This window comes from Pseudomonas sp. EB271-G4-1 (genome assembly GCF_058791355.1).
In genome coordinates this window covers 1-57,671 of sequence record NZ_JBYTEO010000023.1, presented here as the reverse complement: position 1 = coordinate 57,671, position 57,671 = coordinate 1, and the positions used below count along the sequence as shown (strand labels likewise).

Genomic DNA, 57,671 nt, shown 5'->3' with positions numbered 1-57,671 from the left:
GGGTCTGGGATTTTTCCAGCAATTGGGTCAGGCGTGCCACGTCCTTGTCATCGGCGTGGGCCGAGAGCGTGCTCAAAGCCAGTACCGGCAGCAACAGCATGCGGATCAGACGCATGGGAGTCCTCATAACATTCGTGGGAGTGCGGGCAGCGCCTTGGGGCGCCACCCCTTTTCAGTATCGGGTCAGTCGCGTACCGGGCCAGGGGCCAGGACTTCACGCGAACCGTTGGTGTTCATGGACGTCACGACCCCGGCCATTTCCATGGCTTCGATCATGCGCGCGGCGCGGTTGTAGCCGATCTTCAGCTTACGCTGTACCGCGGAGATGGACGCGCGACGGCTTTCCAGGACGAACTGCACTGCTTCGTCATACAGCGCGTCGGCCTCGGGATCATCGCCGTCGCCGCCACCGCTGCTGCCTTCAAAGCCGCTGCCGGCCTCTTCGACACCGTTGAGGATGTCGTCGTTGTATTCCGGCGCGCCGCGCAGTTTCCAGGCCTCGACCACGCGGTGAACCTCATCGTCGGAAACGAACGCACCGTGAACCCGGATCGGCAGGCTGGTACCCGGTGGCATGTACAACATGTCACCGTGACCCAGCAATTGCTCGGCGCCGCCCTGGTCGATGATGGTCCGCGAGTCGATCTTGCTCGACACCTGGAACGCCATGCGCGTGGGGATGTTGGCCTTGATCAGGCCGGTGATCACGTCCACCGACGGACGCTGGGTCGCAAGGATCAAGTGGATACCTGCCGCCCGCGCCTTTTGGGCGATACGCGCGATCAGTTCTTCGACCTTCTTGCCGACAATCATCATCATGTCGGCGAATTCGTCGACCACCACGACGATGGTCGGCAGTTTCTGCAACAGCGGCGCTTCGTCGTGGATGCTTTCGCGCTTGTACAACGGGTCGCTCAATGGCTCGCCGGCGTCCTGCGCCTCCTTGACCTTGGCGTTGAAGCCGGACAGGTTACGCACGCCCATCTTCGCCATCAGCTTGTAGCGCCGTTCCATCTCGGCGACGCTCCAGCGCAAGGCGTTGGCGGCGTCCTTCATGTCGGTAACCACCGGGCACAGCAGGTGCGGAATGCCTTCGTAGATCGACAGTTCGAGCATTTTCGGGTCGATCATGATCAGCTTGGCGTCTTCCGGGCCAGACTTGAACAGGATCGACAGGATCATCGCGTTCACCCCCACCGACTTACCGGAACCGGTCGTACCGGCCACCAGCAGGTGCGGCATCTTCGCCAGGTCGGTGATCACCGGCTTGCCGCCGATGTCATGGCCCAGGGCCAGGGTGACCGGGGACTTGAAGTTGTCGTACTCGGGGGTCGACAGCACTTCAGAGAAGCGCACGATCTGCCGGTCTTCGTTGGGAATCTCGATACCGACCGTGGTCTTGCCCGGAATCACTTCCACCACGCGCACGCTGGTCACGGCCAGGGAACGCGCCAGGTCTTTCGCCAGGTTGGAGATACGGCTGACCTTGACCCCGGCCGCTGGCTGGATCTCGTAACGGGTAATCACCGGACCCGGGTGGATCGAATCCACGTTGACTTCGACGCCGAATTCCTTGAGCTTGATTTCCAGCAGGTGGCCGACGGCCGCCAGGGACTCGGGCGAGTAATTGAGTTGCTTCTTTTCCGCCGGGTCGAGAATCGAGATCGGCGGCAAAGTGCCCTCCACGGCGCTGTCGACGAACAACGGCGCCTGCTTTTCTTTTTCCACGCGCTTGCTCGGCGCTGGCGGCTTGGGTGGCGCTGGGGCAATCACCGGTGGCACCTGCTTCTCGCGCTCGGACATGTGCTTGCTCAGGGCCTGCTCGCGCTCGATCAGGCGTTCCTTGACCTTGGCCTGTTCGCGCTTGTCGGTGACGGTTGGCGCGACCACGTCGTGCACGCGCTCATCGACTTCACGCAGCTGCGCCACCAGTTGCTTGCGCTCGGTACGGGCTGCCCACCAGCGATTGGCGGCACCCTGGAACAGCTCGAACAGGTCGAGGGTGATCTTGCCGGTAACGTCCATCACCTTGAACCATGACAGGTCGGTGAATACCGTGAGACCGAACAGGAACAAGGCGATGAACAGCAGCGTGCTGCCCTGGATGTTCAGCGCGTTCTTCGCCAGGTCGCCAAGGCTCTCGCCCAGCGCTCCCCCAGCGCCAGCCGGCAGACCGGTCGCGGCATGGAAATGAATATGCGCCAGCGCGGCACCGGACAGCACCAGGAACACCAGGCCGATCAGGCGCCAGGAGAACAGCCAGCCGCTCCACTCCCATGGCTCGTGGCGTTGGCGGAAGATCTGATAGGCCTTGATCGCCAGCAATAACGGGAAGATATAGGCAAAGTAACCCAGCACCATGAACAGGATATCGGCGCTGTAGGAACCCGCCGGGCCGCCAAAGTTTTGAACGTCCTCGATCTTGCTGTTGTGGCTCCAGCCCGGATCGTCCTTGCCATAGGTCAGCAAGGCCATCATCAGGAACAGGCACAACGCACCGATGGCGATCAATGCACCTTCCTTGAGGCGGTAGTGCAGGTGCTGACGCCAGAGTGGAACAACTGTTTTGGGTGCTGCGGTGGATTTCTTCAAAACCTGTTTTTCCTGCGCCAACGGCGCGTCCATCTGTTGAATGACTATAAAACTGCCCAATCCAGGCAGGTAAAAAAGTTAACAGGCGTAACCGGGTCTACTTTTAACACTGCGCATCGGTTTTCATAAACACGAAATGCGATGCCGATTTTGTTACAAACACTGTTATAGCCAGGCATTGTACGGGTTTGTACGTCCGATGCCATGCTGGCAACTCTTGGGTGTAGCATAGTCAACAGCACATTACGTGCGACTCAATTTGAGCACGCATTCTCTTTTGTGACAAAGGCTTATGAGGTGTTTTTATGAGCGTAGCGAAGCATTCCCGCCTGATCATCCTGGGATCCGGCCCCGCGGGTTACAGCGCAGCCGTGTATGCCGCTCGCGCCAACCTCAAGCCCGTTGTGATTACCGGCATACAGGCAGGTGGCCAGCTCACTACCACCGTGGAAGTCGATAACTGGCCAGGCGATGTCGAAGGCCTGACTGGCCCGGTCTTGATGGAGCGCATGCAAAAACACGCCGAGCGGTTTGCCACCGAGATCGTTTACGACCACATCCATACCGCCAAGTTGCAGCAGCGCCCCTTCGAACTTATCGGTGACAGCGGCACTTATACCTGCGACGCACTGATTATCGCCACGGGAGCCTCGGCCCAGTATCTGGGCTTGCCTTCGGAAGAGACATTTGCCGGCAAAGGGGTTTCAGCCTGCGCCACCTGCGACGGCTTCTTCTATCGCAACCAGGTGGTCGCGGTGGTGGGCGGCGGTAATACCGCCGTTGAAGAAGCGCTTTATCTGTCGAACATTGCCCGGGAAGTCCATCTGATTCACCGTCGCGACAAGTTGCGCTCGGAAAAAATTCTTCAGGACAAACTCTTTGAAAAAGCCGCCAAGGGCAATATTCGCCTGCACTGGAACCAGAATCTGGACGAAGTGCTGGGCGACGCCAGCGGCGTGACCGGTGCGCGCCTGCGCGACAGTCATACCGGCGCAATCACTGAGCTGCCCCTGACCGGCGTGTTCATCGCCATCGGCCACAAGCCCAATACCGACCTGTTCGCCGGCCAGCTGGAAATGCGTGACGGCTATCTGCTGGTCAACGGTGGCAGCGAAGGCAATGCGACGGCAACCGCCATCGAAGGGGTGTTTGCCGCGGGTGACGTCGCCGATCACGTCTATCGCCAGGCCGTCACCTCTGCGGGCGCCGGCTGCATGGCCGCCCTGGACGCAGAAAAATACCTCGACGACATTCCCACTGTTTGACGGCAAACTTCACGGCGGGCTTACGCCCGCCATCGCCCTCCCCTTCTGTAAGCCCTGATGCCATGCTGACCTGGTTACAACGCAACACCCTGACGTTCCCGGCCCTGGAAAAGGCCATGCGCGATCCCAATGGATTGCTGGCGGCCGGTGGCGACCTGTCCGCCGATCGACTGATCCAGGCCTACCGCCATGGCTGCTTCCCCTGGTTTTCCGAAGGCCAGCCGATCCTCTGGTGGTCGCCGGACCCTCGCACCGTGCTGTTTCCCGATGAACTGCACGTGTCCCGCAGCCTGAACAAACTGCTGCGCCAACAACGCTACCAAGTGACCTTCGACCAGGATTTTGCCGCGGTCATACGCGCCTGCGCCGCCCCCCGGGAATATGCGGACGGCACCTGGATCACCGAAGCCATGCAGGACGCCTACATCGAACTGCACAAACGCGGCCATGCGCACTCGGTGGAGGTCTGGGACCAGGATCAACTGGTGGGCGGGCTATATGGACTGGCGATGGGCCAGCTGTTTTTCGGCGAATCCATGTTCAGCCTGGCCGACAACGCGTCGAAATTTGGCTTTGCCACACTGGTACGACATCTGAAAGACTCGGGTTTCGTGCTCATCGATTGCCAGATGCCCACCGATCATTTGCATAGCCTGGGTGCGCGAGCGATTCCGCGCCGGGTGTTTGCCGATTACCTGGCGCGGCATCTGGATCAGCCCAATCGTGCAACCTGGGTTTGCTGAGCGACTTTGGCCCGCGTGGCTTACACTTATCCAAAAGCTTTCCGAGGGTTGATCATGACCGAGTTGGCGCGTTTGAAGTTTTATGCCACTCAACCCCACTCCTGCAGCTATCTGCCCGAGGAGCAGGCCACCACCCTGTTTCTCGACCCTAGCCAGCCCATGGATGTGCACGTGTATGCAGATCTTTCCGAGATGGGTTTTCGGCGCAGTGGCGACCACCTGTATCGCCCCCATTGCCAGAATTGCAATGCGTGCGTACCGGCACGCATTCCGGTAGGGCAATTCACGCCCAATCGTCAGCAAAAACGCATTTTCAAACGCAACGCCGACTTGCAGGTCCGCCCCGCCAAGCCAGGTTTCAGCGAAGAATATTTCGATCTTTATCAGCGCTACATCGAAGAACGCCATGCCGATGGCGACATGTACCCGCCCAGCCGCGATCAGTTCTCGACCTTTCTGGTTCGCGACCTGCCTTTTTCGCGGTTCTACGAATTTCGCCTCCAGGGTCGTCTACTGGCCATCGCCGTCACCGACCTTCTGCCGAACGGTCTGTCGGCGGTCTACACCTTCTATGAGCCCGGCGAAGAGCGCCGCAGCCTGGGGCGCTACGCGATACTGTGGCAAATCGCCGAAGCCCGGCGCCTGGGGCTGGACGCAGTTTACCTGGGCTACTGGATCAAGAACTGCAAAAAAATGAGCTACAAGACCCAGTATCGCCCCATCGAACTGCTGATAAACCAGCGCTGGGTCGTTCTGAACTAGAGCAAGCCCTAAACCCCTTGGCTTAAACACCATTTTTCGGGCACAATGCACGCCGCTTTTGCCTGGCGCAGTTGCACCGGGCCATTCATTGGACACCGAGGGCTTTACTGCATGTCGAAAGAAGACAGCTTCGAAATGGAAGGCACTGTCGTCGACACCCTGCCCAACACCATGTTTCGTGTGGAGTTGGAAAATGGGCACGTCGTAACCGCGCATATCTCCGGCAAGATGCGCAAGAACTACATTCGTATTCTTACCGGTGACAAAGTGCGCGTCGAGCTGACGCCCTATGACTTGAGCAAAGGGCGCATCACTTACCGCGCTCGCTAATCAGGTCAATACAAGACGCCCGGCTTATGCCGGGCGTTTTTGTTTGCCTGGGATGCTGATCGTTCCCACGCTCTGCGTGGGAATTCCTCAACGGACGCTCCACGTTCGGCTTTTGATTTGGGACGCGGAGCGTCCCGGGCTGCATTCCCACGCAGAGCGTGATCATCATCAGCAGACAGCAAAAAGGCGCCTCTCGGCGCCTTTTTGTTTTTGCTTCTGAACGTCAGGCCATTTCGGCCGTGGTCTCGAAGTCGAAGGTCAGCTCGCCGTCCTTCAGATCGATATGAACCACGCCACCATGGTCGGCCAGTTCGCCAAACAGGATCTCTTCCGCCAGCGGACGCTTGATCTTGTCCTGGATCAAACGCGCCATCGGGCGAGCACCCATTGCCGTGTCGTAGCCGCTTGCCGCCAGCCAGCCTCGTGCAGCGTCGGTCACTTCCAGCTGTACGCGCTTGTCTTCCAGCTGCGCCTGAAGTTCGGTAAGGAACTTGTCCACCACGCTCTTGATAACCTCATGACTGAGGCGACCAAACTGGATGATGGTGTCCAGGCGGTTGCGGAACTCTGGCGTGAAGCTCTTCTTGATCACTTCCATCGCATCGGACGAGTGGTCCTGATGGGTGAAACCGATCGAAGCGCGGGCTGCAGTTTCGGCACCGGCGTTGGTCGTCATGATGACGATCACGTTACGGAAATCCGCCTTGCGCCCGTTGTTATCGGTCAGCGTTCCGTGATCCATGACCTGCAGCAGCAGGTTGAAGACTTCCGGATGCGCCTTCTCGATTTCATCGAGCAACAACACGCAATGGGGTTGCTTGGTGATGGCTTCGGTCAGCAGACCGCCCTGATCGAACCCGACATAGCCTGGAGGTGCACCGATCAGGCGCGATACGGTGTGGCGCTCCATGTACTCGGACATGTCGAAACGAATCAGTTCGACCCCCAGCGCCTTGGCCAACTGCCGTGCCGCTTCGGTTTTACCGACACCGGTAGGCCCTGCGAACAGGAACGAACCGACGGGTTTGTCAGGCGACTTGAGGCCGGCACGGGACAGCTTGATCGCGGTCGCCAGCGAATCGATCGCCGCATCCTGGCCAAACACCGTCAGCTTCAGGTCACGCTCAAGGTTACGCAGCAGCTCTTTATCGGAACTGGTGACGTGTTTTGGTGGAATCCGCGCGATTTTCGCGACGATGTCCTCGACTTGAGGCACTTCGATGCGTTTCACCCGTTTTTCCACCGGCTGCAGGCGCTGGAAGGCACCCGCCTCGTCGATGACGTCGATGGCCTTGTCCGGCATGTGCCGGTCATTGATGTAGCGCGAAGCCAGTTCGGCAGCGGCGCGCAGGGCCTCATCACTGTATTCGATATTGTGATGGGTCTCGAAACGCCCTTTCAGGCCGCGCAGGATACCGATGGTGTCTTCCACCGAAGGCTCCGACACGTCAACCTTCTGGAAGCGCCGAGCCAGTGCACGATCCTTCTCGAAGATGCCGCGGAATTCCTGGAACGTGGTCGAACCGATGCACCGGATATCACCGGACGACAGCAGCGGCTTGAGCAGGTTCGAGGCATCCATGACGCCACCGGACGCAGCACCCGCACCGATGATGGTGTGGATTTCGTCGATGAACAGGATCGCCTGCGGACGTTTTTTCAGCTCATTGAGCAACGCCTTGAAGCGCTTCTCGAAATCGCCGCGGTATTTGGTCCCGGCCAGCAATGCGCCCAGGTCCAGGGAGTAAACTACGCTGTTGGCCAACAGGTCCGGCACCTGGTTGTCGACAATGCGCTTGGCCAAGCCTTCGGCAATCGCGGTCTTACCCACGCCTGCCTCGCCCACCAGCAACGGATTGTTCTTGCGACGACGCGCCAGGATCTGGGCGACGCGCTCGACTTCCAGCTCACGGCCTACCAATGGATCGATTCGACCCTGGCGCGCGAGTTCATTAAGGTTGCTGGCATAAGCATCCAGTGGATTGCCTGAAGATGAAGACTCACCGCCCTCGTCGTCCTGCATATCTTGCTCACCCTCAGAGTGATCGCCATGCCCTGGCACCTTGGAGATACCGTGGGCGATGTAGTTGACGACATCGATACGGGCAACGCTCTGCTGTTTCAGCAGGAACACTGCCTGACTCTCTTGCTCACTGAAGATCGCGACCAGCACGTTGGCGCCAGTCACTTCGCGTTTGCCCGAGCTCTGTACGTGAAACACAGCACGTTGCAGTACACGCTGGAAGCCCAGGGTTGGCTGGGTTTCACGATCCTCGTCATGCACGGGGATCAATGGCGTGGTGGAGTCGATGAACTCCTGCAGGTCATGCTTGAGTTTGTCGAGGTTCGCGCCGCACGCACGCAAAACGGTGGCGGCAGCCTCATTGTCCAATAGGGCCAGCAGGAGATGTTCGACGGTCATGAATTCATGACGCTTCGAACGTGCCTCCTTGAAGGCAAGATTGAGGGTGACTTCGAGCTCGCGGTTTAACATAGCTTCACCTCATACCCAAGTGGTCGGCGATTAACCGTCCTTCTCGATTTCACAGAGTAGCGGATGCTGGCTTTCCCTGGCGTACTGGTTGACCTGCATGGCCTTTGTCTCGGCGATGTCGCGGGTAAACACTCCACATACTGCCCGCCCTTCTGTATGGACGGCCAGCATGACCTTGGTCGCCAGCTCGCGATTCAGGTTAAAAAACACCTCGAGCACTTCGACGACGAAATCCATCGGTGTGTAGTCATCATTAAACAAAACCACCTTGTACATCGGCGGCGCCTGTAACGCAGGCTTGGCCTCCTGAACAGCAATGCCTGCGGAATCGTCGTCGTGTTCCTCCGGGCGATCTTTCTGGAGAGTCGGGCGATCCTGATTGAATGTTAGTCGAATCTGGCTGATTGCATGCATGGAAAGAAAGGTTCGTCAGTTGTGCAAATACAGTGGTGGGGGCGGTCTTGGGCGATTTCAACTCCGACTGCCTGGTCACCTTGACTATCGGCAAAACGGTGTTACAACCAATAGAGCCCACAGTGGGTAAAAAAGGTCCGCGGAGTCAACTTTTTTCCTAAAAAGTGACTGCGGATGTACTGGATGATACTCCAGTGATGGAGTCTGTTGCAGAGGGAGTTGGTATGTCAGGTGTCAAGGTCAGCGGCAAGGTGAAATGGTTCAACAACGCCAAGGGTTACGGCTTCATCAACGAGGACGGCAAGACAGAAGACTTGTTCGCTCACTACTCGGCTATCCAAATGGATGGTTATAAAACCCTGAAGGCCGGCCAGGCTGTCGTATTCGAAATCATCCAGGGACCCAAAGGTCTGCATGCCGTGAACATCGGCAACCCTGTAGATGCTTCGAAAACCTCAACCCCTGCCACGCAACAGACCGTGACGGTTTAACGCCGCACCGTCATCCAGTCATAAAAAACCGCCCGACTCAATCAATTGAATCGGGCGGTTTTTGTATGCCTGTCGTTTGCTTACATGTGCTTGATCAGCGCTTCACCGAACCCGGAAGACGAAACCAGCGTCGCACCTTCCATCAGGCGCTCGAAGTCATAGGTCACGGTCTTGGCCTTGATCGCACCGTTGGTGCCCTTGATGATCAGGTCCGCCGCCTCGGTCCAGCCCAGGTGACGCAGCATCATTTCGGCCGAAAGGATCACCGAACCCGGGTTGACCTGGTCCTTGCCGGCATATTTCGGCGCGGTACCGTGGGTGGCTTCGAACATGGCCACGGTATCGGACAGGTTCGCGCCTGGCGCGATACCGATACCGCCCACTTCCGCCGCCAGGGCGTCGGAGAGGTAGTCACCGTTGAGGTTCAGCGTGGCAATCACATCGTATTCGGCTGGACGCAGCAGGATCTGCTGGAGCATGGCGTCGGCAATGGCGTCCTTGACCACGACTTCGCGGCCGGTTTTCGGGTTCTTGAATTTCATCCACGGGCCGCCATCGAGCAGCTCGGCGCCGAATTCTTCCTTCGCCACCTCATAGCCCCAGTCCTTGAAGGCGCCTTCGGTGAATTTCATGATGTTGCCCTTGTGCACGATGGTCAGCGACTTGCGGTCGTTGTCCACCACGTACTGCAGGGCCTTGCGCACCAGGCGCTTGGTGCCTTCTTTCGAAACCGGCTTGATGCCGATGCCGCAGTCCTGGTCGAAACGGATCTTGGTGACGCCCATTTCTTCTTTCAGGAACTTGATGACCTTGGTGGCTTCGGGCGAGCCGGCCTTCCACTCGATACCGGCGTAGATGTCTTCGGAGTTCTCGCGGAAGATCACCATGTCGACGTCGCCAGGTTTTTTCACCGGGCTTGGCACACCTTCGAACCACACCACTGGCCGCAGGCACACATACAGGTCCAGCTGCTGGCGCAGGGCAACGTTGAGGGAGCGGATACCCCCACCGACCGGCGTGGTCAGCGGGCCCTTGATGGAAACGACGTAGTCTTTCACGGCATCCAGGGTTTCCTGGGGCAGCCAGGTGTCCTGGTCGTAGACCTGTGTAGCCTTTTCGCCAGCATAGACTTCCATCCAGGAAATCTTGCGCTTGCCCCCGTAGGCCTTTTCCACGGCAGCATCGACAACCTTGATCATGACGGGGCTGACGTCAACGCCAATGCCGTCGCCTTCAATGAACGGGATGATCGGATTATCAGGAACATTGAGAGAATGGTCTGCATTGACGGTGATTTTGTCGCCGACGGCTGGAACCTGAATCTTCTTGTAACCCATGCTGAACTCCATTGATTGGATTGAACATCTGGCTTGGTTCGAGCGTAACCCAGTTAAATCGGCGCGCAAACCCTATGTTCCATTCATCTGCCGCAAAGCCGCTCAACGCGCGACCTACAAGCCTGAAAGCAAAGGGAAAAACGCCAATCTCAAGCACGAAGAATGACCATACGCCCTGCTCGTCCCTGCGACCTTTAGACCAATGGACGACAACAGATGTGTATGAACCATCGGCAGATTGCCAGCTACCTATGTATAATGCGGCCGCTGACTAAAGGGTCACATCAGGCTGAACAGCTCTACGACGAGTGTTTGCGCCCGATGAGACGGCCTGCTACCGCAGCCCGCCTGCTTGACGCCCTACTGATGCACCCAACATCACAGCAACGAAATCTCGATATTCGGCTCATGGATGACTTTGAACGAACGCGCTTACCCGGCGCCCCTCGAGTTTCTGCGCACGCTTTAGCAAAGAAGAGAGAGTTAATCCGAATATGCCCACCCGCTCGAAGATCATCTATACCTTCACCGACGAAGCTCCCGCCCTCGCCACCTATTCACTGTTGCCTATCGTAGAGGCGTTCACCGCCTCGGCTGATATCGCCGTTGAAACCCGCGATATCTCTCTTGCAGGGCGCATCCTGGCCAGCTTCCCCGAGCAATTGGGCGACAAAGCCGTAGCCGACCACCTCGCCGAGCTGGGCGCGCTGGCCGTTACGCCTGAAGCCAACATCATCAAGCTGCCGAACATCAGCGCCTCGGTTCCGCAACTGCAAGCCGCGATCAAGGAGCTGCAAGCCCAGGGCTACGCCCTGCCGGACTATCCGGAAACCGTGACCTGCGACGCCGACAAAGAAGCCAAGGCGCGCTACGACAAGGTCAAGGGCAGCGCCGTGAACCCGGTTCTGCGCGAAGGCAACTCCGACCGCCGCGCTCCACTGTCGGTGAAGAACTACGCACGCAAGCACCCGCACAAAATGGGCGCCTGGGCCGCAGACTCCAAGTCCCACGTCGCGCACATGAGCAGCGGTGATTTCTACGGTAGCGAAAAAGCTGCCCTGATCGACGCCCCTGGCGCGGTCAAGATCGAACTGATCGCTCAAGACGGCACCACCACCGTCCTGAAAGAAAAAACCAGCGTCCAGGCTGGCGAGATCCTCGACTGCGCCGTGATGAGCAAAAACGCCCTGCGCGCTTTCATCGCCGCTGAAATCGAAAGCGCCAAGGCACAAGGCGTGCTGCTGTCGGTTCACCTCAAAGCCACCATGATGAAGGTCTCCGACCCGATCATGTTCGGCCAGATCGTTGCCGAGTTCTACAAAGACGCCCTGGCCAAGCACGCTGACGTGCTGGCTCAGATCGGCTTCAACCTGAACAACGGCATCGGCGACCTGTACTCGCGCATCAAGGCCTTGCCTGCCGAGCAGCAAGCCGCCATCGAAGCGGACATCCAGGCGGTCTACGCCGTTCGTCCGTCGTTGGCCATGGTCAACTCCGACAAAGGCATCACCAACCTGCACGTGCCGAGCGACGTCATCGTCGACGCCTCGATGCCAGCCATGATCCGTGACTCCGGCAAGATGTGGGGCACCGACGGCCAGCTGCACGACACCAAGGCGGTGATCCCGGATCGCTGCTACGCCACCATCTACCAGGCAGTGATTGAAGACTGCAAGGCCAATGGCGCGTTCGATCCAACCACCATGGGCAGCGTGCCAAACGTTGGCCTGATGGCGAAAAAAGCCGAAGAGTACGGCTCGCACGACAAGACTTTCCAAATCAAGACCAACGGCGTTGTCCGCGTGACCGACACCAATGGCACCCTGCTGCTGGAACAGTCGGTTGAAGCCGGCGACATCTTCCGCATGTGCCAGACCAAAGACGCGCCGATCCAGGACTGGGTCAAGCTGGCCGTCAACCGTGCCCGCGCAAGCAGCACGCCAGCGATCTTCTGGCTGGACCCGATGCGCGCCCACGACGGCGTGGTGATCGAGAAAGTCCAGGCTTACCTGAAGGATCACGACACTGCCGGCCTGGACATCCAGATCATGGCACCTGTCGACGCGATGAAGTTCACCCTGCAACGCACTCGCGCAGGCAAAGACACCATCTCGGTAACCGGCAACGTATTGCGCGACTACCTGACTGACCTGTTCCCGATCATGGAACTGGGCACCAGCGCCAAGATGCTGTCGATCGTTCCGCTGATGAATGGCGGCGGCCTGTTCGAAACCGGCGCCGGCGGTTCGGCTCCGAAGCACGTGCAACAACTGCTGGAAGAAAACTTCCTGCGCTGGGATTCCCTGGGCGAGTTCCTGGCCCTGGCCGCTTCCCTTGAGCACCTGGGCGTGACCTACAACAACCCCAAGGCGCTGGTTCTGGCCAAGACCCTGGATCAGGCCACTGGCCAGTTCCTGGACAACAACAAGTCGCCATCGCGCAAAGTCGGCAACATCGACAACCGCGGCAGCCACTTCTACCTGGCGCTGTACTGGGCTCAAGCCCTGGCCGCCCAGACCGAAGACACTGCACTGCAAGCGCAGTTTGCGACCCTGGCCAAGACCCTGACCGAGAACGAAGCAACCATCGTTGCCGAGCTCAACGCCGTACAGGGCAAGCCAGTGGACATCGGCGGTTACTACCACGCCGATGCCGAGCTGATCAGCAAGGCCATGCGCCCGAGCGCAACCTTCAACGCAGCGGTTGCAGCGTTGGTTTAAGGTTGTAAGGGAACATCACAAACCCCGGCCATGCGCCGGGGTTTGTGTTTTCAGCCATCACACAAATTTATCTGTCGAAACCGGACCCTGTGGGAGCGAGCCTGCTCGCGAAAGCGGTTTATCATTCAACATCAATGCTGGCTGACCCACAGCCTTCGCGAGCAGGCTCGCTCCCACAGGAACAGCATTTCAACATCAAGGGAAATTCATGGACTGGCAACCCCACATCACCGTCGCCACCATCGTCGAAGACAACGACCGCTTCCTGATGGTCGAAGAACTCAAGCACGGACGCGTGGTGCTCAACCAACCCGCCGGCCACCTGGACCCGAACGAAACCCTGACCGAGGCCGCCGTGCGCGAAACCCTCGAGGAAACCGGCTGGGACGTCGAACCCACCGGTGTACTGGGAATCTATCTCTATACCGCCCCGAGCAACGGCGTGACCTACCAGCGGGTCTGCTTCATCGCCAAACCGCTGAAACATCACCCCGAGTATCAACTGGATGAGGGCATCGTCGGTGCCAAGTGGTTGACCCGCGAGGAATTAATCGGCCGGCGCGACAACTGGCGCAGCGAGCTGATCATGCGTTGCATCGACGATTATCTGGACGGCAAACACTTCGGCCTCGAATTGATCCGCCCTTCTCTTTAGCCTTGCGGGCTGGAGCCTGTTAGAATCGCGTCCTTTTTCAAGACACTCATTGAATCCCTATGCGTGATCCAGCCCCTTCTGACACACAAAAGAAGCGCGTCATTGTCGGCATGTCCGGCGGCGTGGACTCTTCCGTTTCCGCCCTCCTGCTGATCGAGCAGGGCTATGAGGTGGAAGGCCTGTTCATGAAGAACTGGGAAGAAGACGACGGAACCGAATACTGCACCGCCATGGATGACCTGGCGGACGCCCAGGCCGTGAGCGACAAGATTGGCATCAAGCTGCACACCGCCAACTTCGCCGCCGAGTACTGGGACAACGTGTTCGAGCACTTCCTGGCCGAATACAAGGCCGGTCGTACGCCAAACCCGGACATCCTGTGCAACCGCGAGATCAAGTTCAAGGCGTTCCTCGACTACGCCATGATGCTCGGCGCCGATCTGATCGCCACTGGTCACTACGTGCGCCGCCGCGACATCGACGGCCGCACCGAACTGCTCAAGGGCCTGGACCCGAACAAGGACCAGAGCTACTTCCTGCACGCCGTTGGCGGCGAGCAGATCGCCAAGACCCTGTTCCCGGTCGGCGAACTGGAAAAACCCCAGGTTCGCGCAATTGCCGAGAAATACGAGCTGGCGACCGCGAAAAAGAAGGATTCCACCGGGATCTGCTTTATCGGCGAACGGCGCTTCAGCGACTTCCTCAAGCAATACCTGCCGGCACAACCGGGCGAGATCAAGACCACCGAAGGTGAAGTCATCGGCCGCCACCATGGCTTGATGTACCACACCATCGGCCAACGCCAGGGCTTGGGCATCGGCGGCCTGAAAGACGCCAGCGACGAGCCGTGGTACGTGCTGATCAAGGACCTGGAACACAACGAGCTGATCGTTGGCCAGGGTAACGATCACCCGTGGCTGTTTTCCCGCGCCCTGCTCGCTTCGGATATCTATTGGGTCAACCCGATCGACCTGAGCCAGCCGCGCAGGCTGACCGCCAAGGTTCGTTATCGCCAGGGCGACCAGCCCTGCACCCTGGAGAAAACCGCTACCGGCTATCGCGCGACCTTCGATGACCCGCAACGCGCGGTGACTCCAGGCCAATCCGTGGTGTTCTACGACGGCGAGATCTGCCTTGGCGGCGGTGTGATCGAAGTTGCAGAACCCTGGACAAGCAAGAGCACCAGTAAAGGCCAGGCCCAATGAGTCCCACCCAGGAGCAACTGACGGCGCTGGGCGGCGTATTCCTCGCCGCGGTGCTGGTGGACAAGATCGCCAAGACCGGCCAGACCAACGAGGCCGGCCTGACCTGCATGCTCGGCAGCCTGCTGATTCGCGACCCCAAGGACACCCTGGAAGTCTATGGCGGCGACGATATCAACCTGCGTGAAGGCTATCGCGCATTGATCGGCGCCCTCGAACGCGACCCGAGTGCCCTGCAACGCGAACCGCTGCGCTATGCCCTGGCCATGCTGGGCCTGGAGCGTCAACTGGCCAAGCGCGAAGACATGCTGGAGATCATCGGCAAGCGCCTGCCGCAGATCCAGTCCCAGGTCGAGCACTTCGGTCCGGCCCACGAAAACGTGATCGCCGCATGTGGCGCACTGTATCAGGACACCCTGAGCACCCTGCGCCAACGCATCCAGGTGCACGGTGACATGCGCAACCTGCAGCAACCGAGCAACGCCTCGAAAATTCGCGCCCTGCTGCTGGCCGGTATCCGCTCGGCACGCCTATGGCGACAATTGGGCGGTCATCGCTGGCAGCTGGTGATTAGCCGCAAAAAATTGCTCAAAGAGCTTTACCCATTGATGCGTAACGAATAACCCGCATCGACAGCACCGAACTTAGCAATACGCGTAATACGCCGGTCAGTTGGCGACGGACCGGCGGATTTTTTCATGTATGATACGCGCCCCATTTCGTTGCCCGACTGTCCGAGAACACCCCATGCAGCTCTCTTCGCTCACTGCGGTTTCCCCTGTTGACGGCCGCTACGCCGGCAAAACCCAGGCCCTGCGCCCAATTTTCAGCGAGTACGGCCTGATCCGTGCCCGCGTCCTGGTTGAAGTGCGCTGGCTCCAGCGCCTGGCCGCTCACCCTGCCATCAGCGAAGTGCCGGCGTTCTCCGCCGAAGCCAACGCGGTATTGAACACCCTGGCGGAAAACTTCTCCCTGGAGCACGCCGAGCGTGTCAAAGAGATCGAGCGCACCACCAACCACGACGTAAAAGCCATCGAATACCTGCTCAAGGAGCAGGCCGCCAAGCTGCCGGAATTGGCCGCTGTCAGCGAGTTCATCCACTTCGCCTGCACCAGCGAGGACATCAACAACCTGTCCCACGCCCTGATGCTGCGCGAAGGCCGTGATGACGTGATGCTGCCGCTGATGCGCCAGACCGCCGAAGCCATCCGCGAACTGGCCATCCGCTTCGCCGACGTGCCGATGCTGTCGCGCACCCACGGCCAACCGGCGTCGCCAACCACCCTGGGCAAAGAACTGGCAAACGTGGTTTACCGCCTGGAGCGCCAGATCGCCCAGGTCGCTGCCGTTCCGCTGCTGGGCAAGATCAACGGCGCTGTCGGCAACTACAACGCTCACCTGTCGGCCTACCCTGAGATCGACTGGGAAGCCAATGCCCGCGCCTTCATCGAAGACGAGCTGGGCCTGGGCTTCAACCCGTACACCACGCAGATCGAACCGCACGACTACATCGCCGAGCTGTTCGACGCAATCGCGCGCTTCAACACCATCCTGATCGACTTCGACCGTGATATCTGGGGCTACATCTCCCTGGGTTATTTCAAGCAGCGCACCATCGCTGGCGAAATCGGCTCGTCGACCATGCCGCACAAGGTCAACCCGATCGACTTCGAAAACTCCGAAGGCAACCTGGGTATCGCCAACGCACTGTTCCAGCACCTGGCGAGCAAACTGCCAATCTCCCGCTGGCAGCGCGACCTGACTGACTCCACCGTACTGCGCAACCTCGGTGTCGGCCTCGCCCACAGCGTGATCGCATACGAAGCCAGCCTCAAGGGCATCAGCAAGCTGGAGCTCAACGAGCAGAAGATTGCCGCTGACCTGGACGCTTGCTGGGAAGTGTTGGCCGAGCCAATCCAGACCGTCATGCGTCGCTACAACATCGAAAACCCGTACGAAAAGCTGAAAGAATTGACCCGCGGCAAGGGCATCAGCCCTGAGGCGCTGCAAACTTTCATCGACGGCCTGGACATGCCAGCCGCCGCCAAGGCCGAGCTGAAACTGCTCACCCCGGCGAACTACATCGGCAACGCTGTAGCGCAAGCCAAACGCATCTGATCGACCGCTGGACCCTTTTAAGACGCCCGGCCGCGCCGGGCGTTTTTATTCCCGTATGAAAAGTGCTTTTTTTCAATAGGTTACACATGAATCCTGACATTCCTCTTCAACTTCTGGGCGGCATCACGGCACGCGAGTTCCTGCGCGACTACTGGCAGAAAAAACCGCTGTTGATCCGTCAGGCGATTCCTGATTTCGAAAGCCCGATCGATGCCGACGAACTGGCCGGCCTGGCGCTGGAAGAAGAAGTCGAATCGCGCCTGATCATCGAGAACGGCGAGCGCCCATGGGAATTGCGTCGCGGCCCCTTTGCCGAAGACGAGTTCAGCAAGTTGCCGGAGCGCGACTGGACCCTGCTGGTGCAGGCCGTCGACCAGTTCGTGCCGGAAGTCAGCGAACTGCTGGAAAACTTCCGCTTCCTGCCGAGCTGGCGCATCGATGACGTGATGATCAGCTTCGCCGCCCCCGGTGGCAGCGTCGGCCCGCACTTCGACAACTACGACGTGTTCCTGCTGCAAGGCCACGGCAAGCGCAACTGGAAAATCGGCCAGATGTGCAACGCCGAAAGCCCGCTGCTGCAACACGCGGACCTGCGCATCCTCGCCGACTTCGAGGCCACCGATGAATGGGTGCTGGAACCGGGCGACATGCTCTACCTGCCGCCACGCCTGGCCCACTGTGGCGTGGCTGTCGATGACTGCCTGACCTACTCCGTAGGTTTCCGCGCACCGAGCGCCGCTGAAGTGCTGACCCACTTCACCGACTTCCTCAGCCAGTTCCTGTCGGACGAAGAGCGCTACACCGACGCCGACGCCGTGCCGGCGGTCGATCCGCACCAGATCCAGCATGACGCCCTCGACCGCCTGAAAAGCCTGCTGGCCGAACACATGAGCGACGAGCGCCTGCTGCTGACCTGGTTCGGCCAGTTCATGACCGAACCCCGCTACCCGGAACTGGTGGTCGGCCCTGAAGACCTCGAGGAAGAAGACGTTCTCGGCGCGCTGGAGCAAGGCGCCGTACTGATCCGCAACCCTAGTGCGCGCCTGGCGTGGTCGGAAGTCGATGACGACCTGTTGCTGTTTGCCAGCGGCCAGAGCCGCTACCTGCCGGGCAAACTGCGCGAACTGCTGAAGATGATCTGCGCCGCCGACGCGCTGCACGTCGACAACCTGGGTGACTGGTTGACCGACGAAGATGGCCGCGGCCTGCTGTGCGAACTGGTCAAGCAAGGAAGCCTGGGGTTTGCCGATGAATAAGATTCACGTACGTGTCGCAGACTGGCAAAAGGACAACGCCGAGATCCGGCGCATTCGTGAAGCGGTGTTCGTCGCCGAGCAATCCGTACCACCCGAGCTGGAATGGGATGCCGACGATGTCACGGCCGTGCACTTTCTTGCCCTCGAAGGCGACTTTCCGGTCGGCACCGCCCGCCTGCTGCCTGACGGTCACGTCGGCCGGGTGTCGGTACTCAAGGACTGGCGCGGCCTGAAGGTCGGCGATGCGCTGATGCATGCGGTGATCGACGAAGCCGAAGAGCGCGGGCTGAAGCAGCAAATGCTCAGCGCCCAGGTGCAGGCCACGGCGTTCTACGAGCGCCTGGGCTTTCACATGGTCAGCGAGGAGTTCCTGGAAGCAGGGATTCCGCATGTGGACATGGTTCGTCACTCGGGCTGATACCGAGTCGCGGCCTTCGCGAGCAGGCTCGCTCCCACAAGGATCGCGCAAGACCTGTGGGAGCGGGCTTGCCCGCGATGGGGCCTTGAAGCCCACCACAAAACGCCCTGGCATCATACGATGCCGGGGCGTTTTGCTGTCTACGATTCAACTTGCCCCCTCCCAGGCCGACAAACCGGTAATACCAACACGCTGTAGGAGCGAGCATGCTCGCGATGGACTTGAGAACGCCGCGGGGTGTCAGGCTTCACGCTTCATCGTTCACGACCATCGCGAGCATGCTCGCTCCTACACACCCCGGGCCGACAAACTGGCACTATCTACACTTTGAAGCTGGCGGAGATAACGGATATGTCCCTACGCACCCTGCTCACCACACTGCTGGTGACCTGCAGTTTTTCACTCATGGCCGCCACCGAAATCGTGCCGCTGAACTACCACAGCAGTGCCGACATGTTGCCGGTTGCGCAGGATTTCATCGGCAAGGATGGCCAAGTCAGCGCTTACGGCAATCAACTCATCGTCAAAGCCGATCAGCGCAAAATCGACGAACTTAAGACTTTATTAAGCCAACTCGATACGGCACCCAAACGCTTGCTGATCACAGTCGATACGAACGAAAACAACTTTCAGGGCGATCAGGGCTACTCGGTGAACGGCGCCAAGCCGGGCCAGACCCGAATCATCAGCCATAGCACCGCCAGTCGCGAGGGTGGCATCCAGCAAATCCAGGCCACCGACGGCATGCCGGCGCTGATCCAGGTCGGCCAGAGCGTGCCATTGACCAGCACCCAGGTCGATTCCTACGGCGACCTGCGCAGCCAGACCGAATACCGCAACGTCACCCAGGGCTTTTACGTCACCGCCAACGTCACCGGCGAGATCGTTCACCTTTCGATCAGTACCAACCGTGACCGCATGAGCCAGGAACGTCCCGATGTAGTGAATGTGCAAAGCACCGACACAACCGTCACCGGCCGCCTGGGGGAATGGATCCTGCTGGCCGGCGTGAATCGCCAGACACAGGCCGACAAACAGGGTATGGCCCGCAGCTACGGGACCCAGGGACGCGATGACATGACCCTGCGGGTGAAAGTCGATACTTTGGACCAAGACACCAAAAACTGACTGGCAGGTCGTATTAGACCAAAGATGTAGTGCCTGAAAAAAAGCACTACAAAACGTTTGACGAGTCAAAAAAGCAAAGGCATGATGGCCTCGCTCCCGCTAATCAGGGGCCCTGGCAAGGGCCTTCGAGGCGATGTTCGCACCTACCCCGCGAACCGCTTCGTGTCTGTACCGCCCACAAGGTGTGTTTGACGAGGTTGCCGACTGGAACGAAGTTGTCCCGAGGGACGGAAGCGTAATTAGGTAATCCGGCACCACACTGATGTTCGTACCAAGGCCCACGACGCCCGAATGCGCCCGCAGTTCGCCTTTACCTGCTCACTTCCCCTCGAGCCATCGTTCATCCCGTCGCCACCCCCGCCGAACCCGACTTGACCACCTAAGCTTCTGGTCAGCGAGCGCAGGAATTTTCCACCGCAGAACAACTTTTCATAAAGACGCGACGAGGTTTATCTCCCATGGCACTGACACGCGAACAGCAAATTGCAGCCCTCGAAAAAGACTGGGCTGAAAACCCGCGCTGGAAAGGCGTGACACGCACTTACTCCGCTGCTGACGTCGTCCGCCTGCGTGGCTCGGTTCAACCTGAGCACACCTTTGCAAAAATGGGCGCCGAGAAGCTGTGGAACCTGGTTACCCAGGGTGCCAAGCCAGCCTTCCGTCCTGAGAAAGATTTCGTCAACTGCATGGGCGCCCTGACCGGCGGCCAGGCTGTACAACAAGTCAAAGCCGGTATCCAGGCGATCTACCTGTCGGGCTGGCAAGTGGCTGCGGACAACAACTCCGCCGAATCGATGTACCCTGACCAGTCGCTGTACCCGGTGGACTCGGTTCCAACCGTGGTCAAGCGCATCAACAACTCGTTCCGTCGTGCCGACCAGATCCAGTGGAAAGCCGGCAAGAACCCGGGCGACGAAGGCTACATCGACTACTTCGCGCCAATCGTGGCTGACGCCGAAGCCGGTTTCGGCGGCGTACTGAACGCCTACGAGCTGATGAAGAGCATGATCGAGGCAGGCGCCGCCGGCGTTCACTTCGAAGACCAGCTGGCTTCCGTGAAGAAATGCGGCCACATGGGCGGCAAGGTACTGGTTCCTACCCAGGAAGCGGTACAGAAGCTGACCGCTGCCCGTCTGGCAGCCGACGTTGCCGGTACTCCGACCATCATCCTGGCCCGTACCGACGCTAACGCCGCCGACCTGCTGACTTCCGACTGCGACCCGTACGACCAGCCGTTCGTAACTGGCGAACGTACCCAGGAAGGCTTCTACAAAGTGCGCGCCGGCCTCGACCAGGCAATCGCTCGCGGCCTGGCCTATGCACCGTACGCCGACCTGATCTGGTGCGAAACCGCCAAGCCAGACCTGGAAGAGGCTCGTCGCTTCGCTGAAGCGATCAAGAAGGAATACCCGGACCAACTGCTGTCGTACAACTGCTCGCCTTCCTTCAACTGGAAGAAAAACCTGGACGACGCGACCATCGCCAAGTTCCAGCGCGAACTGTCCGCCATGGGTTACAAGCACCAGTTCATCACCCTGGCCGGCATTCACAACATGTGGCACAGCATGTTCAACCTGGCGCACGACTACGCCCGCAACGACATGACTGCCTACGTGAAGCTGCAGGAGCAGGAATTCGCCGACGCCGCCAAGGGCTACACCTTCGTGGCTCACCAGCAGGAAGTGGGCACCGGTTACTTCGACGACATGACCACCGTGATCCAGGGTGGCTCGTCGTCGGTGACCGCTCTGACCGGTTCGACTGAAGAAGAACAGTTCCACTGATCTGCTTCGATTGAGACATCAGCCGCTGTGGGCCCTATAGAAAGCTAACCGCAGCGCTGCACACCTGACGCCCCGACTGGTTCGGGGCGTTTTTTTTTGCGCGCAGCACCACAAACCCCCGTAACCCTGTAGGAGCTGACGAGTGAAACGAGGCTGCGATCTTTTGATTTTGCCGATAAACAAGATCAAAAGATCGCAGCCTCGTTTCACTCGTCAGCTCCTACAGTTACGTGCATGTAAGGCAACTTCCCAACCATAAACCTGATAAACAGTTTAAAAACCCACTCAAACAATATTGATTATCATTTAGCCAAAACTATGTTCGTTACATTCCCTACAAAACATATTTCCAAAAATGCCGGCTAATGCCCGCAACGCAAGGGCTACGGCGCTTTTGCCGCTCGCTATGTCCTTATTCCTATAAATAATTTCGCTATAGGAATTTTACTTGCTGGGTGTTTAGCCATAAAATCAGCGGGATTGATTGCTGCGACATATCGTCACTGCGTTGTTACCTTTTCAAGCTCAGAGACCTTTGCTCTCTGTTAAGGATTACCAGCATGCCCGAAGCGACAGGACTCATGGCCCACAACTGGGGCTTTGCCATTTTCCTTCTAGGCGTCGTCGGCCTCTGTGCCTTCATGCTGGGCGTCTCCAGCCTCCTTGGGTCAAAAGCCTGGGGCCGCAGCAAAAACGAACCGTTCGAGTCCGGCATGCTACCTACAGGTGGCGCCCGCTTGCGGCTCTCAGCCAAATTCTATCTGGTCGCGATGCTGTTCGTGATCTTCGATATCGAAGCCCTCTTTCTCTTTGCATGGTCTGTGTCCGTCCGCGAAAGCGGCTGGACCGGATTCGTCGAAGCTCTCGTTTTCATAGCAATTCTGTTGGCAGGTCTTGTCTACCTATTCCGAGTGGGCGCCCTTGACTGGGCTCCGGAAGCTCGGCGCAAGCGGCAAGCGAAGCTGAAACAATGAGGCTTTGGCAATGCAATACAATCTCACCAGGATCGACCCCGATGCTCCTAACGAGCAGTATCCGATCGGCCAGCGGGAAACCGTTTCCGATCCGTTAGAAGATCAAGTCCACAAAAACATTTTCATGGGCAAGCTCGAAGACGTGCTTAACGGCACGATCAACTGGGGGCGCAAGAACTCCCTGTGGCCGTATAACTTCGGTCTTTCGTGCTGCTACGTGGAAATGACCACCGCCTTCACGGCGCCCCACGACATCGCGCGCTTCGGCGCCGAGGTTATCCGGGCATCGCCGCGCCAGGCGGATTTCATGGTTATCGCCGGTACCTGCTTCATCAAGATGGCGCCGATCATTCAGCGTCTCTACGAGCAAATGCTCGAACCTAAATGGGTCATCTCCATGGGTTCGTGCGCCAACTCCGGTGGCATGTACGACATCTACTCCGTCGTTCAAGGGGTGGACAAATTCCTGCCCGTGGACGTCTACGTGCCTGGCTGCCCGCCCCGCCCTGAAGCTTTCCTGCAAGGCTTGATGCTGCTGCAGGAGTCGATTGGACAGGAGCGTCGTCCGCTTTCCTGGGTCGTTGGCGATCAAGGCGTATATCGCGCCGAGATGCCTTCCGAAAAGGACAAGCGCCGCGAACAGCGAATCGCAGTCACCAACCTGCGCAGCCCCGACGAAGTCTGATCCAGCTCTGCTTCTTCAATAGAACGAGACACTGGCTTCATTCTTTACGTTGACCGAAAGCGATTAAATAACCATGACTACAGGCAGTGCTCTGTACATCCCGCCTTACAAGGCAGACGACCAGGATGTGGTCGTCGAACTGAACAACCGTTTTGGCCCGGAGGCGTTTACCGCCCAGCCTACCCGCACCGGCATGCCGGTGCTTTGGGTTGCCCGCGCCAAACTCGTCGAAGTCCTGACGTTCCTGCGCAACCTGCCCAAGCCGTACGTCATGCTCTATGACCTGCATGGCGTGGACGAGCGTCTGCGCACCAAGCGTCAAGGGCTGCCGAACGGCGTCGACTTCTCCGTGTTCTACCACCTGATGTCGATCGAACGTAATAGTGACGTCATGATCAAGGTCGCCTTGTCCGAGAGCGACCTCAGCCTGCCAACCGTCACCAGCATCTGGCCAAATGCCAACTGGTACGAGCGTGAAGTCTGGGACATGTACGGCATCGACTTCAAAGGTCACCCGCACCTGTCGCGCATCATGATGCCGCCGACCTGGGAAGGTCACCCGCTGCGCAAGGACTTCCCGGCCCGTGCCACCGAGTTCGACCCGTACAGCCTGACCCTGGCCAAGCAACAGCTCGAGGAAGAAGCCGCGCGCTTCAAGCCTGAAGACTGGGGCATGAAGCGTTCCGGCCCGAACGAGGACTACATGTTCCTCAACCTGGGTCCCAACCACCCTTCGGCGCACGGTGCGTTCCGCATCATCCTGCAGCTGGACGGTGAAGAGATCGTCGACTGCGTCCCGGACATCGGCTACCACCATCGTGGCGCCGAGAAGATGGCCGAGCGTCAGTCCTGGCACAGCTTCATCCCGTACACCGACCGTATCGACTACCTCGGCGGCGTGATGAACAACTTGCCGTACGTGCTCTCGGTCGAGAAGCTGGCCGGCATCAAGGTGCCTGAGAAGGTCGACGTCATCCGCATCATGATGGCCGAGTTCTTCCGGATCACCAGCCACCTGCTGTTCCTGGGTACCTACATCCAGGACGTTGGCGCCATGACCCCGGTGTTCTTCACCTTCACCGACCGCCAGAAGGCGTACACGGTGATCGAAGCCATCACCGGTTTCCGCCTGCACCCGGCCTGGTACCGCATCGGTGGCGTCGCCCACGACCTGCCGCGCGGCTGGGAAAAACTGGTCAAGGATTTCGTCGAGTGGATGCCCAAGCGCCTGGACGAATACCAGAAAGCCGCGCTGGACAACAGCATCCTGCGTGGCCGGACCATCGGCGTCGCCGACTACAACACCAAGCAAGCCCTGGAATGGGGCGTCACCGGTGCCGGCCTGCGTGCCACCGGTTGCGACTTCGACCTGCGTAAGGCGCGCCCGTACTCGGGCTACGAGAACTTCGAGTTCGAAGTGCCGCTGGCGGCCAATGGCGATGCCTACGATCGTTGCATCGTGCGCGTGGAAGAAATGCGCCAGAGCATCAAGATCATCGACCAGTGCCTGCGCAACATGCCGGAAGGCCCGTACAAGGCGGATCACCCGCTGACCACGCCGCCACCGAAAGAGCGCACGCTGCAGCACATCGAGACCTTGATCACGCACTTCCTGCAAGTTTCGTGGGGCCCGGTCATGCCGGCCAACGAATCCTTCCAGATGATCGAAGCGACCAAGGGCATCAACAGTTATTACCTGACGAGCGATGGCGGCACCATGAGCTACCGCACCCGGATTCGTACCCCAAGCTTCCCGCACCTGCAGCAGATCCCTTCGGTGATCAAAGGCAGCATGGTCGCGGACTTGATCGCGTACCTGGGTAGTATCGATTTCGTTATGGCCGACGTGGACCGCTAAGCATGAACAGCACGCTTATCCAGACAGACCGTTTCACCTTGAGTGAAACCGAGCGCTCGGCCATCGAGCACGAGTTGCATCACTACGAAGACCCGCGCGCGGCGTCGATCGAAGCCCTGAAGATCGTCCAGAAGGAACGTGGCTGGGTGCCGGACGGCGCCTTGTACGCCATCGGCGAGATCCTCGGCATCCCGGCCAGCGACGTTGAAGGCGTGGCGACGTTCTACAGCCAGATCTTCCGTCAGCCAGTGGGCCGTCACATCATTCGCGTCTGCGACAGCATGGTCTGCTACATCGGCGGCCACGAGTCGGTGGTCAGCGAAATCCAGAGCAAACTCGGCATCGGCCTGGGTCAAACCACCACCGACGGTCGTTTCACCCTGCTGCCGGTCTGCTGCCTCGGCAACTGCGACAAGGCGCCGGCGTTGATGATCGACGACGACACTTTCGGTGATGTGCAGCCAGCTGGCGTTGCCAAATTGCTCGAGGGCTACGTATGACCCTGACTTCCTTCGGTCCGGCCAACCGCATCAAGCGTTCGGCCGAGACTCACCCGCTCACCTGGCGCCTGCGTGACGACGGCGAAGCCGTATGGCTCGACGAATACCAGGCCAAGAACGGTTACGCCGCGGCGCGCAAGGCCTTCGCCGACATGGCCCAGGACGATATCGTCCAGACCGTGAAAGACTCCGGCCTTAAAGGCCGCGGCGGTGCAGGCTTCCCCACTGGCGTGAAGTGGGGCCTGATGCCAAAAGACGAATCCATCAACATCCGCTACCTGCTGTGCAACGCGGATGAAATGGAGCCCAACACCTGGAAAGACCGCATGCTGATGGAGCAACTGCCCCATCTGCTGATCGAAGGCATGCTGATCAGTGCCCGCGCACTGAAAACCTACCGTGGCTACATCTTCCTGCGCGGCGAGTACACCACCGCCGCCAAGCACCTGAACCGTGCCGTGGAAGAAGCCAAGGCAGCCGGTCTTTTGGGCAAGAACATCCTGGGCAGCGGCTTTGATTTCGAGCTGTTCGTCCACACCGGTGCCGGGCGTTACATCTGCGGTGAAGAAACCGCACTGATCAACTCCCTCGAAGGCCGCCGCGCCAACCCGCGCTCCAAGCCGCCCTTCCCTGCCGCCGTTGGCGTATGGGGCAAGCCGACCTGCGTGAACAACGTCGAGACCCTGTGCAACGTGCCGGCGATCATCGCCGACGGCGTGGACTGGTACAAATCGTTGGCTCGCGAAGGCAGCGAAGACATGGGCACCAAGCTCATGGGCTTCTCCGGCAAGGTCAAGAACCCTGGCCTGTGGGAGCTGCCGTTTGGCGTCACCGCTCGCGAGCTGTTCGAAGACTATGCTGGCGGCATGCGCGACGGTTACAAGCTCAAGGCCTGGCAGCCTGGCGGTGCCGGTACCGGCTTCCTGTTGCCGGAACACCTGGACGCACAAATGTACGCCGGCGGCATCGCCAAGGTGGGCACCCGTATGGGTACCGGCCTGGCCATGGCGGTGGACGACAGCGTCAACATGGTGTCCCTGCTGCGCAACATGGAGCAGTTCTTCGCCCGCGAATCCTGCGGCTTCTGCACCCCTTGCCGCGATGGCCTGCCATGGAGCGTCAAGCTGCTGATGGCCATCGAGAACGGTGAAGGGCAAGCCGGCGACATCGAGACCCTGCTGGGTCTGGTCGGCTTCCTTGGCCCAGGCAAGACCTTCTGTGCTCACGCACCGGGCGCCGTGGAGCCGTTGGGCAGTGCCATCAAATACTTCCGCCACGAGTTCGAAGCCGGCATCGCGCCTACCCGCGCCGCCGTCCCGCCTCTGGCAAGGCCGATCGTAGTCGGCGCGTAAATGCTTAAAAAAGGCGAAGGGTCCGTGCCCTTCGCTTTTCGCGCGATGACGCCTTCACCGGCTGTGTTGATTCGCGCGGATAACAAGATTCCATTAGCCACGCCCGCTGACACCGGGCCAACGAAGAACTTTGAACCATGGCCACTATCCACGTAGACGGCAAAGCGCTCGAAGTCGATGGGGCAGACAACCTGTTACAGGCATGTCTGTCTCTGGGCCTCGATATTCCGTATTTCTGCTGGCACCCTGCCCTCGGCAGCGTTGGCGCTTGCCGCCAGTGCGCGGTCAAGCAGTACACCGACGAGAACGACACCCGTGGTCGTATCGTCATGTCCTGCATGACCCCTGCCACCGATGGCACCTGGATCTCCATCGACGATGAAGAGTCCAAGGCATTTCGCGCCAGCGTTGTTGAATGGCTGATGACCAACCACCCTCACGACTGCCCGGTCTGTGAGGAAGGCGGTCACTGCCACCTGCAAGACATGACGGTAATGACCGGCCACAACGAGCGCCGTTACCGCTTCACCAAGCGTACCCACCAGAACCAGCAACTGGGCCCGTTCATTTCCCACGAGATGAACCGCTGCATCGCTTGCTACCGCTGCGTGCGCTTCTATAAAGACTACGCTGGCGGCACCGACCTCGGCGTATTCGGCGCCCACGACAACGTGTACTTCGGTCGCGTTGAAGACGGCGTGCTGGAAAGCGAGTTCTCCGGCAACCTGACCGAGGTCTGCCCGACCGGTGTGTTCACCGACAAGACTCACTCCGAGCGCTACAACCGTAAGTGGGACATGCAGTTCTCGCCGAGTATCTGCCATGGCTGCTCCAGCGGTTGCAACATCTCCCCGGGCGAGCGCTACGGTGAACTGCGTCGTATCGAAAACCGCTACAACGGTTCGGTGAACCAGTACTTCCTGTGCGACCGTGGCCGTTTCGGCTATGGCTACGTCAACCGCGAAGACCGCCCACGTCAGCCCCTGCTGGCCAATGGCGCCAAGCTGAGCCTCGACGAAGCCCTGGATAAAGCCGCCGACCTGCTGCGCGGTCGCAACATCGTCGGTATCGGTTCGCCCCGCGCCAGCCTCGAAAGCAACTACGCGTTGCGCGAACTGGTCGGTGCCGAGCACTTCTACTCCGGTATCGAAGCTGCCGAGCTGGAACGCATCCGTCTGGTCCTGCAGGTGCTCAAAGACAGCCCGCTGCCTGTGCCGAACATGCGCGACATCGAAGACCACGACGCCGTGTTCGTCCTCGGTGAAGACCTGACCCAGACTGCTGCTCGTATGGCCCTGTCCCTGCGTCAATCGGTCAAGGGCAAGGCCGAAGACATGGCTGACGCCATGCGCGTCCAGCCTTGGCTCGACGCTGCGGTGAAGAACATCGGCCAGCACGCGCTGAACCCGCTGTTCATTGCAAGCCTGGCTGAAACCAAGCTCGACGACATCGCCGAAGAGTGCGTTCACGCCGCTCCCGACGACCTGGCCCGCATCGGTTTCGCCGTGGCTCACGCCCTCGACGCCAGCGCTCCGGCCGTCGAAGGCCTGGACGCCGAAGCCCTCGAGCTGGCCAAGCGCATTGCCGACGCCCTGCTCGCGGCCAAGCGCCCACTGATCATCGCCGGCACTTCCCTGGGCTCCAAAGCCCTGATCGAAGCTGCCGCGAACATCGCCAAGGCCCTGAAGCTGCGCGAGAAGAACGGTTCCATCAGCCTGATCGTGCCTGAGGCCAACAGCCTCGGCCTGGCCATGCTCGGTGGCGAATCGGTCGATGCAGCCCTGCAAGCGGTGATCGACGGTAAAGCCGACGCCATCGTCGTGCTGGAAAACGATCTGTACACCCGCACTGACAAGGCCAAGGTCGACGCAGCCCTGAACGCCACCAAAGTGCTGATCGTGGCCGACCACCAGAAGACCGCTACCAGCGATCGCGCACACCTGGTCCTGCCAGCCGCCAGCTTCGCTGAAGGCGACGGTACCCTGGTTAGCCAGGAAGGTCGCGCCCAGCGCTTCTTCCAGGTGTTCGATCCGAAGTACATGGACGCGAGCATCCTGGTTCACGAAGGCTGGCGCTGGCTGCATGCCCTGCGTGCGACCCTGCTGAACCAGCCGATCGACTGGACCCAACTGGACCACGTCACCGCTGCCGTGGCTGCAAGCACGCCGCAATTGAACCGCATCGTCGATGCCGCTCCGTCCGCCGCGTTCCGCATCAAGGGCATGAAACTGGCCCGTGAACCGTTGCGTTACTCCGGTCGTACCGCCATGCGCGCCGACATCAGCGTGCACGAACCGCGTACCCCGCAGGACAAGGACACCGCGTTCGCCTTCTCGATGGAAGGTTACTCGGGCTCGGCCGAACCGCGCCAGCAAGTGCCATTCGCCTGGTCTCCGGGCTGGAACTCGCCGCAAGCCTGGAACAAGTTCCAGGACGAAGTCGGTGGTCACATCCGCGCTGGCGACCCGGGCACCCGCCTGATCGAAAGCACAGGTGATTCGCTGAACTGGTTCGCCAGTGTTCCGCGCGCGTTCAACCCGGCCCCGGGCACCTGGCAGGTCGTGCCGTTCTTCCACCTGTTCGGCAGCGAAGAGAACTCTTCGAAAGCCGCGCCGGTCCAGGAACGTATTCCGGCCGCCTACGTCGCCTTGGCCAAATCCGAAGCCGACCGCCTGGGTGTCAACGACGGCGCCATGCTGAGCTTGAACGTTTCCGGCCAGACCCTGCGTCTGCCGCTGCGCATCAACGAAGAGCTGGGCGCAGGCCTGGTGGCCTTGCCTGCGGGCATCGCCGGCATTCCGCCAGCGATCTTTGGTAAATCCGTTGACGGTCTGCAGGAGGCAGCTCAATGACCTTGTTCACTCCTGAAGTGATCGACGTGATCATCGCGGTCCTCAAGGCCGTGGTGATCCTGCTCGCCGTGGTGGTTTGCGGCGCCCTGCTCAGCTGGGTGGAGCGTCGCCTGCTCGCCCTCTGGCAGGACCGTTACGGTCCGAACCGCGTCGGCCCGTTCGGCGCGTTCCAGATCGCCGCCGACATGATCAAGATGTTCTTCAAGGAAGACTGGACGCCTCCATTCGCCGACAAGATGATCTTCACCCTGGCACCGGTCGTGGCCATGAGCGCCCTGCTGATTGCCTTCGCGATCATCCCGATCACCCCGACCTGGGGCGTGGCGGATATCAACATCGGCATCCTGTTCTTCTTCGCCATGGCCGGCCTGTCGGTCTACGCGGTGCTGTTCGCCGGCTGGTCGAGCAACAACAAGTTCGCCCTGCTGGGCAGCTTGCGGGCCTCGGCACAGACCGTGTCGTACGAAGTGTTCATGGGCCTGTCGCTGATGGGCATCGTGATCCAGGTCGGCTCGTTCAACATGCGCGACATCGTTGAATACCAAGCGCAGAACATGTGGTTCATCATTCCGCAGATCTTCGGCTTCCTGACCTTCTTCATCGCTGGCGTCGCCGTGACTCACCGTCACCCGTTCGACCAGCCGGAAGCGGAGCAGGAACTGGCCGACGGTTACCACATTGAATACGCCGGCATGAAATGGGGCATGTTCTTCGTCGGAGAGTACATCGGCATCGTGCTGATTTCGGCACTGCTGGTGACCTTGTTCTTCGGTGGCTGGCACGGTCCGTTCGGCATCCTGCCGCAGATCCCGTTCATCTGGTTCGCACTGAAAACCGCGTTCTTCATCATGATGTTCATCCTGCTGCGCGCCTCGATTCCGCGCCCACGGTATGACCAGGTGATGGATTTCAGCTGGAAGTTCTGCCTGCCGCTGACCCTCGTCAACATGCTGGTGACCGCTGCGATCGTGTTGCTCAACACGCCCGCCGTCGCGGCTCAGTGAGGATAGAGAATCATGAAGTACATATTTGACATCGTGCATGGCTTCTACACCCAGCTTCGCAGCCTGGTGATGATTTTCGGCCACGCCTTCCGCAAGCGCGACACGCTGCAGTACCCGGAAGAACCGGTCTACCTGCCGCCGCGCTACCGTGGCCGTATCGTCCTGACCCGCGACCCCGACGGCGAAGAGCGTTGTGTAGCCTGCAACCTGTGCGCCGTGGCGTGCCCGGTCGGTTGCATCTCGCTGCAGAAAGCTGAAACCGAAGACGGTCGCTGGTATCCGGACTTCTTCCGCATCAACTTCTCGCGCTGCATCTTTTGCGGCCTCTGCGAGGAAGCCTGCCCGACCACCGCGATCCAGCTCACGCCGGATTTCGAAATGGCCGAGTTCAAACGTCAGGACCTGGTTTACGAGAAAGAAGATCTGCTGATCTCCGGCCCCGGCAAAAACCCTGATTACAACTTCTATCGTGTTGCAGGTATGGCGATTGCCGGTAAGCCGAAGGGCTCCGCGCAGAATGAAGCCGAACCGATCAACGTGAAGAGCTTGCTGCCTTAAGGAAGAAAGATGGAATTCGCTTTCTATTTCGCATCGGGTATCGCTGTGGTGTCCACGCTTCGCGTGATCACCAACACCAACCCTGTGCACGCCCTGCTCTACCTGATCATTTCGCTGATTGCCGTGGCGATGACGTTTTTCGCCCTCGGCGCGCCGTTTGCCGGTGTCCTGGAAGTGATCGCCTACGCTGGCGCCATCATGGTGCTGTTCGTGTTCGTGGTGATGATGCTGAACCTTGGCCCGGCCTCGGTTCAGCAAGAGCGCGTCTGGCTCAAGCCCGGTATTTGGGCCGGCCCGGTCGCCCTGGCTGCGCTGCTGCTGGTGGAACTGCTGTATGTGCTGTTCTCCCACCAGACCGGTGAGGCCGTTGGCCACACCACCGTAGACGCCAAGGCCGTGGGCATCAGCCTGTTCGGTCCGTACCTGCTGGTGGTCGAACTCGCCTCGATGCTGCTGCTCGCCGCAGCCGTGACGGCGTTCCACTTGGGCCGCAACGAAGCCAAGGAGCAATGACGATGCCTGCTATCCCTATGGAGCATGGTCTGGCGGTCGCCGGCATCCTGTTCTGCCTCGGTCTGGTCGGCCTGATGGTCCGCCGCAACATTCTTTTCGTGCTGATGAGCCTGGAGGTCATGATGAATGCCTCCGCCTTGGCGTTCATCGTTGCCGGTAGCCGTTGGGCGCAGCCGGATGGACAGATCATGTTCATCCTGGTGATCAGCCTGGCAGCCGCCGAGGCCAGTATCGGCCTGGCGATTCTGTTGCAGCTGTACCGCCGCTTCCACACTCTCGATATCGACGCTGCCAGCGAGATGCGCGGATGAATCTTCTCTATCTGACTTTCGTATTCCCTCTCATTGGTTTCCTGCTGCTGTCGTTCTCCCGTGGACGCCTCTCGGAAAACCTCTCGGCGCTGATCGGCGTCGGTTCCGTCGGCTTGTCGGCCATCGTCACGGCTTACGTGATCTGGCAATTCAACGTCGCCCCACCGGAAGACGGCCACTACACCCAGGTGTTGTGGCAGTGGATGGCGGTGGAAGGCTTCACGCCGAACTTCGCGCTGTACCTCGATGGTCTGTCCCTGACCATGCTCGGTGTGGTGGTTGGCGTGGGTTTCCTGATCCACCTGTTCGCGTCCTGGTACATGCGCGGTGAAGCCGGTTACTCGCGCTTCTTCGCCTACACCAACCTGTTTATCGCCAGCATGCTGTTCCTGGTGTTGGGCGATAACCTGTTGTTCCTGTACTTCGGCTGGGAAGGCGTGGGCCTGTGCTCGTACCTGTTGATCGGTTTCTACTACAGCAACCGCAACAACGGTAACGCCGCGCTCAAGGCCTTCATCGTGACCCGTATCGGCGACGTGTTCATGGCTATCGGCCTGTTCATCCTGTTCGCCCAACTGGGTACGCTGAACGTCCAGGAACTGCTGGTGCTGGCACCGCAGAAATTCCAGGCCGGTGACTTCTGGATGGTCATGGCCACCCTGATGCTGCTGGGCGGCGCTGTCGGTAAATCCGCGCAACTGCCGCTGCAAACCTGGCTGGCGGACGCGATGGCCGGTCCTACCCCGGTTTCGGCACTGATCCACGCCGCAACCATGGTAACCGCGGGCGTCTACCTGATCGCCCGTACCCACGGCCTGTTCACCCTGGCGCCGGAAATCCTGCACCTGGTCGGCATCGTCGGCGGTGTGACCCTGGTGCTGGCAGGTTTTGCCGCCCTGGTTCAAACCGACATCAAGCGTATCCTCGCCTACTCGACCATGAGCCAGATCGGCTACATGTTCCTGGCCCTGGGCGTTGGCGCCTGGGACGGCGCGATCTTCCACCTGATGACCCACGCCTTCTTCAAGGCGCTGTTGTTCCTTGCCTCCGGTGCGGTGATCGTTGCCTGCCACCACGAGCAGGACATCTTCAAGATGGGCGGCCTGTGGAAGAAACTGCCTCTGGCCTACGCCAGCTTCATCGTTGGCGGTGCGGCCCTGGCGGCCCTGCCACTGGTGACCGCAGGTTTCTACTCCAAGGACGAAATCCTCTGGGAAGCGTTCGCCAGCGGCAACCAGGGTCTGCTCTACGCAGGTCTGGTCGGTGCGTTCATGACCTCGCTGTACACCTTCCGCCTGATCTTCATCGCGTTCCACGGTGAAGCGAAGACCGAAGCCCACGCCGGTCACGGCATCGCTCACTGGCTGCCGCTGTCGGTGCTGATCGTATTGTCCACCGCCATTGGCGCGATGATCGTTCCACCCCTGCACGGCGTACTGCCGCAAAGCGTCGGCCATGCCGGCGGCGAAGCCAAGCACAGCCTGGAAATCGCCTCGGGCGCCATCGCCCTGTCCGGTATCCTGCTGGCTGCGCTGCTGTTCCTCGGCAAGCGTCGCTTCGTCACCGCGATCGCCAACAGCGGCATCGGCCGTTTCCTCTCGGCCTGGTGGTTCGCTGCCTGGGGCTTCGACTGGATCTACGACAAACTGTTCGTCAAGCCATACCTGGCGATCAGCCACATCCTGCGCAAAGACCCACTGGACCAGACCATCGGCCTGATCCCGCGCATGGCCAAAGGCGGTCACACCGCCCTGAGCCGTACCGAGACGGGTCAACTGCGTTGGTATGCCGCCTCGATGGCTGCTGGTGCCGTGCTGGTAATCGGCGCCGTCGTGCTGGTAGCGGTCTGATATGAACCTTGCGAACTTGCGAAAGGAATTGAGCCCGTCATGATTCTGCCTTGGCTAATCCTGATCCCCTTCATCGGCGGCCTGCTGTGCTGGCTGGGTGAGCGCTTCGGCGCCACCCTCCCCCGCTGGATTGCGCTGATCACCATGTCCCTGTTGCTCGCCCTCGGCCTCTGGCTGTGGGCTAACGGCGACTATTCGTTTGCCCCGGCGCCTGGCGCCGATCCGACCTGGGCGCTTGAGTTCAAGCACGTCTGGATCCAGCGCTTCGGCATCAACGTGCACCTGGCCCTCGACGGCCTGTCGCTGTTGATGATCATGCTGACCGGCCTGCTGGGTGTCCTCTCGGTACTCTGCTCGTGGAAAGAGATCCAGCGTCACGTGGGCTTCTTCCACTTGAACCTGATGTGGATCCTGGGCGGTGTCGTCGGCGTGTTCCTGGCCCTCGACCTGTTCATGTTCTTCTTCTTCTGGGAAATGATGCTGGTGCCGATGTACTTCCTCATCGCGCTCTGGGGTCACAGTTCTTCGGACGGCAAGAAAACCCGGATCTACGCGGCGACCAAGTTCTTCATCTTCACTCAGGCTTCCGGCCTGATCATGCTGGTGGCGATCCTGGGCCTGGTACTGGTCAACTTCAACGACACCGGCGTGATTACGTTCAACTACGCCGACCTGTTGAAAACCAAGATGTCGACGACCACCGAGTACATCCTGATGCTCGGCTTCTTCATCGCCTTCGCGGTGAAGCTGCCAGTCGTACCGTTCCACTCCTGGTTGCCTGACGCTCACGCCCAGGCGCCGACCGCAGGTTCCGTGGACCTGGCCGGTATCTTGCTGAAGACTGCTGCCTACGGCTTGCTGCGTTTCGCCCTGCCGCTGTTCCCGAATGCCTCGGCCGAGTTCGCGCCGTTCGCCATGACCCTGGGTCTGATCGGGATCTTCTACGGCGCGTTCCTGGCGTTCGCGCAAACCGACATCAAGCGTCTGATTGCCTTCTCGTCCGTTTCCCACATGGGCTTCGTACTGATCGGCATCTATTCCGGCAGCCAACTGGCGCTGCAGGGCGCGGTGATGCAGATGCTCGCGCACGGCCTGTCGGCGGCGGCACTCTTTATCCTCAGTGGCCAGCTGTACGAGCGTACCCACACTCGCGACATGCGCGAAATGGGCGGCCTGTGGTCGAAGATCGCCTACCTGCCAGCCCTCAGCCTGTTCTTTGCAGCGGCGTCCCTGGGCCTGCCGGGTACCGGTAACTTCGTCGGTGAGTTCCTGATCCTGATCGGCACCTTCCCGATCGCGCCATGGGTCACCATCATCGCGACGTCCGGCCTGGTGTTCGGTTCGGTCTACTCGCTGATCATGATCCACCGTGCGTACTTCGGTCCGGCCAAGTCGGATGCGGTCCTGCATGGCATGGACGGTCGCGAAATGATCATGGTGGTCGGCCTGGCTGCGCTGCTGATCTACATCGGCGTCTACCCGCAACCGTTCCTCGATACCTCTGCCGCGACGATGCATGGCGTGCAGCAGTGGCTCGGCACCGCCTTCACTCAACTCGCTTCGGCCCGGTAAGAGCGCTATGGAATTCACGACTCAACACTTTATCGCGCTAGCGCCGTTGTTGATCACCAGCGCCACGATCATCGTGGTGATGCTGGCGATTGCCTGGCGCCGCAACCACTCCCAGACCTTCCTGCTGTCGGTGGCGGGTCTGAACCTGGCTTTGCTGTCGATCCTGCCAGCCCTGAAAGTCGCGCCCCTGGCCGTGACGCCATTGCTGCAGATCGACACCTTTGCCTGCCTGTACATGGCGCTGATCCTGGTCGCCACCCTCGCTTGCGTGACCCTCGCCCATGCCTACCTCGGCGATGGCGGTTCGGGTTACCCGGGCAACCGTGAAGAACTGTACCTGCTGATCCTGATGGCCGCCGCCGGTGGCCTGGTGCTGGTCAGCGCGCAGCACCTGGCTGGCTTGTTCATTGGCCTGGAACTGCTCTCGGTACCGGTCTACGGCCTGGTCGCCTATGCCTTCTTCAACAAGCGTTCGCTGGAAGCCGGCATCAAGTACATGGTGCTGTCGGCTGCCGGTTCCGCGTTCCTGTTGTTCGGCATGGCGTTGCTGTATGCCGACTCCGGCTCCCTGAGCTTCGTCGGTATCGGCCAGGCTCTGGCCGCCACCGGCCTGCCAAGCTCGCTGGCACAACTGGGCCTGGGCATGATGCTGATCGGCCTGGCGTTCAAACTGTCGCTGGTACCGTTCCACCTCTGGACCCCGGACGTCTACGAAGGTGCTCCGGCGCCGGTTGCAGCGTTCCTGGCCACGGCCTCCAAAGTCGCGGTGTTCGCGGTGATGGTGCGTCTGTTCCAGATCTCGCCAGCGGCGAGCAGCGGTGTACTGAGCGACGTGCTGACCATCATCGCCATCGCGTCGATCCTGTTCGGTAACCTGCTGGCGCTGACCCAGAGCAACCTCAAGCGTCTGCTGGGTTACTCGTCCATTGCTCACTTCGGTTACCTGCTGATCGCCCTGGTGGCGAGCAAGGGTCTGGCCGTGGAAGCCATCGGCGTGTACCTGGTCACCTACGTGATCACCAGCCTTGGCGCCTTCGGCGTGATCACCCTGATGTCCTCGCCGTACAACGGCCGTGACGCCGATGCCCTGTACGAATACCGCGGCCTGTTCTGGCGCCGTCCGTACCTGACTGCCGTACTGACCGTGATGATGCTGTCCCTGGCTGGTATCCCGCTGACCGCGGGCTTCATCGGCAAGTTCTACATCATCGCCACCGGTGTCCAGTCGCAACAATGGTGGCTGGTCGGCTCCCTGGTACTGGGCAGCGCCATCGGCGTGTTCTACTACCTGCGTGTCATGGTCACCCTGTACCTGATCGAACCAAACCTGCGTCGCCACGATGCGCAACTGCACTGGGAACAACGTGCAGGCGGCGTGATGCTGCTGGCCATCGCGGTACTGGCGTTCTTCCTCGGCCTGTATCCACAGCCGCTGTTGAACCTGGTACAGCAATCGGGTCTGGCGGGTTGATCGCTTAAGCGACACTCGGTAGTAAACAGAAACGGCACCTTCGGGTGCCGTTTTTGTTATTGAGTCGACATCAAAAGATCGCAGCCTTCGGCAGCTCCTACATTGGAACGAGGTACACCCTGTAGGAGCTGCCGAAGGCTGCGATCTTCTAACCTTCATACATTTGACCGTCCATTAGATATCGATTGCCAGAGACGGCCTCTTCGCGGGCAAGCCCGCTCCCACAGTTGATCTGCAGTGAACACATAACTTGAGTCCGACGCCGATCTAATGTGGGAGCGGGCTTGCTCGCGAAGAGGCCTTATCAGACACAAATGAAAACGGCACCTTCCGGTGCCGTTCGCATTTCACCTTCCAAACTTTTACTTACGCGCCGCCTCCCACGACTTCAGCAACTCTGCATAGCTCACAGTTTCACCCTGCGGCTTCTCATTCGCCAGTTTCGGTTTCGGGGCGCCCGGCTGGTCGAACCAGTACTGCGCGTCGCGCTCGGGGTTCATTTTCGGGGCGCAGGTGGCTTGTGCCTTCGAGCGTTCCAGCCGGGACATGATCGCGTCCTGATCCTTGGCCAGGCCGTCGAGTGCCTGTTGCGGGGTTTTTTCGCCGCTGGCGGCTTCGGCGATGTGGCTCCACCACAGTTGCGCCAGGCGTGGATAGTCCGGCACGTTGGTCCCGGTCGGGGTCCATTGCACGCGGGCCGGGCTGCGGTAGAACTCCACCAGGCCGCCGAGTTTCGGTGCCAGGTCGGTCATGGCCTGCGAGTTGATGTCCGATTCGCGGATCGGGGTCAGGCCGACGATGGTTTTCTTCAGCGACACGGTTTTAGAGGTCACGAACTGCGCATACAGCCAGGCTGCCAGTTTCTGCTTCTCAGGCGTGGACTTCATGAACGTCCAGGAACCCACGTCCTGATACCCCAGCTTCATGCCCTCCTCCCAATACGGTCCGCGTGGCGACGGTGCCATGCGCCATTTCGGCGTGCCATCGGCGTTCATCACTGCCAGGCCCGGCTTGGTCATATCGGCGGTGAAGGCGGTGTACCAGAAGATCTGCTGGGCGATGTTGCCCTGGGACGGCACCGGCCCGGACTCGGAGAAGGTCATGCCCGCCGCTTCCGGTGGTGCGTATTTCTTCATCCAGTCCACGTATTTGGTGGTGGCGAACACTGCCGCCGGGCCGTTGGTGTCGCCGCCACGGGTCACGCTGGAGCCGACCGGATGGCAATCCTCGACCCGGATACCCCATTCATCCACCGGTAAGCCGTTGGGAATGCCCTTGTCGCCACCACCGGCCATGGAGAACCAGGCGTCAGTGAAACGCCAGCCCAGGGACGGGTCTTTCTTGCCGTAGTCCATGTGCCCGTAGACACGCTTGCCGTCGATTTCCTTGACGTCTTCGCTGAAGAACTTGGCGATGTCTTCATAGGCCGACCAGTTCACCGGTACACCCAGCTCGTAGCCGTACTTTTCCTTGAACTTGGCCTTGAGGTCCGCACGTTCGAACCAATCGGCGCGGAACCAGTACAGGTTGGCGAACTGCTGGTCAGGCAATTGATAGATCTTGCCGTCCGGCGCGGTGGTGAAGGAGATGCCGATGAAGTCCTTGATGTCCAGGGTCGGCGAAGTGAAGTTCTTGCCCTCGTTGGCCATCAGGTCGGTGATCGATTCGGTCTTGCCGTATCGAAAGTGCGTACCGATCAGGTCCGAGTCGTTGACCCAGCCGTCATAGATGTTCTTGTCCGACTGCATCTGCGTCTGCAGCTTTTCCACCACATCGCCTTCCTGCAACAGGTCGTGGGTCAGCTTGATCCCGGTGATCTCGGTGAAGGCCTTGGCCAGCACCTTGGACTCGTATTCGTGGGTGGCGATGGTTTCCGAAACCACCTTGATACTCATCCCACGAAACGGCTCCGCCGCCTTGATGAACCACTTCAGCTCTTCGAGTTGCTGATCGGCCGTCAGGGTCGACGGCTTGAATTCACTGCCGATCCATTTCTTCGCGGCGTCTTCATAGGCATCGGCCCAGGCAGACGCGCTCAAACCGCTGAGTGCCAGCATGGCTGCCAATGAAATGCTATGTCGCAGCTTATTGTTTTTGTCGAACATAGAGACCTCCTTATTGAGTTTCGGAGCAACATTGCCGAGCGATTCGACTAGCCCCAACGCATCACCACCAACAGCCACACCAGGGACAACGCGAAGGCGACCCAGATGCTCCAGTCGGTCACGCCGATTACCAGCAAATGCAGGTAGGCGCTGCCGAGAAGACCGATGAACAACCGATCGCCACGGGTGGTGGCAATCGGCAAAAAACCTCGTCGCAATATGCTCGGCGAACGCAATTCCCAGGTCGTCATGCCTACGAGGATCAAGGCAATGACGCTGAAGAACGCCGCCGTGGGGACGGTCCAACTCATCCATTCCATCATCAGTTCCTCATACCCGGCCCAGGGCAAAGCCCTTGGCCACGTGGTTGCGAACAAACCAGATCACCAGCATGCCCGGCAGAATGGTCAACACCCCCGCCGCTGCCAGCACGCCCCAGTCGATGCCGGACGCCGAGACCGTGCGAGTCATCACCGCCGCGATGGGCTTGGCATTTACCGAGGTCAGGGTTCGCGCCAGCAGCAGTTCGACCCAGGAAAACATGAAGCAGAAAAACGCCGTGACGCCGATTCCGGAGCCGATCAGCGGGATGAAAATCTTCACGAAGAACTTGGGAAAACTGTAGCCATCGATGTAGGCGGTTTCGTCGATTTCCTTGGGAACGCCCGACATGAAGCCTTCGAGAATCCACACCGCGAGTGGCACGTTGAACAGACAGTGCGCCAGGGCCACGGCGATGTGGGTGTCGAACAGGCCGATCGATGAATACAGCTGGAAGAACGGCAACAGGAACACCGCCGGCGGTGCCATGCGATTGGTCAGAAGCCAGAAGAACAGGTGCTTGTCGCCCAGGAAACGGTAGCGCGAGAACGCATAGGCCGCCGGCAATGCCACAGTCAGGGAGATGATCGTGTTCAGGCTCACGTAGTACGCCGAGTTGATGTAACCGGTGTACCAGCTTGGATCGGTGAAGATCACCTTGTAGTTGGCCAGGGTGAAATCCTGTGGGAAAAGCGTCAGGCCGCCGAGAATTTCGCTGTTGCTCTTGAAGGACATGTTCAGCAGCCAGTAGATCGGCACCAGCAGGAACAGGATGTAGATCAGCAGTGGAACAAGCTTTCTCATGCTCATGATGGCCTCAGCGGTTGGCGTCAGAGTGAGTCATGGCGGTATAGAACAGCCAGGACACCAACAGGATGATCAGGAAGTACACCAGCGAGAACGCTGCGGCCGGCCCCAGGTCGAACTGTCCGATCGCCATCTGCGTCAGGGTCTGGCTGAGGAAGGTCGTGGCATTGCCTGGCCCGCCACCGGTCAGTACGAACGGCTCGGTGTAGATCATGAAACTGTCCATGAAGCGCAGCATCACGGCGATCAACAGCACACTCTTGAGCTTGGGCAACTGAATATGGCGGAACACGGCCCAGGCCGAGGCACGGTCGATCCGCGCCGCCTGGTAGTACACGTCCGGAATTGCCCGCAGCCCGGAGAAACACAACAGCGCCACCAATGAGGTCCAGTGCCAGACGTCCATCACCAGCACGGTGACCCAGGCGTCCATGGTGTTCGCCGCATAGTTGTAGTTGATACCCATGGCCTTGAGGCTCGCCCCCAGCAGGCCGATGTCGGCCCGACCGAAGATCTGCCAGATGGTGCCGACCACGTTCCACGGGATCAGCAAGGGAATCGCCAGGATGATCAGCACCACCGACGACCAGCGCCCCTTGGTCGGCATGGTCAGGGCAATCGCGATACCCAGCGGGATTTCGATCAGCAGCACGCACGCCGAGTAGATGAACTGGCGCAGCAGCGAGTCGTGCAGACGCGGGTCGAGCAGTACCTGCTTGTACCAGTCGGCACCGACGAAGTAGCGGCTGGATTGGTCGAAGATGTCCTGCACCGAGTAGTTGACCACGGTCATCATCGGGATCACCGCACTGAACGCCACCAGCAGGAACACCGGCAGCACCAGCCACCAGGCCTTGTTGTTCTGCACTTTGTTCATGGTTGCACCTCACCTACTGATTGCGGCTCCAGCAGGAAATCATCGGCATAGACCATCAGCCACTGCGCCGGAAAACTGATATACGCCGTGCCTTCGGGCACCGGTTTGTCTTCGGCCAGGCGCACTTTCAGCGGCACGCCATCGAGGTTCAAGGTCATGATCTTGTAGGTGCCGAGGTCTTCGACGTGTACGACTTGTGCACGCAGCGCGTCATCAAAAGGTTCGTCCCAGACATGAATGAACTCCGGGCGAATTCCAACCTTCAGGGTGTGCCATTCGGATTCGGCGATGCATTTCTGCATGGCCTCGGACAACGGAAGATGCGTCGAAGCGAAACCGACGCCCCCCGGTTGCGCCTCGACCTCGATCAAGTTCATCCCCGGGCTACCGATGAAATAGCCGACAAAGGTGTGGCTCGGCCGCTCGAACAATTCTCGCGGCGTGCCGAACTGCACGATCTGCCCGCCGTACATCACCGCGATCTTGTCGGCGAAGGTCGAGGCCTCCAACTGATCGTGGGTGACGTAGACCATGGTGATGTTGAACTGCTCGTGGATCTGCTTGAGCTTGCGCCGCAGCTTCCACTTCAGGTGCGGGTCGATCACCGTCAGCGGCTCGTCGAAGAGGATGGCCGAGACGTCATCGCGCACCAGCCCACGGCCCATGGAGACTTTCTGTTTTTCGTCAGCGGTGAGGTTGCTGGCTTTCTTGCTCAGCAGGCTTTGCAGGTCGAGAACCTCGGCGATTTCCCGCACCTTGGTGTGAATTTTCGCCTCGGCCATGCCCTGGTTGCGCAGCGGAAACGCCAGGTTGTCGAACACCGTCATGGTGTCGTACACCACCGGAAACTGGAACACCTGGGCAATGTTGCGCTTTTCCGGGGTCAGGTTGTTGACGGCTTTGCCATCGAACAACACATGCCCCTGGGACGGGCTGAGCAAGCCGGAAATGATGTTGAGCAAAGTCGACTTGCCGCAGCCCGACGGGCCGAGCAAGGCATAGGCGCCGCCCTGTTCCCAGACGTGGTCCATCTGGCGAATCGCGTAGTCCTCTGGGCCGCTCGGGGTACTGGTATAGCTGTGAGCGAGGTTCTGCAAACGGATTTCGGCCATCAGGCAACCCTCGCGACGCGCCGGCCGGGCGCCTGGACCAGCCGCCCCTGCGCATCGAACACAAACAGTTTATGGGTCGGTATGTAGATGCGGATCGGCGCATCGACGTCGTATTCGTGAACGCCAGGCAAGTGCAGCACCAGCAGGAAATGCTCGTTGCGCACGTGCAGGAAGGTTTCCGAGCCGCTGATTTCCGCCACTTCAACGGTCACCGCGAGTTCCAGGTCATCGTCGTTACTCGGCACCAGCGAGATATGACTGGGGCGCACGCCGAAGCGGAACTCGCCCTCGCCCACCGGGCGCAAGTCGACGTTCAACGGGAAGTGCACGAAATTGGCGAAGCTCACTTCGTTGCCGGCAATGCGACCCGGCATCAGGTTGATCGGCGGCTCGGAGAACAACTCGGCCGCCAGCACGGTCTGCGGTTGGTGGTAAACCTCGGACGACCGGCCGCTCTGAATCACCCGGCCCTCATGGAGAATGGTGGTGGTGCCGCCCAGGGCCAGGGCTTCGTTGGGCTCGGTGGTGGCATAGATGGCGATGGTATGGCGCGCCTTGAACAGCTCGCGCATTTCCTGGCGTAGCTCTTCGCGCAATTTGTAGTCGAGGTTGACCAGTGGCTCGTCGAACAGGATCAGTTCGGCATCCTTGACCAGCGCCCGTGCCATCGCGGTGCGCTGCTGCTGGCCACCGGACAGTTCCAGCGGAAAACGCTGCAGGAACTTCTCGATGCGCAGCATCTTCGCGGTTTCCAGCACCTTGCTCTGGATCAGCTCATTGGACACACCGGCCTGGCGCAACGGCGAGGCGATGTTCTCGAAGACGGTCATGGTCGGGTAATTGATGAACTGCTGATACACCATCGACACGTTGCGCAGGCGCACCGGGCGTTGGGTGACATCGACGCCGTTCATCAGGATGCGACCGGTGTCAGGCTTGTCCAGCCCGGCCATCAGGCGCATGAGACTGGTCTTGCCGGACAGCGTGCGCCCGAGCAAGACATTGAAGGATCCGGGTTCGAAACGCAGGCACGCATCGTCGATCCAGGTCTGGCCCTCGACGGTGCGGCTGACATGCTCCAGGGTTAATGACATGGCTCGGCCTTTTTATTTTTGGAGTCAAGCGACCTGAGCGGTATAGCGACATCTGTGCCAAAAAATACAAGTGGTTGATTTGGCTCTGAATCCTTAAAAGTGACTACCTGGTCACGTTCATTGCTGAACACAAATGAACAATCGGGACTGAACAACTGAACAGTTCAACGATTGACAATGAACATTAGTGAACAACAATCTACACACTGTTCACGCCCCCTGTAGGAGCTGCCGCAGGCTGCGATCTTTTGATTTTGCTGTTCAAAATCAAGATCAACAGATCGCAGCCTGCGGCAGCTCCTACAGGGGATAGCATGTGCCTATAACAACAATAAAAATGCTGATTCAGAGACTGACTGCCATGGTCACATCCGCCTCGCCGCTGACCCACGACGCCATCATCCAGGACTCCTGGAAACGTTGTCGCGCCTTCGGCCTCAACCATCAGAGCACCCCGGCCTTCGATCAACTGCCCGCCGAAGGCATCAAGCAATTGCTGGAGAGCCAGCATTCCCTGGTGCAGACCACCCATCAGGAAGTCCTGCCGTACTACGAAAACATCCTCAGTAACTCCAACTGCCTGATCATGCTCGCCGACAATCAGGGCCAGGTGCTGACATCCTGGGGCACCCAACGGTTTATCGAACCGAGCCTGACCCGTGGCTTCAGCGCTGGTGCCAGCTGGATGGAGCGCTGCAGCGGGACCAATGCGATCGGTACCGCGCTGGCTTGCGAACAGGCGGTGCACATCGAGCACGATGAGCACTTTCTCAAGGCCAACCGCTTCATGACCGGCTCCGCCGCGCCGATTTTCGATGCCGAGCGCAAGGTCATCGCCGTGCTGGATGTGTCCAGCGACAGCTACCTGCCGCCCTCCCATACCCTGGGCATGGTCAAGATGATGAGCCAGACCGTGGAAAACCGGCTGATTCTCAACCTGTTCCACGGCCAGCATTTTCAACTGACGTTTAACACCGGCCTGAACAATCTCGACAGCCAGTGGGCCGGGTTGCTGATCTTCGATGAGAGTGGCCAGGTGCTGTCCGCCAATCGTCGCGCCGACAACCTGCTGGGCGTGAGCTTGTCGCGGGTCAGTGTCGAGAGTCTGTTCAAGGTTTCCTTGCTGGAGCTGCTCAATCAACCCGAAGGCTTGCCCTTCTCGCTTCAGACTTGCGGGCGCAATCGATTCCAGTGCCTGTTGAAGCGGCCAAAGATGGCACCTGTTCAAGCGCGGGTGTTCACCGAACCCAGCGTCACGGCGCCCGCCGCCATCAGCCTCAACACCCTGCATTTTGGCGACAGCCGCGTGGAAAAAGCCGTGCGCCAGGCCGAGCGCCTGCTGGAAAAGGACATTCCGTTGTTGATTCATGGCGAAACCGGGGTCGGCAAGGAAGTGTTCGTCAAAGCCCTGCATCAGGCCAGCTCGCGCAACAAACAGGCGTTCATCGCCGTGAACTGTGCGGCCATTCCCGCCGAACTGGTGGAGTCTGAGCTGTTCGGCTATGAAAAAGGCGCGTTCACCGGCGCCAACCAGAAAGGCAGCATCGGCCTGATCCGCAAGGCCGACAAAGGCACGCTGTTCCTCGATGAAATCGGCGACATGCCGCTGCCAACCCAGGCGCGCTTGCTGCGTGTGCTGCAGGAGCGTTGTGTGCAACCGGTGGGCAGCAGCGAGTTGTTCCCGGTGGACATTCGCATCATTTCGGCGACCAACCGCTCGTTGCGCGAGCAGGTACAACTGGGGCGCTTTCGCGAGGACTTGTACTACCGCATTGGTGGCCTGACCCTGGAACTGCCGCCATTAAGGGAGCGCAGTGATAAAGAGGCGCTGTTCAAACGCTTGTGGGAACAGCATCGTGAACCCTCGCAATGGGCGGGATTGAGTCGCGAGGTGCTGGAACTGTTCAGCCGTCACCCCTGGCCGGGGAATTTAAGGCAAGTCAGCAGCGTGATGCAGGTGGCGCTGGCCATGGCCGAGGAACAACCGGTGCGGCCGGAGCATTTGCCGGATGATTTTTTTGTCGATCTGGAGATGGAGCCAGTGGAGACGCCAGAGCCGTTGGCGGTGGATCTTGATGATGCCGAGGATTTGAACCGGCAGTTGCAGGCAGTTGGGGGGAATATTTCGCATCTGGCACGGCGGTTGGGGGTTAGTCGCAATACCCTTTACAAGCGACTTCGCCAGGCGGAGTAATTCGCAATCCACCCTGGCAGTGCTCGGCTTGAGACCTTCGCGAGCAGGCTCGCTCCCACAGAGGATCTGCCTCGCACACAAAACTCAAACATCACAAAAATTGATCGTTCCCACGCGCCGCAAAGGAATGCCTCAACGGACGCTCTGCGTTCGGCTTTTGATTTGGGACGCGGAGCGTCCCGGGCTGCATTCCCACGCAGAGCGTGGGAACGATCATCCGGTGCAGCAATCAGTCAGCCAGACGCCAGGTCGTGCCGCCCTTGCCGTCTTCCAGCACCACGCCCATGGCAGTGAGCTGGTCGCGGATACGGTCGGATTCGGCCCAGTCCTTGCCGGCACGCGCCGCCAGGCGCGCAGCAATCAGCGCTTCGACTTCAGCTGCATCCACACGCCCTTCGGCGCCGGCTTGCAGGAAGTCATCGGTTTCAAGCTGCAACACGCCCAACACGCTGGCCAGTTCTTTCAAACGCGCAGCCAGGCCGGCCGCTGCGTTCAGATCGTTCTCGCGCAGGCGGTTGATCTCGCGCACCATCTCGAACAGCACCGCACAGGCTTCCGGCGTGCCGAAGTCGTCGTTCATCACCTGGGTGAAACGCTCGACGAAGGCTTCGCCACCGGCCGGCGCCACGCTCGGCAGGCCTTTCAACGCGTGGTAGAAACGCTCCAGGGCGCCCTTGGCGTCCTTGAGGTTGTCTTCCGAATAGTTGATGGCACTGCGGTAGTGGCTCGACACCAACAGGTAACGTACGACTTCCGGGTGGTACTTATCGAGCACGTCGCGAATGGTGAAGAAGTTGTTCAAGGACTTGGACATCTTCTCGCCATTGATGCGGATCATGCCGCAATGCATCCACGCGTTGGCGTAGGTCTTGCCGGTGGCCGCTTCGCTCTGGGCGATTTCGTTTTCGTGGTGCGGAAATTCCAGGTCGCTGCCGCCGCCATGAATGTCGAAGGTTTCGCCCAGGCAGCAGGTGGACATCACCGAGCACTCGATGTGCCAGCCCGGACGCCCGGCGCCCCACGGCGATTCCCAGCTCGGCTCGCCCGGCTTGGCGGCTTTCCACAGCACGAAGTCCAGCGGGTCCTGCTTGGACTCGTCGACTTCGATGCGTGCGCCGATGCGCAAGTCTTCGATTTTCTTGCGCGACAGCTTGCCGTAGCCCATGAACTTGCCGACGCGGTAGTACACGTCGCCATTGCCCGGGGCGTAGGCGTACCCCTTGTCGATCAGGGTCTGGATCATCGCGTGCATGCCCGGGATGTGATCCGTGGCACGAGGCTCCATGTCCGGCTTCTTGATGTTCAGGCGCGCTTCGTCTTCGTGCATCGCCGCGATCATGCGCTCGGTCAACGCTTCGAACGACTCCCCGTTCTCGTTGGCCCGATTGATGATCTTGTCGTCAATGTCGGTGATGTTGCGCACATAAGTCAGGTCGTAGCCGCTAAAACGCAACCAGCGGGTCACCAGGTCAAAGGCGACCATGCTACGGCCGTGGCCGAGGTGGCAGTAGTCGTACACGGTCATGCCGCACACGTACATGCGCACCTTGTTGCCATCAAGCGGCTTGAAGACTTCTTTGCTCTTGGTGAGCGTGTTGTAGATCGTAAGCACGTTATTTCCTTGAATCACTGGCCCCACGAATCACGCAGGGTCACGGTACGGTTGAACACCGGATGACCGGGTTTCGAGTCCTTGATATCCGCGACGAAGTAACCTTCGCGCTCGAACTGGAAACGGTCTTCCGGCTGTGCGTTGCCAAGCGAAGGCTCGGCACGACAACCGGTGAGTACCTGCAGCGAGTCAGGGTTGATGTTGTCCAGGAAACTGGCGCTGTCTTCGGCCTTCTCCGGGTTGGGAGAACGGAACAGGCGATCGTACAGGCGCACTTCGCACTCGACGCTGGCAGCGGCCGGCACCCAGTGCACAACGCCCTTGACCTTGCGGCCCTCAGGGTTCTTGCCCAGGGTGTCCGGATCGTACGAGCAACGCAGTTCGACGATGTTGCCATCGGCGTCCTTGATCGCTTCGTCGGCACGGATCACGTAGCTGCCGCGCAGGCGCACTTCGCCGTTCGGCTCCAGGCGCTTGTAGCCTTTTGGCGGCTCTTCCATGAAGTCTTCACGGTCGATGTAGAGCTCACGGGCGAATGGCAGGACGCGCACACCCATGTCTTCTTTAGGGTGGCATGCCAGTTCAAGGTTCTCGACCTGGCCTTCCGGGTAGTTGGTGATCACGACTTTCAGCGGACGCAGCACGCACATGGCACGCGGGGCACTGTGGTCGAGGTCGTCACGGATGCTGAATTCGAGCATGCCGAAATCGACCACGCCGTCGGAACGGTTGGTGCCGATCATTTCGCAGAAGTTGCGAATCGATTTTGGTGTGTAGCCTCGGCGACGGAAGCCCGACAGCGTGGACATGCGTGGATCGTCCCAACCGTTGACGTGCTTTTCATCGACCAGCTGCTTGAGCTTGCGCTTGCTGGTGATGGTGTAGTTCAGGTTCAGGCGGCTGAATTCGTACTGGCGCGGCTTGGCCGGCACCGGCAGGTTCTCCAGGAACCACTCGTACAGCGGACGATGGCTTTCGAATTCCAGGGTGCAGATCGAGTGGGTAATGCCTTCGATGGCGTCCGACTGACCGTGGGTGAAGTCGTAGTTGGGGTAGATGCACCACTTGTCGCCGGTCTGGTGGTGATGAGCGTGGCGGATGCGGTACATGATCGGGTCGCGCAGGTTCATGTTCGGCGAAGCCATGTCGATCTTGGCACGCAGCACGCGTGCGCCGTCCGGGAATTCACCGGCCTTCATGCGGGCGAACAGGTCCAGGTTCTCTTCGACGCTGCGGTCGCGGAACGGGCTGTTCTTGCCTGGCTCGGTCAGGGTGCCACGGTATTCCTTGGCCTGTTCAGGGGTCAGGTCGTCGACATAGGCATTGCCAGACTTGATCAGCTCCACCGCCCAGTCGTGCAACTGGTCGAAATATTGCGAGGCGTAGCGCACTTCGCCGGACCATTCGAAGCCCAGCCATTTGACGTCGCTTTCGATCGCGTCGATGTATTCCTGGTCTTCCTTGGCCGGGTTGGTGTCGTCGAAACGCAGGTGCGTGACGCCGCCGAACTCCTGGGCCAGGCCGAAGTTCACACAGATCGACTTGGCGTGGCCGATGTGCAGGTAGCCGTTGGGTTCAGGCGGGAAACGGGTGACGATTTGCGTGTGCTTGCCCGAGTCCAGGTCTGCCTGGATGATCGGCCGCAGGAAGTTGACCGGCACGGCAGGGCCGGTCTTGGCATTCGAGGTAGGGTCGACAGTGGGCTTGCTCATAGGATCCTTGAACGTACAAGTGCGTGGCCGTAATGAAGGCCGGACAAAACAAAGCCGCTATCATAGCCGATGCCGTCAAGTACCTGACAGAGCGCGCTCTGTAAACCGTCGCATTTAATAGGCTGTAAATGAAAAAACAGCCTCGAAATTCGTGCCTGTCACGCTAAACTGCGCACCTTGGCCAGCGCTGGCCAAACCGGTTGGGGGCCGTACTGCCCCGAAACCCACGAATTCCTTAAAGAGTAGCGATCATGACTCAAGTCAAACTGACCACCAACCACGGCGACATCGTCCTGGACCTGAACGCCGAGAAAGCCCCGATCACCGTGGCCAACTTCATCGAGTACGTTAAAGCCGGTCACTACGAAAACACGGTTTTCCACCGTGTCATCGGTAACTTCATGATCCAGGGCGGCGGTTTCGAGCCTGGCATGAAAGAAAAGAAAGACAAGCGCCCAAGCATCCAGAACGAAGCCGACAACGGTCTTTCCAACGACAAGTACACCGTCGCCATGGCCCGCACCATGGAGCCGCATTCGGCTTCCGCGCAGTTCTTCATCAACGTGGCTGACAACAGCTTCCTCAACCACAGCGGCAAGAACGTGCAGGGCTGGGGCTACGCGGTATTCGGTAAAGTGACCGCCGGCACCGACGTCGTCGACAAGATCAAAGGCGTGGCCACCACTTCCAAGGCCGGCCACCAGGACGTACCGGCAGACGACGTGATCATCGAGAAAGCCGAGATCATTGAGTGATACTGCTGATTTCAGACTTGCATCTGGAAGAGGAGCGCCCGGACATTACCCGGGCGTTTCTGGATTTACTCGCCGGGCGCGCCCGCTCGGCGAGTGCACTGTACATTCTGGGCGACTTTTTCGAGGCGTGGATTGGCGATGACGCCATGACCCCTTTCCAGCGTTCCATCTGCCAGGCCCTGCGCGAATTGAGCGACAGCGGCACGGCCATTTTCCTGATGCACGGCAATCGCGATTTCATGCTGGGCAAGGCGTTCTGCAAACAGGCCGGCTGCACCCTGCTCAAAGATCCGAGTGTCGTGCAGTTCAACGGCGAACCCGTGCTGTTGATGCACGGCGACAGCCTCTGCACCCGCGACGAAGGCTACATGAAGCTGCGGCGCTACCTGCGCAACCCAATCACCCTGTTCATCTTGCGGCATCTGCCGTTAAGCACCCGGCATAAGCTGGCACGCAAGCTGCGCAGTGAAAGCCGGGCGCAGACGCGCATGAAGGCCAATGACATTGTCGATGTCACGCCCGAAGAGATTCCACGGATCATGCAGCAATATGGCGTGAAAACCTTGATCCACGGGCATACCCATCGTCCGGCCATTCACAAGTTGCAGATCGGCGATCTGGCAGCCAGGCGTATCGTGCTGGGGGATTGGGATAAACAGGGTTGGGCGTTGCAGGTCGACGACAGCGGGTTTGCCCTGGCACCGTTTGATTTCCCCTCTTCTTGAGTTGATCGTTCCCACGCTCTGCGTGGGAATGCAGCCCGGGACGCTCCGCGTCCCTTCCAGAGCCGAACGCGGAGCGTCCGTTGAGGCATTCCCACGCAGAGCGTGGGAACGATCTGTCCGCTACATCAATGGCCGGATGCTTCAGGCCCAGCCTTCGCCGCAAACGGCGGTTTCGCCAGCCATACGATCAGGATCAACCCCATGAACGCCCACCCCAGTAACGTGAAGTAGTCCACGGTGGAGAGCATGTACGCCTGGCTGGTCAACACGTGGTCGAGCTGCGCGTACGCCGGGTTGCTCGCACCACCCAGTGCATGCAGGGCCTCGCGGGTTGCGGGCTCGTAGGTGCTGATGCTTTCGCTCATGTAGGCATGGTGCTGGTCCGCACGGCGAATCCAGATCCAGGTGGTCAACGACGCGGCGAAGCTGCCGCCCAGGGTCCGCAGGAACGTCGCCAGCCCCGCGCCGTCGGCGATCTGGCTCGGCGGCAGGTCCGACATCAGGATGCTCAGGGTCGGCATGAAGAACAACGCCACGCCAATGCCCATGAACAACTGCACCAGGGCGATGTGCTGGAAGTCCACTTCGCTGGTAAAGCCGGCACGCATGAAACAGCTCAAGCCAATCGCCAGGAATGCCAGGCCCGCCAACAAGCGCAGGTCGAACTTGTGCGCGTATTTGCCGACAAACGGCGACATCAGGACCGGCAGGATGCCAATTGGCGCCACCGCCAGGCCGGCCCAGGTTGCCGTATAACCCATCTGGGTTTGCAACCATTGCGGCAGGATCAGGTTGATCCCGAAGAAACCGGCGTACCCCAACACCAGCACCAGGGTGCCGATGCGGAAGTTGCGGTGGGCGAACAGGCGCAGGTTGACCACCGGGTGTTGGTCGGTCATTTCCCAGATCACGAACACCGCCAGCGCAATCACCGAAATGGCCGCACCGATGAGAATGAAGCTCGATTCGAACCAGTCCAGGTCATTGCCCTTGTCGAGGATCACCTGCAACGCCCCGACGCCGATGACCAGGGTGATCAAACCGACGTAATCCATCGGCTGATGGCTGGTCACCACCGGCCGCGCCTTGAGCTGCGAACGCACGACCATGACCGCGAAGATCCCGATCGGCACGTTGATGAAGAAGATCCACGGCCAACTGTAACTGTCGGTGATCCAGCCGCCGAGGATAGGCCCTGCAATCGGCGCGACCACCGTGACCATCGCCAGCAGCGCCAGGGCCATGCCGCGCCTGGCGGGCGGATAAACGGCGATCAGCAGCGTCTGGGTCATCGGGTACAACGGTCCCGCCACCAGGCCTTGCAGCACCCGAAAGCCGATCAGCTCCGGCATCGATGTGGAAATACCGCAGAGAAATGAGGCCAGCACAAACAGGACGGTCGCCCACAGGAACAGCTTTACCTCACCGAACCGCCGGCTCAGCCAGCCGGTCAGCGGCAACGCGATGGCGTTGCTCACCGCGAAAGACGTGATGACCCAGGTGCCCTGCTCCGAACTCACCCCCAGGTTGCCGGAAATGGTCGGCAGCGCCACGTTGGCGATCGTGGTGTCGAGCACCTGCATGAAGGTCGCCAGCGACAGGCCGATGGTGCTCAGCACCAGGCTGGGGGGCGTGAATGACGCGTTATTGCTCATCGCGAATCCTTTGATACTCGGCTGACGCCGCTAACCCTGTGGGAGCGAGCCTGCTCGCGAAGCGGTATCCCATCCAACACTAATGTTGACTGACCGGACGCTATCCTCGGAACGCCGCCCGGAGCAGACTCGCTCCCACAGGGGTTGGTGTGATGGCAGATTGGCGAGTCAGCGACGCGCGGTCTTGCTCACCGCGGCGCTGTTGTCGTGGATCAATTGCGTGATCATGGCATCGGCCTCGGTCAACTGGCGGTCATAGATGGCGGTGCTGAACGAAGCCTTTTGCGGCGGCTGCTGCGCCAGCACCGGGCCGCTCTGGTCACGCAGGTTCACATCGACCACGGTCGACAGGCCAACGCGCAGGGGATGCTCGGCCAGCTCCTGGGCGTTGATATGAATCCGCACCGGCACCCGTTGCACGATCTTGATCCAGTTGCCAGTGGCGTTCTGCGCCGGCAGCAAGGCAAACGCGCTGCCCGTGCCAGCGCCAAGGCTGTCGATGTTGCCGCTGTATTTCACGCTGCTGCCGTAGAGATCAGTTTCGATCTCCACCGGCTGGCCGATACGCATGTCACGCAGCTGGGTTTCCTTGAAGTTGGCGTCGATCCACAATTGATCCAGCGGGATCACCGCCATCAGCGCCTCCCCCGGCTGCACGCGCTGCCCCAGTTGCACGCTGCGCTTGGCCACGTAGCCGGTGACCGGCGCGATCAGGGTGCTTCGGGCGTTGTTGAGGTAGGCCTGACGCAATTGCGCAGCGGCGGCCATCACGTCCGGGTGCGATGAAACCACCGTGTCATCGACCAGTGCGGCGGTGGTCTTGAGCTTTTGTTGGGCGGTGGCCAAGGCGTTTTGCGCCGAGGTCAGGTCATCACGGGCGTGGGACAGTTCCTCTTGGGAAATCGCCCCGCCGACGGCGAGATTTTTCCGCCGGTTAAAGTTGTCCTGGGCTTTTTGCACCTCAGCTTGCTGGGCGTTGACCTGGGCTTTCATGCCGTCGACGTCGCTGTACAGACCGCGAACCTGACGAACAGTCCGGGCCAGATTGGCCTGGGCGCTTTGCAGACCGACTTCGGCGTCGTTCGGGTCGAAGTTCACCAACACCTGGCCTTCGTGGACCAGGTCGCCATCGTCGGCGCCGATACTGACGACGGTACCGGTAACCAGCGGGGTGATTTCCACCACGTTGCCATTCACATAGGCATCGTCGGTGCTTTCGCTCCAGCGCCCGTAAAATTCGTGATAGGCCCAGACGCCTGCGCTGCCCAGCGCGACCACCACCGCCAGGGCCAGCAGCATGAACTTGCGCTTGCCCGAATCGGAATTGGCCGGGTTGTTTTCAGTGGTTGGCGTTGTATTGGCAGTGGCCATGACAAATTCCTTGAATTATTGGGTCAGCGTGGCTGGCGCGGTATTGGCCGAGGCCATGGCCTCTGGCTGGAAACCGCCGCCCAGCGCCTGTATCAGCTGGATCGACAGGTCGATCTGCTCGGCATTCAGGTTGGCCAATTGGCGCTGGGCCTGGAGCAACTGCTGCTCAATACTGAGCACGTCCAGATAGTTACCGATGCCGGAACCGTAGCGCTGGACCACGGTGTTGTAAGAGTCCTGGGCGATGTCGGTGGCGTGTTGCTGGGCCGCGATCTGGCGACCGATGTCACGCAACTGATTGATGCTGTCGCTGACGTCGCCCAGCGCCCTGACCAGGATTTTGTTGTACTGCGCCACCGCCAGGTCGTAGTCGGCGTCGCGGGAATCGAGGTCGGCGCGCAGTCGACCACCGTCGAAAATCGGTACGGAAATCGTCGGTGCGACATTGAAGAAGCGGCTGGCCGAACCAAACATCGCATCGCCCAGCAATGATTCGGCACCGGCCGCGGCGCTGAGGTTCAAGTTTGGATAGAACTGGGTTTTGCCAGCATCGATATTCTTGCTCGCCGCCTCGACCCGCCAGCGCGCAGCCACCAGGTCCGGACGACGTCCGAGCAGTTCGGCTGGCAGCACCGACGGCAGGGCCACGGCACCCGGCTTGAGAATGTTCGGTCGAGCGACTTCGTTGCCGCGATCCGGGCCTTTGCCAAGCAGCACGGCCAGCGCGATCCTGGCGCTTTGCAGGCGCTTCTCGGCATCGATCAAATTGGCTTCGGAGGTGGCTTCCAGGCTTTCGGTCTGCTGGAACTGATACTGGCTGTCGATCCCCGAACTCAGGCGGCGCTGGCTCAGATCAAGCATTTGCCGGGTACGCTTGAGGTCTTCGGCGGACAGGTCATGGACGATGTGCGCCTGCCCCAGGTCGCTGTAGGCGCGGGCCACGTCAGCGGACAAGGTCAACTGCGCGGCTTGCTGGTCGACCTCGGCGGCACGGGCCTGCCCCAGCGCCGCTTCCCAGGCATCACGCTGACCGCCCCAGAGGTCAAAGTTGTAATTGAAGATGGCGCTGATGTTGCGCACCGTGGAGTAATTGCCACCCTGCCCCAGCGGGTCCTGGTCCCGGGCCAGACGCGAACGGCTGACGCCGGCGCTGGCATCCAGTGTCGGCATCCGCGTGGCGTCGGCGGCATAGGCCGCGGCGCTGGCCTGATGGGCGCGGGCGTCGGCGATCTGCATGTCGGGGCTGTCGCGCAGGGCCTCGCGGATCAGACCGTCGAGCTGCGGATCGCCGAGACTTTTCCACCAGTCGCTTTTCGGCCAGGCCGCCGGCGACAGCGTCACGCCGCTGAGGGATTGCCCCGCCTTGAGGTTTTTTGCATCAAGGCTGACACCTTCGGTGGTCAGGCCACTGTAACTGGCGCAACCGGCCAGGCCCATGGCCAACAGAAGCAGGCTGACGCCAGTGCGCAAGGTTTTCACGTTCATTGGTCACCTAACCGCTGCAGGGTGATCGAGTCACCGGCCGCTACCAGGATTTTCTTGAGAATGGATTCCAGGGTTTTCAGTTCTTCCGGCGTGATGGCTCCGGCCAGTTCATTCATGGCTTCGGTGCCGATGCCCGGCAGAAGATCGGCGAGTTTCTGGCCCTCGTCGGTCAGCACTAGCTGAATCTGCCGACGGTCTGCCTCGGAGCGCTGGCGGGCGAGGAAACCTTTCTGTTCCAGACGATCGAGCATGCGCGTCATCGAACCGCTGTCCAGGGACAGGTACCGGCACAGCTCACCCGGCGAATCGACGCCGAACTGGGCCATGATGATCAGCACCTTGAACTGCGCCGCGGTGATGCCGTGGGGTTCCATGTGCGTATCGATGATCCGGTCCTTGAGCAGCGCAGCGCGCCCGAGCAGGAGGCCGAGGTGGCAATTATGGAAATCGTCTGGCGTGAAATGCTTCATCTGAATACCGATTAGCTGCCTAGGCAGTGAATGTATGTCGAAATATTACTGCCTAGGCAGCCAATGTCAACGTAATAGTTAGGTTGCTTAGCAATTAGTTGACCAATGGCGTTGGTTATGAGCGACCGTTTATCGACGTCATCGCCCGCAAAACCGACGACACAACTGGAAGCAAAACTACCCAACTGGTTAAACTATGCCGCCGCGGCTCAAGGAGCCTGACTGAAGATCACGGGGACATCACAGTGGCCGCTCGACCACCCAAGCATTCGCGACTCACTCTGCGCTGGCCAGCGTTGCGCCGCCTCTTCGGCAAGATATCGGCCGGGCCTGACCGTCACTGCGCGAATGCGCGGGTAATTCACGACTACTTTCACCACAAGGCCTGTTCTCAGGGCTACACCCTCAGCCATAGCCAGCAACGGGTCATCGACTGCATGGCGCAGCACGCATCAAAACTGTTGGGTACGCCAGGCAAGACACTGCCCGGGCTTTACCTGCACGGCGCCGTCGGCCGCGGCAAAAGCTGGCTGCTCGACGGGTTCTTCCAGGCGATCCCCCTTGCCCAGAAGCAGCGCCTGCACTTCCACGGTTTTTTTGCCCGTCTGCACGAGGGCATGTTCAGCCATCGCAACGAACCGGATGCGCTGGCGACCACGCTGGATGAGTTACTGAGCGATTGTCGGGTGCTGTGTTTCGACGAGTTTCACGTCCACGACATCGGCGATGCGATGCTCATCACGCGACTGTTCAAGGCGCTGTTCCACAGGGGGATCCTGCTGCTGCTCACCTCCAATTACCCGCCTGAAGGCCTGCTGCCCAACCCGCTTTACCATGCGCGCTTCAAGCCCGTGATCGACCTGATAAATGCGCGCATGCACGTCATGGAAGTCGGCGGGCCCCACGACTATCGCAGCCAGGCCAGAACCCATGCGCACCAGCTGTTCACCCAGGGCCGATACGTCTGGCCCGCCACACTGGCGCAACGCCAGACATCGAACCTGCCGGCGCCGAACGGACCGGCCATTGCCCTGGCCGTCGGCACTCGCCATCTATCGGCCCGCTTCTGCAAAGGACGCGCCGTCGGTTTTACTTTCAGCGACCTGTGCGACCACCCCACAGCGGTCATGGATTACCTGGAGCTGTGTCGCCGCTTCGATCACTGGATCATCGACGAACTGCCCGACCTCGCCGACTGCTCGATTGCCGCGCAGCAGCGATTCATCAACCTGGTCGACGTCTTGTATGACCAGGACAAGCACCTGACATTGCTGGGCCAGCGCTCACTGCGCGAAAGCCTGGGCGGTGACGCTATAGACCTGGCGCGCACGCGTAGTCGGTTGGGGCAATTGGTGGAGGTAAGGGAGGGGGTTTGAGTTGGGGCAACTTGCTGCGGGGTTGAAGAAAAAGATCGCAGCCTGCGGTAGCTCCACAGGGGAATGCGTTCACCTGAAATCAGGTCGGCCGCCTCGCTTTCGCGTTTGATCTTGATCTGGCTTTTGATTTTCTTGCCCCCCATCGGAGCCTCTACCAACTTTGGTCCATGCCGGGTCGAAGCTTGTGGGAGATTGTTTTCTGAGTACATATCCGTTGCTGCGGTAACGCCCACTTATGGTTTCGCTCTTACAGCGACTTCCTTTTTCAAACGCCAAAAAGGAAGCAAAAGGCTTTGCCCCACCACTCGGTGCCTCGCCTAGGCTCGGCATGCCCTCACTCCGGCATTGCTCCGTGGGTCGCCGCGATGGGCCATCCATGGCCCAGCGTGGCTAAACCGGCGTCCTGCCGGTTTCCCCACTACGCAATGCCTGCGTTCGGCCATCGCGGTTAACGGGGCGCCCCAGATCAAAAACCAAAGCGAGGCGGCCTGACAGCCGACCTGATCTTTGCAGATACCCCCAATTGATCGTTCCCACGCTCTGCGTGGGAATGCATCCTGTGACGCTCCGCGTCACCATTGCGCATGGCTCACGTCATGCGTCGTCTGCGGAACGCCGAGCGTCCCTGGCGGCATTCCCACGCAGAGCGTGGGAACGATCACAGCACGGTCAGACCTGCAATCAGATCGGCTTTAAGGCCGCCTCGCTTTGCGTTTGATCTTGATCTGGCTTTTGATTTTCTTGCCCCCTCGAGAGGCCGAGTGGAGGTTCTGCGCAGTGGGTAAACCGGC

49 protein-coding genes (1 of these 49 running past the window's edge) are annotated in these 57,671 nt (G+C 60.1%); 32 read left to right on the top strand and 17 right to left on the bottom strand.

Annotated features, from left to right (window positions below; all coding sequences use genetic code 11):
* Window positions 1-115, bottom strand: partial view of an outer membrane lipoprotein periplasmic chaperone LolA gene (lolA, locus tag AC3WWR_RS13570; protein WP_008062032.1) — the start only. Its footprint begins 509 nt before the window's first position; 115 of the gene's 624 nt are visible here — the first part of the coding sequence; its start codon is at window positions 113-115; its stop codon lies off the left edge, out of view.
* A gap of 68 nt (window positions 116-183) precedes the next feature.
* Complete coding sequence (locus AC3WWR_RS13565) at window positions 184-2,625, bottom strand: DNA translocase FtsK (protein ID WP_020799524.1); 2,442 nt, start codon at window positions 2,623-2,625, stop codon at window positions 184-186.
* Window positions 2,626-2,897: 272 nt separating this feature from the next.
* Between AC3WWR_RS13565 and trxB the strand changes: the two genes are divergently transcribed.
* From trxB to infA, 4 genes are all read left to right on the top strand, one after another.
* The gene (gene trxB / locus AC3WWR_RS13560; protein ID WP_020799525.1) at window positions 2,898-3,857 is read left to right on the top strand and encodes a thioredoxin-disulfide reductase; all 960 of its coding nucleotides are present in this window, start codon (window positions 2,898-2,900) and stop codon (window positions 3,855-3,857) included.
* 62 nt (window positions 3,858-3,919) lie between these two features.
* Window positions 3,920-4,600, top strand: a complete 681-nt coding sequence (gene aat / locus AC3WWR_RS13555) for a leucyl/phenylalanyl-tRNA--protein transferase (protein ID WP_020799526.1) — start codon at window positions 3,920-3,922, stop codon at window positions 4,598-4,600.
* A 54-nt stretch (window positions 4,601-4,654) separates the two neighbouring features.
* Window positions 4,655-5,362 (top strand): arginyltransferase, encoded by a 708-nt coding sequence (locus AC3WWR_RS13550; RefSeq protein WP_020799527.1) that lies wholly within the window; start codon window positions 4,655-4,657, stop codon window positions 5,360-5,362.
* A 111-nt stretch (window positions 5,363-5,473) separates the two neighbouring features.
* Window positions 5,474-5,692 (top strand): translation initiation factor IF-1, encoded by a 219-nt coding sequence (gene infA, locus AC3WWR_RS13545; RefSeq protein ID WP_002553999.1) that lies wholly within the window; start codon window positions 5,474-5,476, stop codon window positions 5,690-5,692.
* 223 nt (window positions 5,693-5,915) lie between these two features.
* Here infA and clpA read toward each other — a convergent pair whose 3' ends face one another.
* Together clpA and clpS are read right to left on the bottom strand one after the other, a co-directional pair.
* A complete protein-coding gene (clpA, locus tag AC3WWR_RS13540) occupies window positions 5,916-8,186 on the bottom strand; it encodes an ATP-dependent Clp protease ATP-binding subunit ClpA (protein WP_020799528.1) in 2,271 nt (756 codons plus the stop codon).
* A gap of 30 nt (window positions 8,187-8,216) precedes the next feature.
* Window positions 8,217-8,600 (bottom strand): ATP-dependent Clp protease adapter ClpS, encoded by a 384-nt coding sequence (gene clpS / locus AC3WWR_RS13535; RefSeq protein WP_020799529.1) that lies wholly within the window; start codon window positions 8,598-8,600, stop codon window positions 8,217-8,219.
* 224 nt (window positions 8,601-8,824) lie between these two features.
* On the opposite strand from clpS, the gene cspD reads away from it, so the two are divergent.
* On the top strand, window positions 8,825-9,091 hold the full coding sequence (cspD, locus tag AC3WWR_RS13530) for a cold shock domain-containing protein CspD (protein ID WP_020799530.1): 267 nt from the start codon (window positions 8,825-8,827) through the stop codon (window positions 9,089-9,091).
* An 80-nt stretch (window positions 9,092-9,171) separates the two neighbouring features.
* Here the strand turns inward: cspD and icd are convergent, their stop codons facing one another.
* On the bottom strand, window positions 9,172-10,428 hold the full coding sequence (icd, locus tag AC3WWR_RS13525) for an NADP-dependent isocitrate dehydrogenase (RefSeq protein WP_007951441.1): 1,257 nt from the start codon (window positions 10,426-10,428) through the stop codon (window positions 9,172-9,174).
* Here icd and AC3WWR_RS13520 point away from each other — a divergent pair.
* The 23 genes from AC3WWR_RS13520 (at window position 10,427) to nuoN (ending at window position 37,209) form a co-directional block, all read left to right on the top strand.
* Window positions 10,427-10,594 carry a hypothetical protein gene (locus AC3WWR_RS13520; RefSeq protein WP_020799531.1) on the top strand — a complete coding sequence of 56 codons (168 nt, stop codon included), beginning with the start codon at window positions 10,427-10,429 and terminating at the stop codon, window positions 10,592-10,594. The two genes, icd and AC3WWR_RS13520, sit on opposite strands and share 2 nt — an antisense overlap.
* 328 nt (window positions 10,595-10,922) lie before the next feature.
* The gene (locus AC3WWR_RS13515) at window positions 10,923-13,148 is read left to right on the top strand and encodes an NADP-dependent isocitrate dehydrogenase (RefSeq protein WP_020799532.1); all 2,226 of its coding nucleotides are present in this window, start codon (window positions 10,923-10,925) and stop codon (window positions 13,146-13,148) included.
* A gap of 208 nt (window positions 13,149-13,356) precedes the next feature.
* Window positions 13,357-13,803 carry an NUDIX hydrolase gene (locus AC3WWR_RS13510; RefSeq protein WP_020799534.1) on the top strand — a complete coding sequence of 149 codons (447 nt, stop codon included), beginning with the start codon at window positions 13,357-13,359 and terminating at the stop codon, window positions 13,801-13,803.
* A 59-nt stretch (window positions 13,804-13,862) separates the two neighbouring features.
* The gene (gene mnmA / locus AC3WWR_RS13505; RefSeq protein ID WP_033041561.1) at window positions 13,863-15,008 is read left to right on the top strand and encodes a tRNA 2-thiouridine(34) synthase MnmA; all 1,146 of its coding nucleotides are present in this window, start codon (window positions 13,863-13,865) and stop codon (window positions 15,006-15,008) included.
* Window positions 15,005-15,628, top strand: a complete 624-nt coding sequence (gene hflD, locus AC3WWR_RS13500) for a high frequency lysogenization protein HflD (RefSeq protein ID WP_020799536.1) — start codon at window positions 15,005-15,007, stop codon at window positions 15,626-15,628. Before mnmA ends, hflD begins: the two co-directional genes overlap by 4 nt.
* A gap of 124 nt (window positions 15,629-15,752) precedes the next feature.
* On the top strand, window positions 15,753-17,123 hold the full coding sequence (gene purB / locus AC3WWR_RS13495; RefSeq protein ID WP_033041559.1) for an adenylosuccinate lyase: 1,371 nt from the start codon (window positions 15,753-15,755) through the stop codon (window positions 17,121-17,123).
* A gap of 86 nt (window positions 17,124-17,209) precedes the next feature.
* On the top strand, window positions 17,210-18,379 hold the full coding sequence (locus AC3WWR_RS13490) for a ribosomal protein uL16 3-hydroxylase (RefSeq protein ID WP_020799538.1): 1,170 nt from the start codon (window positions 17,210-17,212) through the stop codon (window positions 18,377-18,379).
* Window positions 18,372-18,797, top strand: coding sequence for a GNAT family N-acetyltransferase (locus tag AC3WWR_RS13485; RefSeq protein WP_033042527.1), 426 nt, complete (start codon window positions 18,372-18,374; stop codon window positions 18,795-18,797). The genes AC3WWR_RS13490 and AC3WWR_RS13485 overlap by 8 nt, the downstream gene beginning before the upstream one ends.
* Window positions 18,798-19,148: 351 nt before the next feature.
* Complete coding sequence (locus AC3WWR_RS13480; RefSeq protein ID WP_033044677.1) at window positions 19,149-19,925, top strand: secretin N-terminal domain-containing protein; 777 nt, start codon at window positions 19,149-19,151, stop codon at window positions 19,923-19,925.
* Window positions 19,926-20,383: 458 nt separating this feature from the next.
* Complete coding sequence (gene aceA, locus AC3WWR_RS13475; RefSeq protein ID WP_020799541.1) at window positions 20,384-21,709, top strand: isocitrate lyase; 1,326 nt, start codon at window positions 20,384-20,386, stop codon at window positions 21,707-21,709.
* Window positions 21,710-22,269: 560 nt separating this feature from the next.
* A complete protein-coding gene (locus AC3WWR_RS13470) occupies window positions 22,270-22,683 on the top strand; it encodes an NADH-quinone oxidoreductase subunit A (protein WP_003223812.1) in 414 nt (137 codons plus the stop codon).
* Between the two features lie 10 nt (window positions 22,684-22,693).
* The gene (locus AC3WWR_RS13465) at window positions 22,694-23,368 is read left to right on the top strand and encodes a NuoB/complex I 20 kDa subunit family protein (RefSeq protein ID WP_008061991.1); all 675 of its coding nucleotides are present in this window, start codon (window positions 22,694-22,696) and stop codon (window positions 23,366-23,368) included.
* 73 nt (window positions 23,369-23,441) lie between these two features.
* Window positions 23,442-25,226 (top strand): NADH-quinone oxidoreductase subunit C/D, encoded by a 1,785-nt coding sequence (gene nuoC, locus AC3WWR_RS13460; protein WP_020799542.1) that lies wholly within the window; start codon window positions 23,442-23,444, stop codon window positions 25,224-25,226.
* A gap of 2 nt (window positions 25,227-25,228) precedes the next feature.
* Window positions 25,229-25,726, top strand: a complete 498-nt coding sequence (gene nuoE, locus AC3WWR_RS13455) for an NADH-quinone oxidoreductase subunit NuoE (protein WP_008053447.1) — start codon at window positions 25,229-25,231, stop codon at window positions 25,724-25,726.
* Window positions 25,723-27,078: an NADH-quinone oxidoreductase subunit NuoF gene (nuoF, locus tag AC3WWR_RS13450; protein WP_020799543.1), complete on the top strand. Its 1,356-nt coding sequence runs from the start codon at window positions 25,723-25,725 to the stop codon at window positions 27,076-27,078. Before nuoE ends, nuoF begins: the two co-directional genes overlap by 4 nt.
* A 137-nt stretch (window positions 27,079-27,215) precedes the next feature.
* Window positions 27,216-29,930, top strand: coding sequence for an NADH-quinone oxidoreductase subunit NuoG (nuoG, locus tag AC3WWR_RS13445; protein WP_168758537.1), 2,715 nt, complete (start codon window positions 27,216-27,218; stop codon window positions 29,928-29,930).
* Complete coding sequence (gene nuoH, locus AC3WWR_RS13440) at window positions 29,927-30,934, top strand: NADH-quinone oxidoreductase subunit NuoH (RefSeq protein WP_020799545.1); 1,008 nt, start codon at window positions 29,927-29,929, stop codon at window positions 30,932-30,934. The genes nuoG and nuoH overlap by 4 nt, the downstream gene beginning before the upstream one ends.
* A gap of 12 nt (window positions 30,935-30,946) precedes the next feature.
* Window positions 30,947-31,492, top strand: a complete 546-nt coding sequence (nuoI, locus tag AC3WWR_RS13435; protein ID WP_007970449.1) for an NADH-quinone oxidoreductase subunit NuoI — start codon at window positions 30,947-30,949, stop codon at window positions 31,490-31,492.
* 9 nt (window positions 31,493-31,501) lie between these two features.
* Entirely contained in the window at window positions 31,502-32,005 is a 504-nt protein-coding gene (gene nuoJ / locus AC3WWR_RS13430) for an NADH-quinone oxidoreductase subunit J (RefSeq protein ID WP_020799546.1), read from the top strand.
* Window positions 32,006-32,007: 2 nt separating this feature from the next.
* Window positions 32,008-32,316: an NADH-quinone oxidoreductase subunit NuoK gene (gene nuoK, locus AC3WWR_RS13425; RefSeq protein ID WP_007946416.1), complete on the top strand. Its 309-nt coding sequence runs from the start codon at window positions 32,008-32,010 to the stop codon at window positions 32,314-32,316.
* On the top strand, window positions 32,313-34,166 hold the full coding sequence (gene nuoL, locus AC3WWR_RS13420) for an NADH-quinone oxidoreductase subunit L (protein WP_020799547.1): 1,854 nt from the start codon (window positions 32,313-32,315) through the stop codon (window positions 34,164-34,166). The genes nuoK and nuoL overlap by 4 nt, the downstream gene beginning before the upstream one ends.
* Window positions 34,167-34,205: 39 nt before the next feature.
* A complete protein-coding gene (gene nuoM, locus AC3WWR_RS13415; protein WP_020799548.1) occupies window positions 34,206-35,738 on the top strand; it encodes an NADH-quinone oxidoreductase subunit M in 1,533 nt (510 codons plus the stop codon).
* A gap of 7 nt (window positions 35,739-35,745) precedes the next feature.
* Window positions 35,746-37,209, top strand: a complete 1,464-nt coding sequence (nuoN, locus tag AC3WWR_RS13410; RefSeq protein ID WP_020799549.1) for an NADH-quinone oxidoreductase subunit NuoN — start codon at window positions 35,746-35,748, stop codon at window positions 37,207-37,209.
* 362 nt (window positions 37,210-37,571) lie between these two features.
* Here the strand turns inward: nuoN and AC3WWR_RS13405 are convergent, their stop codons facing one another.
* From AC3WWR_RS13405 to AC3WWR_RS13380, 6 genes are read right to left on the bottom strand one after another with little or no spacing between them, the layout of a single operon-like run.
* Entirely contained in the window at window positions 37,572-39,314 is a 1,743-nt protein-coding gene (locus AC3WWR_RS13405; RefSeq protein WP_008061970.1) for an ABC transporter substrate-binding protein, read from the bottom strand.
* Between the two features lie 47 nt (window positions 39,315-39,361).
* Window positions 39,362-39,634 carry a DUF2160 domain-containing protein gene (locus AC3WWR_RS13400; RefSeq protein ID WP_020801178.1) on the bottom strand — a complete coding sequence of 91 codons (273 nt, stop codon included), beginning with the start codon at window positions 39,632-39,634 and terminating at the stop codon, window positions 39,362-39,364.
* A 10-nt stretch (window positions 39,635-39,644) separates the two neighbouring features.
* Window positions 39,645-40,445 carry a carbohydrate ABC transporter permease gene (locus AC3WWR_RS13395; RefSeq protein WP_008061967.1) on the bottom strand — a complete coding sequence of 267 codons (801 nt, stop codon included), beginning with the start codon at window positions 40,443-40,445 and terminating at the stop codon, window positions 39,645-39,647.
* Window positions 40,446-40,452: 7 nt separating this feature from the next.
* Window positions 40,453-41,319, bottom strand: a complete 867-nt coding sequence (locus tag AC3WWR_RS13390; protein ID WP_020801179.1) for a carbohydrate ABC transporter permease — start codon at window positions 41,317-41,319, stop codon at window positions 40,453-40,455.
* Window positions 41,316-42,431 (bottom strand): ABC transporter ATP-binding protein, encoded by a 1,116-nt coding sequence (locus tag AC3WWR_RS13385; RefSeq protein ID WP_020801180.1) that lies wholly within the window; start codon window positions 42,429-42,431, stop codon window positions 41,316-41,318. Before AC3WWR_RS13385 ends, AC3WWR_RS13390 begins: the two co-directional genes overlap by 4 nt.
* Window positions 42,431-43,525 carry an ABC transporter ATP-binding protein gene (locus AC3WWR_RS13380; RefSeq protein ID WP_020801181.1) on the bottom strand — a complete coding sequence of 365 codons (1,095 nt, stop codon included), beginning with the start codon at window positions 43,523-43,525 and terminating at the stop codon, window positions 42,431-42,433. Before AC3WWR_RS13380 ends, AC3WWR_RS13385 begins: the two co-directional genes overlap by 1 nt.
* A 361-nt stretch (window positions 43,526-43,886) precedes the next feature.
* Here AC3WWR_RS13380 and AC3WWR_RS13375 point away from each other — a divergent pair, with 361 nt between their 5' ends.
* Window positions 43,887-45,719 (top strand): sigma-54-dependent Fis family transcriptional regulator, encoded by a 1,833-nt coding sequence (locus AC3WWR_RS13375; RefSeq protein WP_042955948.1) that lies wholly within the window; start codon window positions 43,887-43,889, stop codon window positions 45,717-45,719.
* A gap of 229 nt (window positions 45,720-45,948) precedes the next feature.
* Here AC3WWR_RS13375 and cysS read toward each other — a convergent pair whose 3' ends face one another.
* Window positions 45,949-47,331, bottom strand: coding sequence for a cysteine--tRNA ligase (gene cysS / locus AC3WWR_RS13370; RefSeq protein ID WP_033045696.1), 1,383 nt, complete (start codon window positions 47,329-47,331; stop codon window positions 45,949-45,951).
* 14 nt (window positions 47,332-47,345) lie between these two features.
* Window positions 47,346-49,043: a glutamine--tRNA ligase/YqeY domain fusion protein gene (locus tag AC3WWR_RS13365; protein WP_020801185.1), complete on the bottom strand. Its 1,698-nt coding sequence runs from the start codon at window positions 49,041-49,043 to the stop codon at window positions 47,346-47,348.
* Between the two features lie 251 nt (window positions 49,044-49,294).
* Here AC3WWR_RS13365 and AC3WWR_RS13360 point away from each other — a divergent pair, with 251 nt between their 5' ends.
* On the top strand, window positions 49,295-49,798 hold the full coding sequence (locus tag AC3WWR_RS13360) for a peptidylprolyl isomerase (protein ID WP_020801186.1): 504 nt from the start codon (window positions 49,295-49,297) through the stop codon (window positions 49,796-49,798).
* On the top strand, window positions 49,795-50,523 hold the full coding sequence (gene lpxH / locus AC3WWR_RS13355; RefSeq protein WP_033045694.1) for a UDP-2,3-diacylglucosamine diphosphatase: 729 nt from the start codon (window positions 49,795-49,797) through the stop codon (window positions 50,521-50,523). The genes AC3WWR_RS13360 and lpxH overlap by 4 nt, the downstream gene beginning before the upstream one ends.
* A gap of 125 nt (window positions 50,524-50,648) precedes the next feature.
* Here the strand turns inward: lpxH and AC3WWR_RS13350 are convergent, their stop codons facing one another.
* The 4 genes from AC3WWR_RS13350 to AC3WWR_RS13335 form a co-directional block, all read right to left on the bottom strand.
* Window positions 50,649-52,178, bottom strand: coding sequence for a DHA2 family efflux MFS transporter permease subunit (locus tag AC3WWR_RS13350; RefSeq protein WP_020801188.1), 1,530 nt, complete (start codon window positions 52,176-52,178; stop codon window positions 50,649-50,651).
* 168 nt (window positions 52,179-52,346) lie between these two features.
* A complete protein-coding gene (locus AC3WWR_RS13345; RefSeq protein ID WP_020801189.1) occupies window positions 52,347-53,549 on the bottom strand; it encodes an HlyD family secretion protein in 1,203 nt (400 codons plus the stop codon).
* A gap of 15 nt (window positions 53,550-53,564) precedes the next feature.
* Window positions 53,565-55,034 carry an efflux transporter outer membrane subunit gene (locus AC3WWR_RS13340; RefSeq protein WP_492598787.1) on the bottom strand — a complete coding sequence of 490 codons (1,470 nt, stop codon included), beginning with the start codon at window positions 55,032-55,034 and terminating at the stop codon, window positions 53,565-53,567.
* Window positions 55,031-55,504: a MarR family winged helix-turn-helix transcriptional regulator gene (locus AC3WWR_RS13335; RefSeq protein WP_020801191.1), complete on the bottom strand. Its 474-nt coding sequence runs from the start codon at window positions 55,502-55,504 to the stop codon at window positions 55,031-55,033. The genes AC3WWR_RS13340 and AC3WWR_RS13335 overlap by 4 nt, the downstream gene beginning before the upstream one ends.
* 245 nt (window positions 55,505-55,749) lie before the next feature.
* On the opposite strand from AC3WWR_RS13335, the gene zapE reads away from it, so the two are divergent.
* Window positions 55,750-56,880: a cell division protein ZapE gene (gene zapE / locus AC3WWR_RS13330; protein ID WP_492598786.1), complete on the top strand. Its 1,131-nt coding sequence runs from the start codon at window positions 55,750-55,752 to the stop codon at window positions 56,878-56,880.
* Window positions 56,881-57,671: the final 791 nt, after the last annotated feature.

What these genes read in the sequence shown, in the direction of transcription:
- purB (WP_033041559.1), top strand. Translation starts at nt 15,753, where the DNA reads ATGCAGCTCTCTTCGCTCACTGCGGTTTCCCCTGTTGACGGCCGCTAC.
- nuoN (WP_020799549.1), top strand. Translation starts at nt 35,746, where the DNA reads ATGGAATTCACGACTCAACACTTTATCGCGCTAGCGCCGTTGTTGATC.
- AC3WWR_RS13335 (WP_020801191.1), bottom strand. Translation starts at nt 55,504, where the DNA reads ATGAAGCATTTCACGCCAGACGATTTCCATAATTGCCACCTCGGCCTC.
- AC3WWR_RS13515 (WP_020799532.1), top strand. Translation starts at nt 10,923, where the DNA reads ATGCCCACCCGCTCGAAGATCATCTATACCTTCACCGACGAAGCTCCC.
- AC3WWR_RS13485 (WP_033042527.1), top strand. Translation starts at nt 18,372, where the DNA reads ATGAATAAGATTCACGTACGTGTCGCAGACTGGCAAAAGGACAACGCC.
- AC3WWR_RS13360 (WP_020801186.1), top strand. Translation starts at nt 49,295, where the DNA reads ATGACTCAAGTCAAACTGACCACCAACCACGGCGACATCGTCCTGGAC.
- AC3WWR_RS13375 (WP_042955948.1), top strand. Translation starts at nt 43,887, where the DNA reads ATGGTCACATCCGCCTCGCCGCTGACCCACGACGCCATCATCCAGGAC.
- AC3WWR_RS13565 (WP_020799524.1), bottom strand. Translation starts at nt 2,625, where the DNA reads ATGGACGCGCCGTTGGCGCAGGAAAAACAGGTTTTGAAGAAATCCACC.
- nuoL (WP_020799547.1), top strand. Translation starts at nt 32,313, where the DNA reads ATGAATCTTCTCTATCTGACTTTCGTATTCCCTCTCATTGGTTTCCTG.
- nuoC (WP_020799542.1), top strand. Translation starts at nt 23,442, where the DNA reads ATGACTACAGGCAGTGCTCTGTACATCCCGCCTTACAAGGCAGACGAC.
- AC3WWR_RS13470 (WP_003223812.1), top strand. Translation starts at nt 22,270, where the DNA reads ATGCCCGAAGCGACAGGACTCATGGCCCACAACTGGGGCTTTGCCATT.
- icd (WP_007951441.1), bottom strand. Translation starts at nt 10,428, where the DNA reads ATGGGTTACAAGAAGATTCAGGTTCCAGCCGTCGGCGACAAAATCACC.
- nuoG (WP_168758537.1), top strand. Translation starts at nt 27,216, where the DNA reads ATGGCCACTATCCACGTAGACGGCAAAGCGCTCGAAGTCGATGGGGCA.
- nuoJ (WP_020799546.1), top strand. Translation starts at nt 31,502, where the DNA reads ATGGAATTCGCTTTCTATTTCGCATCGGGTATCGCTGTGGTGTCCACG.
- AC3WWR_RS13385 (WP_020801180.1), bottom strand. Translation starts at nt 42,431, where the DNA reads ATGGCCGAAATCCGTTTGCAGAACCTCGCTCACAGCTATACCAGTACC.
- AC3WWR_RS13345 (WP_020801189.1), bottom strand. Translation starts at nt 53,549, where the DNA reads ATGGCCACTGCCAATACAACGCCAACCACTGAAAACAACCCGGCCAAT.
- hflD (WP_020799536.1), top strand. Translation starts at nt 15,005, where the DNA reads ATGAGTCCCACCCAGGAGCAACTGACGGCGCTGGGCGGCGTATTCCTC.
- clpS (WP_020799529.1), bottom strand. Translation starts at nt 8,600, where the DNA reads ATGCATGCAATCAGCCAGATTCGACTAACATTCAATCAGGATCGCCCG.
- aceA (WP_020799541.1), top strand. Translation starts at nt 20,384, where the DNA reads ATGGCACTGACACGCGAACAGCAAATTGCAGCCCTCGAAAAAGACTGG.
- AC3WWR_RS13465 (WP_008061991.1), top strand. Translation starts at nt 22,694, where the DNA reads ATGCAATACAATCTCACCAGGATCGACCCCGATGCTCCTAACGAGCAG.
- cspD (WP_020799530.1), top strand. Translation starts at nt 8,825, where the DNA reads ATGTCAGGTGTCAAGGTCAGCGGCAAGGTGAAATGGTTCAACAACGCC.
- AC3WWR_RS13405 (WP_008061970.1), bottom strand. Translation starts at nt 39,314, where the DNA reads ATGTTCGACAAAAACAATAAGCTGCGACATAGCATTTCATTGGCAGCC.
- AC3WWR_RS13490 (WP_020799538.1), top strand. Translation starts at nt 17,210, where the DNA reads ATGAATCCTGACATTCCTCTTCAACTTCTGGGCGGCATCACGGCACGC.
- AC3WWR_RS13550 (WP_020799527.1), top strand. Translation starts at nt 4,655, where the DNA reads ATGACCGAGTTGGCGCGTTTGAAGTTTTATGCCACTCAACCCCACTCC.
- AC3WWR_RS13365 (WP_020801185.1), bottom strand. Translation starts at nt 49,043, where the DNA reads ATGAGCAAGCCCACTGTCGACCCTACCTCGAATGCCAAGACCGGCCCT.
- infA (WP_002553999.1), top strand. Translation starts at nt 5,474, where the DNA reads ATGTCGAAAGAAGACAGCTTCGAAATGGAAGGCACTGTCGTCGACACC.
- AC3WWR_RS13350 (WP_020801188.1), bottom strand. Translation starts at nt 52,178, where the DNA reads ATGAGCAATAACGCGTCATTCACGCCCCCCAGCCTGGTGCTGAGCACC.
- mnmA (WP_033041561.1), top strand. Translation starts at nt 13,863, where the DNA reads ATGCGTGATCCAGCCCCTTCTGACACACAAAAGAAGCGCGTCATTGTC.
- trxB (WP_020799525.1), top strand. Translation starts at nt 2,898, where the DNA reads ATGAGCGTAGCGAAGCATTCCCGCCTGATCATCCTGGGATCCGGCCCC.
- clpA (WP_020799528.1), bottom strand. Translation starts at nt 8,186, where the DNA reads ATGTTAAACCGCGAGCTCGAAGTCACCCTCAATCTTGCCTTCAAGGAG.
- AC3WWR_RS13400 (WP_020801178.1), bottom strand. Translation starts at nt 39,634, where the DNA reads ATGGAATGGATGAGTTGGACCGTCCCCACGGCGGCGTTCTTCAGCGTC.
- AC3WWR_RS13520 (WP_020799531.1), top strand. Translation starts at nt 10,427, where the DNA reads ATGCTGAACTCCATTGATTGGATTGAACATCTGGCTTGGTTCGAGCGT.
- nuoK (WP_007946416.1), top strand. Translation starts at nt 32,008, where the DNA reads ATGCCTGCTATCCCTATGGAGCATGGTCTGGCGGTCGCCGGCATCCTG.
- AC3WWR_RS13380 (WP_020801181.1), bottom strand. Translation starts at nt 43,525, where the DNA reads ATGTCATTAACCCTGGAGCATGTCAGCCGCACCGTCGAGGGCCAGACC.
- AC3WWR_RS13390 (WP_020801179.1), bottom strand. Translation starts at nt 41,319, where the DNA reads ATGAACAAAGTGCAGAACAACAAGGCCTGGTGGCTGGTGCTGCCGGTG.
- AC3WWR_RS13340 (WP_492598787.1), bottom strand. Translation starts at nt 55,034, where the DNA reads ATGAACGTGAAAACCTTGCGCACTGGCGTCAGCCTGCTTCTGTTGGCC.
- AC3WWR_RS13480 (WP_033044677.1), top strand. Translation starts at nt 19,149, where the DNA reads ATGTCCCTACGCACCCTGCTCACCACACTGCTGGTGACCTGCAGTTTT.
- nuoI (WP_007970449.1), top strand. Translation starts at nt 30,947, where the DNA reads ATGAAGTACATATTTGACATCGTGCATGGCTTCTACACCCAGCTTCGC.
- nuoH (WP_020799545.1), top strand. Translation starts at nt 29,927, where the DNA reads ATGACCTTGTTCACTCCTGAAGTGATCGACGTGATCATCGCGGTCCTC.
- nuoE (WP_008053447.1), top strand. Translation starts at nt 25,229, where the DNA reads ATGAACAGCACGCTTATCCAGACAGACCGTTTCACCTTGAGTGAAACC.
- AC3WWR_RS13510 (WP_020799534.1), top strand. Translation starts at nt 13,357, where the DNA reads ATGGACTGGCAACCCCACATCACCGTCGCCACCATCGTCGAAGACAAC.
- nuoM (WP_020799548.1), top strand. Translation starts at nt 34,206, where the DNA reads ATGATTCTGCCTTGGCTAATCCTGATCCCCTTCATCGGCGGCCTGCTG.
- AC3WWR_RS13395 (WP_008061967.1), bottom strand. Translation starts at nt 40,445, where the DNA reads ATGAGCATGAGAAAGCTTGTTCCACTGCTGATCTACATCCTGTTCCTG.
- aat (WP_020799526.1), top strand. Translation starts at nt 3,920, where the DNA reads ATGCTGACCTGGTTACAACGCAACACCCTGACGTTCCCGGCCCTGGAA.
- nuoF (WP_020799543.1), top strand. Translation starts at nt 25,723, where the DNA reads ATGACCCTGACTTCCTTCGGTCCGGCCAACCGCATCAAGCGTTCGGCC.